A 57,671-nucleotide genomic window follows, 5' to 3' on the forward strand; every position below is an offset into this window, starting at 1 on the left:
TTTCTTAATACGAGTTAGTTCGCTGAACCTTATTGGTTTCTCTCTACGTTCAAAATGACCGTAAACACCATCTATAAATCTTTGTCATGTCGAAATGAGGCACGATTGAGACATCACATTATTTGAAATTAATGATATATTGTCTTAATCTCTTAATGCGATTTAGCTCCTCTGAACCTTATTGGTTTCTCACTTTGTTCAAAATGACTGTAAACGTCAAACATAAGCCTTAGTCATGTCGAAATGAGGCACGATTGAGACATCGCATTATTTGAATTTAACCATACGTTGTCTTAATTTCTTAATGCGATTAGCTTCGCTGAACCTTATTGGTTTCTCTCTACGATCGAAATGACTAACAATCTAACATACATTTGTAATCATACTAAAATGAAGTATTATTGACGCAACTCCCCATCCTTTCAAAACACTTGATTATTTAACGTCTCCCATTTCGGATTAAAATTAGCAATCAATTTATTCTTCTTTTCTCTTCGCCATTTTTTAAGCTCTTTTTCTCTTAATATGGCTTGCTTTGGAAACTCAAAGGTTTCATAATAAACCAAATAAATACAACCATACTTACCAGCAAAAGACTTTTTGGCATTTTGGTTATCAAAAACATGTTGGGATAACCTTCTTTGGATATTATTAGTCATCCCTATATATAATGTCGTCCTATAAGTATTTGTTGTTATGTAAACGAAGTAACTATGCTGCATGGTTAAATATAATGCTTATACAACTGAAATGCTAGATGCGATTTCTCACTTCGTTCGAAATGACCGTAAACACCATCTATAATTCCTTGTCCTGTCGAAATGAAGAACGATTGGTACATCACAATATTTAAATTGACTTAAAATCTTAATGTGATTTCTCTCTACGTTCAAAATGACTAACTAAAAGTATCAATCAAAGCTTTTGTCATGTCAAAATGAGGCACGATTGAGACATCGCATAGTTATAATCTCCATTCATTTAAATAATTATTCAATAAAAAATCCCAAGCTTTCGCTGTGGGATTCCTTATTAACTATTCATTATTAATTTTTAATTAGTCCTCAGGGTGCATAAAGCGTTGCTTCGCTAAAAGTTCTTCTTCGGTTTCGACATGGTCATCATCTGGCACACAACAATCTACTGGGCATACAGCAGCACATTGTGGTTCATCATGAAACCCTTTACACTCGGTACATTTATCAGGCACTATATAGTAAAACTCATCACTTATAGGCTCTTGTGGCTCATCGGCATCAACCTCTTTGCCATTGGTCAATACAACACCACCATTTAAACTGGTACCATCTTTATAGCGCCAGTCATCGGCTCCTTCATATATTGCAGTATTAGGGCATTCTGGTTCACAGGCCCCACAATTTATACATTCGTCTGTTATTATAATTGCCATAGCGTTTTTTCTTTCTAAATTTGCAGACACAAAAATAAAGCCAAAACCATTCATAACCAAATTAAGCATGCAATTACAAGAAAGAATTGACGCTTTTGTAAAATTAGGACGTTTTATAGAACAATTTTCTAATGATGTTCCCGTAAAAAACAATACTGTTGAACATAACGAGCTCTTTTTTGATGGCTTTAAACACCAATTAAAACTAGCCGAAGAGCACAATGGCTGGTTTACTTCAGAAAATATACAATTCGCCCTAAAATCTTGGGCAGAAGCCTTAACCCCAACTCAACTAAACACTTGGTTGGAGTCTTATAACATGGACATCGTTTCACCCAAGTTGGTCGCTATTATTATGGCGGGGAACATTCCGTTGGTTGGTTTTCATGATTTTCTATCTGTGCTGATTTCAGGCCATAGGGTTTTGGTAAAACAATCTTCTAACGATAAACACCTATTGCCCTATTTGGCTAAGTATTTAGAATATGTAGAACCACAATTTAAAGGCGCCATAACCTTTACTGAAGAAAAAGTGGAACATTTCGATGCTGTAATTGCTACAGGTAGCAATAATACAGCACGCTATTTTGAGTATTATTTTAAAGGCAAACCTTCTATTATCCGCAACAACAGGAATTCGGTAGCCGTACTTACAGGCAACGAAACACAGGATGAACTAAAAGCGCTATCAGAAGACGTCTTTAGATACTATGGCTTAGGCTGTAGAAATGTTTCTAAACTATTTGTCCCAAAAGGATACACATTTGATGCCTTTTTTGAAGCCATATACCATTGGCATCCTATTATAGAAAAAGCAAAGTACGCCAATAATTACGATTATAATAAAGCGGTATATCTAATGAGTGAATTTGACATGCTGGAAAATGGGTTCTTTATGATTAAGGAAGACTCCAGCTATGCTTCGCCCATAGCTACTGCTTTTTATGAATATTATGACGATACCGAGCAATTGAAGGAAAAATTAGAAACCGATAAGCAACAAATTCAATGTATCGTTTCCAACGGTTTTTCAAAAAACGAAATAGCTTTTGGGCACACACAAAAACCTCAACTTTGGGATTATGCAGATAGTGTCGATTCTATTAAATTTTTATTATCAATTTAACCGAAAAATTATTGAATTCTTACTAAAAAATACTCAATTAATTAGGAAATTTGTTCCTTTAAATTTTGAACCAAAAGATGAAAAAACACAACTTTAGTGCAGGACCATGTATTTTACCACAAGAGGTTTTACAAAAAGCTTCTCAAGCCGTTTTAGACTTAGACAACAGTGGTTTATCATTAATTGAAATATCACATCGTAGCAAAGCCTTTGTTGATATTATGGAAAAAGCTAGAGCACTAGCATTAGAGTTGCTTGGCTTGGAAGGTAAAGGCTATAAAGCCTTATTTTTACAAGGAGGTGCCAGCACCCAATTTTTAATGGTAGCCCTTAACCTATTGGAAAAAAGAGCAGGTTACTTAAATTCGGGAACTTGGGCCAACAAAGCCATTACCGAAGCTAAAATCTACGACGACATTTACGAAGTAGCCTCTTCTAAAGATGCCAACTTTAACTATATTCCAAAAGGGTATGAGATTCCAGAGGATTACGATTATTTCCACTGCACCTCAAACAATACCATTTTTGGAACACAAATGAAAGAATTCCCGAACTCCCCCATACCTATGGTATGTGATATGAGTAGTGATATTTTTTCACGTAGTTTAGATTTTTCTAAATTCGATTTAATCTATGCCGGTGCACAAAAAAATATGGGGCCTGCCGGGACAACCTTAGTTGTTATTAAAGAAGATATTTTAGGTAAAGTATCGCGTAAAATCCCATCGATGATGGATTACAAAAAGCATATTGGCAGTGGTAGTATGTTCAACACGCCTCCTGTTTTTGCGGTATATACCTCTATGCTGACCTTAGAATGGCTTAAAAACCTAGGTGGTATTGCTGCTATCGAAGAGGAAAATGAAAAGAAAGCTCGTTTAATTTATTCTGAAATCGATTTAAACCCATTATTCAAAGGGTTTGCAGTTAAAGAAGACCGTTCTAACATGAACGCAACGTTTACCCTAGAAAATGAAAATTTAAAGGAAACCTTCGATACCATGCTAAAAGATGCCGGTATAAATGGCCTTAACGGGCACCGTAGCGTTGGTGGTTATCGTGCCTCTATGTACAATGCGTTACCTCTTGAAAGCGTTAAGGTTTTAGTTGAGGTAATGAGTGAGCTTGAAAGTAAAGCATAAAATAAATTAATCTTAAGTTTAGAAGTATTTAGCCAATTGTTTTAATCTTCTAACTTTTAACTTTTAACTTTAAAAATGAAAGTATTAGCAAACGACGGAATTTCACAAAGTGGTATTGATGCCTTAGAAAAGGCCGGATATGAAGTGATCACAACTACCGTAGCACAAGAACAATTAATTAATTATATAAACGAAAATAACATTGTAGTGTTATTAGTGCGTAGTGCCACTACGGTACGTAAAGATTTAATTGATGCTTGCCCTAGCTTAAAAATTATTGGTCGTGGTGGTGTAGGTATGGATAATATTGATGTAGACTATGCTAGGGAAAAAGGCTTGCACGTTATCAATACGCCAGCAGCTTCCTCACACTCTGTTGCCGAATTGGTATTTGGACATTTTTATGGCTTGGCACGCTTTTTACACAATTCCAACCGTGAGATGCCTCTTGAAGGCGACACGAACTTTAAAGGTTTAAAGAAAGCCTATGCTAAAGGAACAGAACTAAAAGGCAAAACACTAGGTGTTTTAGGCTTTGGCCGTATTGGTCAAGCGACTGCAAAAGTAGCCCTTGGAGCTGGAATGAAAGTAGTAGCTTTCGATCCGTTTTTAGATAAAGTGAATTTAGAATTGGAATTTTTCGATGGTCAAAAAGTAAATTTTGAAATTGAAACCATTTCTAAGGAAGACGTTTTAAAACAAGCCGATTTCATCACGCTTCATGTACCTGCACAAAAAGACTATGTAATTGATGAGGCAGAATTTAACATGATGAAAGACGGAGCCATATTAGCTAATGCAGCACGTGGTGGTGTGGTTAACGAAGTAGCTCTTGTGAAAGCTTTAGAAAGCGGTAAGATAGCTGGAGCAGCGTTAGATGTGTTTGAAAAAGAGCCTAAGCCAGAAGTTCAATTGTTAATGAACACATCATTATCGCTTACACCCCATACAGGAGCAGCAACTAATGAAGCCCAAGACCGTATTGGCACAGAATTAGCTTCACAGATTGTTAGCATCTTAGGGTAGAGCTCTAAATATAAACATAATGTGACCTTTAGGTTATATTTGAGTCCTAACTATAAACGTTAGGACTTTTTTTTGTACATTAAATTATATTTTATAACCTTTAAAAACACCCCAATATCATGTCTGGAATATTAGATTTATTACAAAGCGATTTAGGAAAAACCATAATTAATGGCGTTTCGCAAGAAACCAATCAACCACAAAACAAAACACAGAATTTACTAACCATGGCACTACCTGTTTTAATAACAGCAATGCAACGAAACGCCTCCTCGCAGGAAGGCGCCCAGGGCCTGCTAAGTGCATTGGACAACAAACACGATGGTAGTATTTTAGATAATCTTGGCGGTCTGTTTGGAGGCGGTGTAGACCAAGCCGTAAAAACCGATGGGGAAAAAATCCTGGGTCATATCTTAGGAAAAAAGCAACCCGTTGTAGAACATGCTTTAAGTCAAAAATCTGGTATCGATGCCAATACAGTAGCTCAAATACTTAAAGTAGCAGCTCCTATTGTTTTAGGCATGTTGGGCAAAGAGAAAAAAAGACAAAATGTACAAAACCAAAACGGGCTGAAAAGCTTATTGGGCGGATTACTAAAAGGCAATTCTACACAACAAGAACAAAGCTTTCTGGAATCCATTCTAGATGCCGATGGAGATGGCAGTGTCATAGACGATGTTGCGGGTATGGTTCTTGGCGACAACAAAAAGAAAAGCGGACTCGGTGGACTACTGGGTGGTATGTTTGGTAAATAGCAATACTACCTCTGTAAAAGTTCTAAAGCCAAACGGACATGTTTGGCTTTTTTTTGTTAAAAACATTCATAAACAAGGCATTAAGGAATGATTTTTGTAAATTTATATTAAGTCAAACAAAGAGAAACGGTGTTCACTCGGTTAAAATGGTTGTTCACTCAATCTAGCTTTTATAACTGTAGCATCAGCTATATTTTTGTTTGTGTGAATCAAAATAAAAAACAATGAAAAATCTAATCCTTTCGTTAACCATAATAGGCTTATTAATTGCTTGTAATACAACAAAGCCTCTAACGTCTAATAATAATGCTTCGGAACAAGAGATGGCAACTGCAACCAATGATACTGTAACAATTGCCAACGACAAGCTAGAATATGAAATTATAATCATTGAACCTGGTTTCAATGCCTGGCTTGCCAGTATAGCAAAACCTGAAGGCTATTATTCACAAAGTTTTTTAGAAAACAGGAACTACTTTTATGTAACCGAATGGAACCAGAGGGTGCTTCAGCCACAACGCTATAATCCTAACCTATACGAATTGCAAATTGATTATAGCCCACATATTGATTATGGATATGAGGTAAACTATAAATTATACAATTATTTTATTTACTTTCAGTTAACCTATAAACAAAGATTGGGACCGTTCACCCCTAGAATTTAAATTGCTTTGCTTATTTTTGCAACTCAAAAACAAAGTAGTGGATAAATTAAAAGAGCGCTGGGACATTAATAAAAACTGGCAATTTGTATTTCTATTATTAGGAATTGTAGCTTTGGGATATTGTTCCTATAAATTAGCCAATCTATTTTTTAGCAATCAAAATATAGTTCCTATAAGCCTTTTGGGGCTCACTTTCTTTTTTATACTTCTAAAATTTACCCTTAAACTTTTTGATAAACTTGAAAAAAAATGGCGTGTGAACTACAGATGGGAGCTCATTACCATTTTTTTTGTGTTTGCTATTACTGGGTCTTCTTCGGTGTTTATAGGTAGACCCATTATTAAGCTCTTAGGTATTACAAAAGACAACTTACCAGTATTTCTTTACTGGGTTTTATACATATTTATTGGGTTCGTTTTTTATCAAATTCTATTGGTAGTTAATGGTTGGCTATTTGGACAGTACAAGTTCTTTTGGAGTTTTGAAAAGAAAATGCTTCGTAGAATAGGTCTAAAGCGATTTATTGATTAAATGTACGGCCTAAAGCAACATATCGCCTTCAAGATATTTACTATATTTATGGTGGTAACCCTATTGGCCCCAACCATAAATAAATTTGCCCATACCTTTAGTCATCACCAACATAAAATTTGTATTGGCGAAAAATCTACCCATATACATCAGGTAGATTTAGACTGTGAGTTTTTCAAACATCATATTAGTAAAACCTTCACCACCAACCTATTTGCTTTTAATCTTTTTTCAGAAAAAGAAATACATACAAAAATAATATCGCCGTATTTTTTTCTAAGCGATTATCAAAGTCTTCATTTTTCACTACGGGGACCACCACAAATTAGTTTAGTATAAGTAACCATTGGAGTAACTCCAAAACATTTTATCTAAATTAATTTAAACATACATATGAAAAACATAGTAACTGTATTACTAAGTCTTTTATGGTTCTCTATTTATTCTCAGAATCGTATCGAAGGACACATTATAGATAACAACACAAAACAACCCATTGAAGCTGTAAATGTCTATTTCCCCCAATTAGAGAAAGGTACCTCAACAAATACTGAAGGGATATTTAACTTAAAAAACATCCCTAATGGCACCTACAAAATCATCATTTCCTATCTGGGGTACGAAACCCAATCAATAAACTATAAGTTCCCCAACACTGCTGTTTTAAAAATAGAAATGGTCACCTCTGCAGTGGAAATGGAAGGCATTATTATATCTACACCATTTCACAAACTCCAAAGCGAGAATGTTATGAAAGTGGAACAGGAAAACATCTCCAATTTAAAAAAACAAGGTGCTGTAAACTTATCCAGCGGTATAGCTAACATAGCAGGTGTTGAAAGTATTTCCACTGGATTGGGCATTGGAAAACCCGTAATAAGAGGATTAAGTAGTAACCGTGTGTTAGTTTATACCCAAGGCGTACGATTAGAAAATCAACAATTTGGGAGCGAACATGGTTTGGGCCTTAGTAGTAATGGTATTGAAAGTGTTGAAGTTATTAAAGGCCCTGCCTCCCTACTGTATGGAAGCGATGCCTTGGGTGGCGTACTCTATATAAACTCAGAAAAATTTGCTCAGGCCAATACTACTATGGGTGATATTTCTGCAAATTATTTCAGCAATACATTAGGATATAATACCAATATAGGTGTAAAACAATCGGGTGAGCAGTTCAAATTTTTATTTCGGGGTGGTGTAGCTGAGCATGCCGATTACAATACCAATAATTATCGGGTAACCAATACGCGCTTTAAGGAAACCGATTTTAAAGCAGGTATTGGCTATCAAATCACCAATTTTAAAACCGAATTAAGATACAACGCCAATGTATCGAAATTGGGGATTCCAGAAGAAATTGGAGAGCAATCTAAGCTAAAATCACCCTTGTTGCCCTACCAAGATATTACTAACCATGTATTAAGCTCTAAGTCGACAGTCTTTTTAAATAATTCGGAGTTGGATATCAATTTAGGATTAATCTATAATGACCGAAAGGAATTTGAGGAGCACCATCACGACGAGGAACATGAAGATGAACACGATAATGCGGAACATGAAGAAGAGCCTGAAGAAGGTTTAGAAGCGGCTTTACACATGAAATTAAAAACCCTAAACTATGATGTAAAGTATCATCTACCTGAACTTGGTAAATTTGAAACCATAATTGGAGTACAAGGCATGACACAGTCGAATTCAAATTATGGTGAAGAAATATTAATCCCAGATGCTACAACCCATGATATTGGCATTTTAGCAACTTCCCATATTCACTTCAATAAAGCCGATGTACAGATTGGTGCCAGGCTGGATAATAGAACCATTAAAGTACTTTCGGGTATCGAAAAGAACTTTAGTAGCTTTAATGCTGCATTGGGCCTAAAGACAAGCATCGCTGAAAAGCTTGTCGCTAGGGTAAATTTAGCCACTGGCTTTAGGGCGCCCAATTTAGCAGAATTAACATCGAATGGGACTCATGAAGGTACCAATCGATATGAAATAGGCAATGAAAATCTAAAAAGTGAAAAAAATATTCAAATAGACGTTGCTGTAGAATACAAAAGTGACCATTTGGAACTCTTTGTTAATGGATTTTACAACACCATAGATGATTACATTTTTTTATCCCCAAACGGCAATTTTATTGATGAAGACCCCGTATTTGTCTACCTTCAGGATAATGCCAATTTATATGGTGGTGAAATTGGATTCCATGTTCACCCACACCCATTGGATTGGCTACATTTCGAGAGTAGCTTTGAAACCGTTACCGGAAAACAAAGCGGCGGTTCCTTTTTACCTTTAATTCCTGCTAATTCTTTAAGCAATACCCTCCGTGCCGAATTTAGCAATGCGTTATTTAATAACGGCTATGCCTTTATTAAATACAAATCTACGTTTAAGCAAAATAATACTGGTGGTTTTGAAACTCCAACTAATGCTTATAATCTGTTAAGTGCAGGCTTAGGTGGCACGTTTAAGGTCTTTGAAAAGGATTTGGAAGTTCTTTTCTCTGGAACCAACTTGACTAACAAGACCTATATTAATCATTTATCGCGTTTAAAACCCGATGGTATTTTTAATATGGGACGTAATTTTAGTTTAGGGTTTACTTACCATTTTTAAAATACCACTAACATTAAGTTAATATTAGACCCCACAGGTTTTAAAAACCTGTGGGGTCTATCTTTCCAAATTATTGCAATTCCTTCTTTCTAGTAAAAACATATGTATACAACCACATTAAGGTAAACGTGGGTATAACGTCCAAACCGGGCAAGGCTTCTTCTATAAAAGCAATAACCCCAGCTATTTTTCCGGGTTTGCCCTTATAAAGTTTGGTCATTAACCAACCAGATAGTGGCGCCCAAACAATATCACTGAACTCTCCTAAAACAGGAATTATAAAAGACACATAGCCAACAGCATCACATAAAATACTAAGTGCTAATATTTTGTATTTGTTCATATTATAGGTTTGGCTTATCCTTAGAAAATACCATGAACTACTTCCCTATAAGTTTTAAAAACTCGTTTCTTGTTTCAATCTTTTCAAATTGTCCCCTAAATCCAGATGTTGTAGTAATTGAATTTTGCTTTTGCACTCCCCGCATCATCATACACATATGCGATGCTTCAATAACCACGGCTACGCCCTGGGGCTTTAAAGTATCGTTAATACAGTCTAATATTTGTTCGGTTAGACGCTCTTGTACCTGTAAGCGCCTTGCAAAAATATCTACCACGCGCGGTAGTTTGCTCAACCCAACAATTTGTCCGTTTGGAATGTATGCAATATGTACTTTACCAAAAAACGGCAACATATGGTGCTCACAAAGTGAATACAATTCAATATCCTTAACAATAACCATTTCGTCGTATGACTCTTCAAACATGGCACTTTCAAGAATCTCAACAGGATCCTGATGATAGCCTTGCGTTAAAAACTGCATGGCTTTGGCGGCGCGCTCTGGTGTTTTTAAAAGCCCATCGCGTTTGGTATCCTCACCCAAATCTTCAATAATCCTTTTGTATCGGTCCTTAACATCGTCGGTAACCTGCATATTATATTCTTCAAATACTTTATATGGCATAACTCTTTTTTTATAGGATAATGAAATGGTTTAAAATTTTCAATCTAACTAAAACTTTAAACCACTTCAATATATACATTTTTAAATTTTTATTGTCTCGTTAATTGTAAAAATATTACATATAACGCATCTTTTCTAAACAATGTACGTTCTAAATTGTGCATACCAAGTTAAAATATTAAATTCACCATCTATTTTTCAGTAGCTATGATCAAAGCAAAAAACATCCATAAATACTACGACAACCTACATGTGTTAAAAGGTGTAGATATAGCAGTTAACAAAGGGGAAGTTGTTTCCATTGTAGGGGCTTCTGGAGCTGGCAAAACAACCCTGTTACAAATTTTAGGCACTTTAGACCAAGCTTCAAAACAAGAAACGTTTAGCCTTGAAATAAATGCAATGGATATTAAATCACTCAATGACAAAAAATTAGCGAAATTTAGAAACGAACATATTGGGTTTATCTTTCAGTTTCATCAATTATTGCCCGAATTTACAGCTTTAGAAAACGTATGTCTCCCTGCATTTATTAAAGGCACAAAAAAAGCAGAGGCCGAAAAACGTGCCAAAGAGTTATTGGATTTTCTTGGCTTGGCAGATCGCATTAACCACAAACCAAATGAACTTTCGGGTGGTGAACAACAACGTACTGCAGTTGCGAGGGCCCTTATTAACAACCCTGATTTAATTTTTGCCGACGAACCCTCTGGAAATTTAGATAGTGAATCTGCCGAAAGACTGCACAAGCTATTTTTTGAACTTCGTGATACCTTTGGACAAACCTATGTGATTGTGACCCACAACGAAGAGTTGGCCAATATGGCCGATAGGAAACTAACTATGGTGGATGGAAATTTTGTTTAAGGCATGTTTAGCTTAGAAACCAAACGGCTATTGTTAAGGGAGTTTCAGCCCAGTGATGCCGAGTTTTTGTTTAAGCTCAATAAAAATCCCAATATTTTAAAATATACCGGAGATCCCCCTTTTCAATCTGTTGAAGCAGCCAAAACCTTTATAAAGAATTATAACGATTATAAACTATATGGCGTAGGGCGATGGCTTATGGTTGAAAAAAACTCAAACAGCCCCATTGGCTGGTGTGGTCTAAAAAATCATAACAATCAATTTATAGATTTAGGGTTTCGGGTATTGGAAACATATTGGAATAAGGGGTATACTACCGAAGCTGCCAAAGCCTGCATTGCTTATGGCTTTTCTAAATTGAACTACAGTGAAATTGTTGGAAGAACCATGAAAGAGAATATTGCTTCCCAAAAAGTATTGGAAAAACTGGGGTTTCAATTTTCACACTTTCAAAACGTTGATGGCCTTCACGAAGCTATGATTTATAAGTTACAAAATGACTAAAAGCGAATTAAAGGAATTTCTAGACAGCAAAGTTGAACAATACAATAATCCGAAATTTATTGAAAGTGACCCTATCCAAATCCCCCATCAATTCAGTCTAAAAGAAGATATTGAAATAGCCAGCTTTTTAACAGCCAGCATAGCTTGGGGCAATCGGAAGATGATTATTAAAAATGGGGAACGAATGATGTCCTTAATGGGACATGCGCCATACGACTTTGTAATGAATCACAAAGCGTCTGATTTAGAAAAATTAAATGGCTTTGTGCACAGGACATTTAACGACATCGATTTTAAGTATTTTATAAAAGCCCTTAAACACATTTACACAAACCATAATGGCCTGGAAGCTGTTTTTAACACAGATAGCACTTTTACACAACATACCATTTCTAATTTCAAAACCATATTCTTTGAGTTGTCACATGAACAAAGAACAACAAAACACATTTCGGATCCCTTAAAAGGTTCAGCCGCCAAAAGATTGAATATGATGTTAAGGTGGTTATGCAGAGCGGATAAAAATGGGGTTGATTTTGGGATTTGGAAAAGTATCAATCCCTCACAGTTATCCTGTCCGTTGGATGTGCACTCCGGTAATGTTGCTCGAAAATTAGGATTGTTAAACCGAAAGCAAAACGATGCCAAAGCCTTACTGGAACTAGACACTGCTTTAAGAAATCTAGATTCCAGCGATCCGGTTAAATATGATTTTGCCCTTTTTGGATTAGGTGTTTTTGAAGGGTTTTAATTCATGTTAAAAAAAGTTAATTCTTATAGATTACAAACTTAAAAGCCATAGTTTTAGATCATAAAAACCAATACAAACCAAAACCAATGAAAAATTTACTCGCTTTTCTTTGCTTTATTAATGTTGTTTGTGCGCAAAGCAGAAAAATTCCCATAGACACCACTGTAGTAACCACACACTCAGCAACCATAAATGGTGTTAATTTACAATATACTGCCTCTACTGGAACGCAGCCTGTATGGAATGAAAAAGGCGATCCTATTGCTACTTTGTATTATACTTATTACCAACGTAACAATGTTAAAAATCAAAGTGACAGGCCACTTATTATTTCTTTTAACGGGGGTCCTGGTTCGGCTTCGGTATGGATGCATATTGCATACACAGGTCCTAAAATATTAAATATAGATAGTGAAGGTTACCCTGTTCAACCTTATGGAGTAAAGGATAACCCAAACTCTGTATTGGATATCGCCGATATTGTTTATGTTAACCCGGTTAACACAGGTTATTCCAGAATGCTTCCCGACAAAGAAGGCAAACTTCCCAAAAGGGATACTTTTTTTGGTATTAATGCCGATATTAAATACTTGGCCGAATGGATCAATACGTTTGTTTCAAGGAATAACCGATGGCCATCCCCAAAATATATCATAGGAGAGAGTTATGGAGGCACTCGCGTTATGGGATTGGCTAACGCCTTGCAAAGCAATCAATGGATGTATCTTAACGGTGTTATTTTAGTATCTCCTGCAGATTATAAACTGTACAATACCAATCAACCAGTGTATTCTGCCTTAAACCTCCCTTATTTTACGGCTGCTGCTTGGTATCAAAAAGCATTGCCTAATGCATTACAACAAAAAGATTTACTTGAAATACTCCCAGAAGTTGAAGGTTATGCCTTAGAAACCCTTATGCCCGCCTTAGCCAAAGGAGGGTTTATTACAGATACTGAAAAACTAGAAGTAGCTAAAAAGATGAGTTATTACTCAGGACTGAGCGAGACTTCTATTTTACAGAATAATTTAGATATACCCACAAATTTCTTTTGGAAAGAACTGCTAAGGGACAAAACGGGACAAACCATTGGTCGTTTAGATTCCAGGTATTTGGGTATCGACAAAAGGGAAGCTGGTGACAAACCAGATTACAGCCCTGAACTAACATCGTGGATGCATTCTTTCACCCCGGCCATAAACTTCTACATTAAAGAACACCTTAACTTTAAAACCGACGTGAAGTATAACATGTTTGGTGATGTTCACCCTTGGGACAGAAGAAATGACAATACCAGAGACCAATTACGACAAGCCATGGCTCAAAACCCCTATTTAAAGGTGTTGGTTCAGTCGGGTTATTACGACGGAGCTACGACCTATTTTGGAGCCAAGTACACCATGTGGCAAATAGACCCTAGTGGTAAACTGAAAGACCGCTTTACGTTTAAAGGCTACAGAAGTGGCCATATGATGTATCTTAGAAATGAAGATTTAAAGTCGGCCAATAACGATTTACGTGAGTTTATAACAAACTCCTTGTCTCAAGGTAAAGCTGCAAAGTATTAATAGAGGTTGGAGATTGGAGATTGGAAGCTCGAAATTCGATGCTAGAATTTAGATGTTGGAAGTTGGAAATTGGAAATTGGAATTAGATAAAATAACAACCAAGCAACTAAGCCCATTTAAACAAAAAGCCTGCTGTATAGTATAATTCAGCAGGCTTTTTTATTGTTTAAACACTTTCAGTTTACCCTCTTAACCAAGCTTCTCGTAAAGCCTTTTGTTCTGCTGTAGCATCTGCTTTTTTAATTAATCCTTCTCCTGTAGTATAACCTTGGGTTGTAGTTGTTTTTATAACGATTTCTTCTCCATTACGGTCCAACTTCACTTCAATAGCTCTTCCTGGCTCCCATAAAAACACCTCCTGCAATAGCTCGTTAGCATTTTGTAAGGTTAACGCTTTACCATCTATAGATTTAATAACATCGTTAACCTGAACCCCTTGTTCTGCCCAAAAGCTATTTTCTAAAGCCATTTCGGTAAAGAAGATGGTGCCTTGTTGTGGGTCTCCGCTAACAATAGGCGTTCCATTCATTAAGATATAATTGGCCTTTACTCTGGTCTCTCCTATTTCCAAGCCTACTTTATCAAAAAACTCATTATAATTTATGGGAAGGTCTCCAATAACATGGGTATCGAAAAATTCCCTTAACGACGGATAGGTCATAGCTACAATTTCATCAATTAGCTTATCATCTTCAAAAGGTTTGTTTTTTCCATATTTGTTGGACAGTTCTTTCATTAAGGATAAAATGCCCCTCTGCCCATCACTTTCCTCTCGCATTAAAATATCAATACACATCCCAATTAACGCACCTTTTTGATACACATTCAAATATTGGTCTTTGTAAGGCTCTTTTAAGACGTTCTCACTCATAATGGTAAAACTCATGGCATCGTTCATTTGTTTTGAATACTGAATTTTATCCATGATTTTATTATAAAATTCAGCCTCATCAACTAAACCTTGATTAACCTGGAATAGTGTTGCAAAATATTCGGTCACCCCTTCATACATCCATAAGTGCTTAGAGAAGGTTGGATTGTTATAATCAAAATAATGCACATCTTCAGAATGTACACTCAACGGTGTTACAATATGAAAAAATTCATGTGATACCACATCAATCATACTACTAGCCAATGCCTCTTCAGACATAGACTCTGGCATAACAACAACAGTAGAGGTATGATGTTCTAACGCACCAAATCCTTTTGGCGACTCTTCCTTGCCTTCAGATAAGTACACATAAATATCATAACGCGCTGTACTGTTAATATCGCCTAAGTATTTTTTTTGTGCCTGCATCATCTTAAAAATAGTTTCCTTAAGCGATTTTGCTGAATGCAATTTGTTTGGAGAATAAACACTTAACACTATTTTTATATCACCAACCTGGAATTCTTCAACATCTAAATTACCATACATCATAGGGTTATCGGTAATTTCAAAATAACGATTGGCCATATAGGAATTGGTTATGGTCTTTCCGTCATCACTGGTTTTAGATCCCATATTTTGCAAAGCCGAAGTATGGAAAAATGCCTTAGGCGCCGTAACATCTAACTTATATTGGTTATTTTTTAGAACATCAAAATAACCAATAAAACCATGAAGGTTCAACACATAATTGTCGGGCTCAATATTAGTTCCCGATGGTGAAAATGGAACCTCTTTGCCTATCCCTCCTTCATTTCCTTCAATATCGTAAGTGTCATTAACCCAATAAGTAATCTTATCCAGTTGCTTGGCATTGTTTATTGACCAAGAATTGTTATCTAGTTTACTCACTTCCATCTCATTGCCTTTGTAATCAAACGCTTTAAAATCATCCACATACTTTCCAAAATCGCTTACCGAATAGGTGCCCTGTACCACCTTAGGCAATCTGTAAATTACTGTTTCTGTAGTAAAACGCCCTGGGTCTATACTAACAGGCACTTTATCGTCCGTTACCTTTTCCAAATGTATGGCCGATACAATAGGAGTATTAACAGCCAGATCGTTAGCTGTATTTTTAGCGCCTCCACAACTCACCAACAACATGCCCGCTACAGCAAGGCTTAAAAATCTAGTATTCATATATTCTAGTTAAATTTTTTTTTACGTGACGTCAAAAATACTATTATGTTACCCCCTATTTTCATAAGGTTATGTTAAATTCGCATTATGCAACAACCTCTAGTAAGCATCTTAACACCGTTTAAAAATACAGCTTCTTTTCTTCCTGAATGTATAGAATCTATAATAAACCAAACCTATACTCGTTGGGAGCTTTTAATAGTTGATGACGGTTCTACCGATACCAGCTTTGAAATTGTAGGACGCTATGCTAAAATAGATTCGAGAATCAAGCTGTTTAAAAACACAGGAGAAGGCATTATTGCTGCTTTACAACTTGCATTACAACAAGCTCATGGCACTTTTATAACACGAATGGATAGCGATGACATCATGCCACCCAACAAATTGGAACTTTTGACCAACAACTTGCTAGCCCATGGTGAAAAACATATTGCCATAGGATTGGTGGAATACTTTTGCAAAGAAGGTGTTGGCCCTGGTTATAAAAGTTACGAAACCTGGTTGAACAAACTAACACGTACTGGAAACAACTATTCTGAAATTTACAAGGAATGTGTTATCCCATCACCCTGCTGGATGGTCTATAAGACCGACTTAATAGCTTGTGGTGCCTTCAATCCGAATGTTTATCCAGAAGACTACGACTTAACTTTTAGGTTTTACAAACACCAATACAAATGCATCCCGTGCGACCAAGTGTTACATTATTGGCGCGATTACAGTACTCGAACCTCGCGTACCCACATCCACTATGCACACAACCATTTTACTACTTTAAAGACACAACATTTTATTGATATAGATTATAACCCCAATAAAACATTAGTGGTTTGGGGTGCAGGTAATAAAGGTAAAAAAGCAGCAGAGATACTTTTAAAGCATCAAATTTCGTTTGAATGGATTTGTGATAACCCAAAAAAAATTGGAAAAAGCATTTATGGAAAAACCATGCAGCCCTTTAATGCATTAAAGGCTATCCAAAACCCACAAAGCATTATAACAGTTGCCAATAAAAAAGCACAACAAGAGATTAGAGCCTATTTGAATACATTAGGTTTAAAACCTGTAGAAGATTATGTGTTCTTTTGCTAGTAAAAAGTACTTGAAGTGCACTAAAAAGGCCTAAAGTTTTAAAGCGGGTTCTTTTAACTTATAATAAAAGTTAATATACTTTGTGTTCTTTGCGCTTCTTTGCAATCTTTGTGGTTATATTTAAACCACAGAGTTCACCTAGAAAGGTTCTAAGTATACTGAGAAGATTAACAATAAGATGAAACCTATTTTATATACTTCAATACTTTAGACTCTTTAAATACTTAAGGCGCTTAAAAATTATTTAATTTCAACCTTTAATAGAATCAAAAAAATATGTAGGTTTGAGAGTTGCTGTCACTTCGAGTGATTTTGATGGTAATCAAAATTGTATCGAGAAGTTTTACGGACTAAAGTTTTCGATACAATTCTGAATCCTTTCCTTATAACAATTAAGCTGATTTGGATTCAGAATTACTCGAACTGACATTCCCAAAATTAAGATAAATTACCTAATAAATAAACGAATGCAGTTTAAACACCCCGAAATTCTTTACGCTTTATTTTTACTGTTAATTCCTATTATTGTTCACCTTTTCCAGTTACGCAAGTTTAAAAAGATAGCGTTTACCAACGTTGCTTTTTTAAAAAAGGCCACACTACAAACCCGAAAAAGTTCACAAATAAAAAAGTGGCTTGTCCTGGCAACCAGACTACTGTTATTTGCTGCTATCATTTTAGCTTTTGCACAACCTTTTACCTCTAAAACATCCAACGTAAACAGTAAAACAGAAACCGTTATTTATCTTGACAATTCCTTTAGCGTGCAGGCCAAAGGGAGCCAAGGTGAATTATTAAAACGTGCGGTACAGGATATAATAGCTAATGTTCCAGAAAACGAAAACCTATCGATACTCACCAACGATGCAACCTTTAAGAACACCTCCATTAAAGCAATTAAAAATGAATTGTTACAACTGGACTATACTGCTACCTCCCTACCTACAAAAGCCGCATTATTAAAAAGCAAAACCTTATTTAAAAAGCAGGGAAATACCATCAAAAACTTGGTGTTCATTTCAGATTTTCAAGGAACTGAAACTAATTTTACATCAACAATCGACTCTTTAACCCATGTGCACTTAATACAACTTCAACCGGTAACCACAAACAATATTGCCGTAGATAGTGCCTACATTTCCAATAGCAATGCTACCAGTTTGGAATTAACCGTTACTTTAAAAAATAGTGGTCGTTCAACAGAAACCCTCCCAGTTTCATTATTTAATAACAATAACCTTATTGCAAAAACTTCAGTTGAATTAAACAATACCGTACAGACTACATTTTCCTTACCCAACAATTCCGTTATTAATGGCAAGATTGTGATTGATGATGCATCACTTCAATTTGATAACACCCTGTATTTTAATAGCAACAATAGTCAAAAAATTAATGTACTGGCCATTAACGGTAACAATGACGACTTTTTAAAACGCATATATACACCCAACGAATTTAATTATTCTGGAACAGAGATTAACCAACTGGACTATAATCTTATTAGCGACCAACAACTTATCATCCTAAACGAATTGGAATTAATCCCCAATCCGTTGGCTTCAACGCTTAAATCATTTGTTTCTGAAGGAGGCTCATTACTCGTTATTCCATCAACCTCCATCAACAAACCATCTTATAATGCCCTGCTGCTTGACTATAATATGGCTCTAAACGATTATCTGCCAAATGACAAACGCATTACGACCATAAATTTTTCACACCCGCTTTATAACAATGGTGTTTTTGAAAAAGAAGTTAAAAACTTTCAGTACCCCAAGGTTAATGGGTACTACCCTATCTCATCCCGTACGACCGCTCCGGCATTACGATTTGAAAACGGCAGTTCTTTTTTAAGCACAAACAATAAGGTTTTTGTATTTGGGGCTGCTTTAAACGAAGCAACTTCAAACTTTAAAAGTTCCCCTTTAATTGTTCCTACACTTTACAATATTGGAAAATACAGTCTTAAACTCCCCAATCTATATTACACGATAGGCCAGGACAATAGTTTTGCAATCACAACCCCTTTACAAAAGGATGATATTTTATCATTGGTTAAAGACGACATCAATATCATTCCAAGGCAGCAACAATATAACAACAAGGTTGTTGTTAAAACCCTAGAAAGCCCATCGGTGGCTGGCACCTATTCCGTAAACAATAAAGCGCAAACGTTAGCTACTGTTAGTTATAATTATAACAGAAATGAAAGCGATTTAATTTACTCGAATCTTTCTAACCTTGAGCAAGTAAGTCTAAGCGATTCCATTGCCGATGTGTTTAACACCATAAAAAGTGACACAAAAATTAACGCCCTATGGAAATGGTTTGTTATTTTTGCACTAATCTTACTCATTATAGAAATGCTCATCTTAAAATATTTTAAATGAACATACTTATCAAGTCTGCTACAATAATAGATCCTAAAAGCGAGTTTCATAATACGACTCAAGATATATTAATTGAAAACGGCACGATTACAAACATTGGCAGTAACCTAAAAAATCCTAACGATTATACAGAGATACAGTTAGACAACCTACATGTATCACAAGGTTGGTTCGATAGCAGTGTTTGCTTTGGAGAACCAGGTTACGAAGAGCGTGAAACTATTGAAAATGGCTTAAAAGCGGCAGCGGCCTCTGGGTTTACCTGTGTAGCCATGAATGCCAATACCAATCCAGTTATTGATACCAATACCGATATAGCCTTTGTATTGTCCAAATCGGCCAACCATGCCGTTACCTTACTGCCCATTGGTGCTTTAACACGTTCCAGTAAAGGTGAGGATTTAGCTGAGCTGTTCGATATGAAAACTGCCGGGGCCGTAGCATTTTACGACTACAAGGCAGCCATCACTAATCCTAATATGCTAAAAATCGCATTGCAATATGCCAGTAATTTTAATGGTTTGGTCTGTTCGTTCCCACAAGAAAACAGAATTACCCGAAATGGCGTGATGAACGAACATATTACCAGTACTAAACTGGGGCTAAAAGGGAATCCAGCCCTAGCCGAAGAACTGCAAGTAGCACGCGATTTATTTTTATTGGAATATACAGGAGGCAAACTACATATCCCAACCATTTCAACAGCTAAATCGGTTGAACTTATAAAAGAAGCTAAAGCCAAAAAATTAGACGTTACCTGTAGTGTAGCCGTCCATAACCTATGCATTACAGATGAAGCTTTAAGCGACTTTAACACTAATTTTAAAGTATTGCCCCCTTTACGTACACAAAGTGATGTTACTGCACTTATTGAAGGACTAAAAGATGGCACAATAGATATGGTCACCAGCGATCACTCCCCAATAGATGTTGAAGAAAAAAAGGTGGAATTTGACCATGCCAATTACGGCACAATAGGATTGGAAAGTGCTTTTAGTGCTTTACAAACTATACTAAATACTGAAAAATCCATTGAAGTATTAACCAAAGGGAAATCACGGTTTGGCATTGAACCTACATCAATAAGCATAGGCAATAAGCTAAATGCGACACTTTTCAATCCAGACGAAACCTATACATTCACCCAAAAAGATATTAAGTCCCGATCAAAGAATGCCATTTTTGAGGGAAGCACTTTAAAAGGTAAAGTATACGGTATTATTTCAAATAACAAAGTAGTTTTAAATTAAAGGATCATGACAGAGCAGGAGATAAACGAAGGTAAAACTATGGCCATTGTTAGCCATATCACATTTGTTGGATTAATTATCGCCATCATTATGAATGCCGATAAAAAAAACACATACACCGCTTTCTATAACAGACAAATGCTAGGGTTAATTATTATGCTATTTATCGCTCAAATAACAGATAAATATATTAATGGTACACTTGGCTACATTTTATGGCTTATCTCTGCCATATCATGGTTATATTCTTTTATTAGCATTATACAAAACAAAGTAAAACCATTACCTTATGTTGGTGAAAAATTTCAACAATGGTTTGCTAACATAGGTAGATAAATGGTAAATACGTCCCTTTCTTTACATCATGTTATTCGTGAATCGAGTTTAACCAGCAATGCTCCATTGCTTATTATGATGCATGGTTATGGCAGTGATGAAAACGATTTGTTTTCATTTGCATCTGAATTACCCGAAGAACTGTTCATTATTTCCGTAAGAGCCCCTTACCCAATGCAACCCTATGGTAGTGCCTGGTACACCATTAATTTTGATGCCGAAAAAGGAAAATGGAACGACAATGTACAAGCTGCTTCGTCACGGGATTTAATTGCTAAATTTATTGATGAAGCTACTGCGACCTACCCTATAAATAAAGACAATGTGTCCCTATTGGGCTTTAGCCAGGGTACTATACTAAGCTATGCAGTAGCCTTGACCTACCCAGAAAAAGTAAAAAACATTGTCGCCTTAAGTGGCTATGTCAATCAAGAGATTATTCCTAATGATTTTGGTAACTACGACTACTCACATTTAGATTTCTACTGCTCCCACGGTAGCGTAGACCAAGTAATCCCTGTGGACTGGGCCAGACAAACACCGCCATTCTTAAAGCAATTGGGCATTAAACACCTCTATAACGAATTTCCAGTAGGCCATGGTGTAGCTCCCCAAAACTTTTATGAGTTCAAGACGTGGTTAACCGAGCGTATTTAAGTTATATCATCAACTTCAAGTGTCGCGCCATAGGCGTGATGTGCTTCGGCAGAGCCTGCAGAACTATCGCGAAGTTTTATGGATAATCGTCCGATACTTTTTATTTTAGAAGTAACTCAGACTAACGAATTGTAAAGGCCTTGAAATTTATTTCATATCTTAATGACATAAAAAGGCCTTGTAATGAAATTATTGTATTCTTCTATTTTTTGCATATTTCTGTTAGTTCCCAACCAAGCAATATCACAAAACAAAACATGCTTAAAAGCCATTAACACCCAAATTTGGGACAAGTTCACTAAAGCTTTTGAAACTTTGGATACCAACCTGTTTGCAAGCCTGCATAGCGACGACTTAGTACGTGTTAGTGGGAATGGCAAGACCATTAGGAATAAAGGGGCTTATATTAAAAGTTATAAAATCAATTGGAAAGATAAAGTCGTACATCAAACCATTGCCTTTCGGTTTTTAGAACGGATTTGCAATGAGGAAACAGCTTCGGAGCGTGGTATATATAAATTGACCAGAAACCCCAATACACCCAATGAAGTGTGTTATTATGGAAAGTTTCATGTAATTTTAAAACAAGTAAATACACAATGGAAAATACTGGTGGACTACGACTCTTCTGAAAACAACACCATCAATGACATATCTTTTAACAAGGCTTTTGCTTTGGATGATTTTGAGAAGTACTAAATTGTAATGAACTTAACCAATTGAAAATCATTTTAACTTATCATTTCTAATGTTACTGAAACCAAAATATATTTTGTTTGAAAGTATATTGTGCAGCTATTGAAGGCCACACTCGCAATCATTAGATGTCCCATCGTGCTGTCGACATGATATCTATGTACTGCTTAAATCTTTCATATAGCACTGAGTAAGATGGAAAAAATGACAGCTTCTTAAATGTAATAAATACCGAAACAAGCTCTGTATGACAAAAGCTCAAAAGTGGTATATATATTAAAGTACATAAAAAAAATCCAGCTTGAGGCTGGATTTTATTTTATCATTCAAAAAGTACTTAATCATTAATCACCAATCGAAACCCTTCTCCATGAATGTTAAGAATCTCAACTTTTTCATCTAGCTTTAGGTATTTACGCAATTTGGCAATGTACACGTCCATACTTCGTGAAGTGAAGTAATTGTCGTCGCGCCATATTTTGGTAAGCGCCAACTCACGTGGCATTAAATCGTTTTCATGTAAAGCCAATAAGCGTAACAATTCATTTTCCTTTGGCGATAATTTAATAGGCTCTCCACCATCAAATCGTAAAAAACGCAACTTAGAGTTTAAATCGAAACGGCCTATCTTGAATTCAAATTGCTTACTATCCGATATGGTTTCTGTGGCCTTACGCTGTATAATGGCCTTTATTTTCATTAGTAGAACCTCGCTATCAAACGGTTTGTTCAAGTAATCGTCTGCCCCTACTTTATAGCCCTTAAGTACATCTTCCTTCATAGCCTTAGCCGTTAGGAACACTATAGGCACATCGGTATTTTTTTCGCGTATCTCCTTAGCTAGGGTAAAGCCATCCTTATATGGCATCATAACATCAAGAATACATAAATCGAAATCATCCTTTTTAAACTTCTCGAAACCTTCCATACCGTTTTTAGCATGTACCACATCGTAATCGTTCATCATTAAATAATCCTTAAGGACGGTTCCAAAATTAGGATCGTCCTCTACCAGTAAAATTTTCTTGTTTATTTCTTCCATAGTTATGTTATTATTGGAAGCTTTATGGTAAATGTGCTTCCTTTATCTTTTTCACTTTCTACCGACACATGGCCTTGATGGTCATCTACGATACGTTTTACGTAGGCCAATCCTAAACCATGTCCTTTTACGTTATGTATATTTCCCGTGTGCTCTCTATAAAATTTTTCGAACACCCGTTTGGCAGCTGCTTTACTCATGCCACTACCGTGGTCTTTTATGCTTAATAAAATATTGGTCCCTACATTTTCGGTTGATACTTCAATCTTTGGTGCCTCTGGGGAATATTTTATGGCATTGTCCAATATGTTAACGATTACATTAGTAAAGTGAGTTTCGTTGGCCAATACCGACGACTTATCGGCTTCTAAAAAGGTTTTTATATACCCTCGCCTATTTTCCACAATAAGCTCTACATGGGTAGTGGCATTTAAAATTAAGTCGTGCAAATCTACCCTGTCCTTACTAATATTTAGTTCGTTCTTCTCTAGTTTAGATATTCTTAATACATTTTCCACTTGGGCATGCATACGCTTATTTTCATCCTTTATCATATTAAGGTAACGTACTACCTTATCTTTATCATCAATAATCTTAGGGTTTTTAATGGCATCTAAAGCTAAATTAATAGTTGCTATAGGTGTCTTAAACTCATGCGTCATGTTATTGATAAAATCGGTTTTAATTTGCGATATCTTTCGCTGTTTTATTAACTGAAACAATGCACTTGAATAGGCGATGATAATAATGGAAGTGAATACAACAGACAATAAAATCATCCCTATTATTGAGGATAAAATAAACTTTTTATCATCAGGAAAATTCACCAATAACCTATACGTACTTACGTTATTTTCGTCATAAAACATCGGCACTCCAAAGGTTGATGCTTTATCATATTCAAAATTATCACTCTGCACTTTTGTTGCCAAGTCATTACTATACACAGCATACTCAAAATCTATATCAATATCTTTTTCCTTTAATTTTTCAGAAAGCAGTTCCTTAATTTTTTCTTTGGAAACCCTTTTATATATGGGGTTTCGTTTAGAAATGGCCTTAAAATCTTTCTCTATGCTTAGCTTTTCTGCCTCACTTAAGGTCCCACTTTTTATAATACTTAATATAGGGGATTCATTGGCATCGTTTTCAGAAAACTCAATATTATTATAAATTTCCGTTTTCGAACTACCAATAATGTTTTTGATATTAACACTATCTAAACCTATGTCAAAGAGCGATGATGATAACTTATAATTATCTTCTAAAATACCACTTTTATAAATAAGCGCTTGTTTAGTATCATTATTTTGTTGGTAAATGAACAATTGAGAAACCGACTGAGTTACAGCTACTGAATCCGTTCCATCATTTTCATTCAATAAATTCTTAGCCTTTTGATACGTCTGAAAATAACCGGCCAATTCATCGTCTTGAATTTGTTTTGTAACATTGTACAATACCCCGTTGACCTTAAACTTAAACCTTTCATTTTCATTCTGTACAGACCCCCTTATATAGTAGGCCTGGACAAATATAATCCCAATGAGAGATAAGCTCATTAAAAGGATTAGTAGGCTAAATATTCTTTTGCTCATCAGTCAAATTTAACATTTTAACATTTAGAAGTCCTTGCATTTAACCTAACGTTAACAAAAATGTTAAAATTGGCAGGTTATGCTATTCTTTTAAGGATTTTATGGTGGATTTTAAGTACCTGTGCCCTTGTTTTTTCTAAGTCTATGTTCTCTATAACAAAGTTGGACAATGCTACCCTATCCTTGTCATCCCACTGGTTATTCATAATGGCTTCAATACGTGCCTTGGTCATTTCATCTCTTGACAATAAACGTGCAACCCTAACGTCTTTTGGTGCGGTGACGGTAATTACGAGATCGCAGGCTTTATACCCTCCGTTTTCAAATAGTACGGCCACTTCCTTTATCACATAAGGGGCTGTTTGTTTTAATACCCATTTTTCAAAATGCCTAGCTACCCGTGGGTGCACGATCGCATTCATTTGTGCTAGATAGCTTTTATTATTAAAGATAACATCGGCGATATAGGGCCTGTTTAAAACACCATTTTTAAAGGCTTCTTCCCCAAATAGTTCAGTCAGCTTTCGTTGAATAACTTTGGATTTATTCATGAGCTTTTTTGCCTCTTCATCGGCAATATAAATAGGTATCCCCAAAGCTTTAAATGCATTGGCCACCGTGGTTTTCCCACTACCTATTCCTCCTGTAAGCCCTACTATGGTCATTTTAATATAATAAATTCAACATGCTGATTGTTAAGCTTAACGCTCTTCGCATATTCTGAAGTTTTCACTAACTGTGCTTCAAAAAAGGTGTGTTCATCATCAATTTTACTGTAATCGCAAACCACTTTAAAATCGCCAGGCTTAACCTCTTTAAAATGTTCTAAACTGGTATAGAACGTTACTGTTACTTCCTTTGGAAAATACTTTATTCGCAGTTCATTAGGAGCATTAATAATATTTACTGGAATCTTTAAATTTCCCTCTGTGAAACGTTCTACGTTTGCCTTTAAATCTACCGATGTGTGCGAAAAATGAATATCGCCTTTATCTGGCAACTCTAGCTTTATTGTTTTATTTATATTGGTTTTTACATCTTTTAAGACAAGCGTATCGGTTTCTACTTGGTTGATGGTATCTACAATCTCCTTTGGCCCAATAATTTTAATAGAATCAGGTGTGGCTTGATATGCTTTGAAGGTGTCAAAACCTGGACTAAATGTTATGTTTGTATTCAATACCACAGGTACTTTTTTAACTAAATTAACATCGTAGTTAAACACCAAGGTATCTGGAAAAACATCAATAACATCCAATTGTTTTGTAAAATTGTTGCTGCTAAAACTCCTTGCACCAGATTTTGTCCAAATAAACCTTGAGTTACTTATTGTAACATCTTTAGAAAAATCAATCTTAACTTTTGGCTTGGTAAAATATAGCCCTAGCCATCTAAAACCATGTGCCCTTAGGGTTATGTTCAAAATAGAATCGGAATTATTTAAAACCACCTTGTTTTCCGGAACGTTAACCTTTTCAATTCTAAATGCTATAGTATTTGTATAGGATTTAGAAAGCTTAGAAAAAATCAATATGATAAAGGCCAGTAACAAGAACAATAAAAACACATTGATCTTCTTATTCTTTATGGATATTAGTAATTTAGATTTAACCTTCTTTATCATGCTTGTTTAAAAAATAAATTAGGAAAATGGGTTTTAGGATCCTTATTGAATACCTCTATTGCCAAAGTCGATTTAATAAATCCATAACCATAGCCAAAAAATTGAATGGCAATAGCCACCAAAGCCAAAAAAGCCACAATCACATTCTTGGTACTTACCAAGGCCAACATAAACGCCACTGCAAAATACAGTGCATATATGAGCATAAGCCACTTGTACCCCATAAAGAGCATCACCAAGGCTACAGTAAAACCAGCAACAAACAGTATTGGAAACCAATAGGTTATTTTTTTTGTACTGGGGTGCCACCGGTTTAATATAGGGCGTACCATACCAAATTTATGGACTTGTACATAAAACTTTCGCCAAGAAATTCTACGTTTATGATATACGCAGGCATTAGGGATTAATTTGGTTTTATAGCCCAATTGCCATAGTCTTATCGATAGATCGGGGTCTTCACCCGGGTGAATGGTTCCAAAACCTTTTGAAGCTTCAAAAGCCACTTTAGAAAGTCCCATATTAAAACTTCTGGGTTGAAATTTATCTACACTATGCTTATTTCCCCTTATGCCTCCTGTTGTAATGAATGAGGTCATGGAAAAATTAATGGCCTTTTGAAGGTTGGTAAAGGACTCATGTGCCTCATCTGGCCCACCAAAGCAGTCCACATAATGCGCATTTAAACTCTTATCTACTTCGGTTAAATAATGTTCTGGTAAAATACAATCGGAGTCTAAAATAATAAAGTAATTACCTTTAGCCCGTTGCATACCGTAATTCCTCGAATCTCCAGGTCCCGAGTTTTCCTTAAAGTAATATGATATATCCAGTTTATCGCTAAACGTATTAGCTATAGCCTCTGATGTTATAGTAGAACCATCTTCAACAATAACCACTTCAAAATCAATATCTGTTTGTAAAGCGACAAAGCTTTGCAATAGCTCTTGAGTCTCTTCTGGGCGATTATATACGGGTATAATAAACGAATAACGTAGTTGCATACACAAATGTAACTATTCCGCATAAAAAAGCCACCTTTTAAAGGTGGCTAGAATTATCTTTTTTAAAACTACAGCTTATTCTTCTCCAATAAAAGTACTCATAACTGCATCGCTAACTCCCATATTACTGAAACCTCCATCATTATACAGGTTTTGAAGCGTTACCCGTTTTGTTAAATCACTAAACAAGGATACTGTATAGTTAGCACAATCTAATGCTGTGGCGTTACCAAGAGGCGACATTTTTTCGGCATAAGCAATAAAACCATCAAAGCCTTTTACACCACTACCAGCAGTTGTTGGTGTTGGCGATTGTGAAATGGTATTAACGCGGACGTTTTTATCTCTTCCAAAGAAATACCCAAAGCTACGTGCAATGCTTTCTAAATAAGCTTTGTTATCGGCCATATCGTTATAATCAGGAAACACACGTTGTGCAGCCATATAGGTTAAGGCCACAATACTTCCCCACTCATTCATGGCATCCGATTTATATAGGGTCTGCATCAACTTATGAAAGGACATAGCAGAAACATCTGTACCTTTTTGCGTCCAATCGTAGTTCTGGTCTGTGTAGGACCTCCCCTTTCTAACGTTTATGGACATGCCTATAGAGTGCAATACAAAGTCTAGCTTACCTCCTAAAATTTCCATAGACTGGTCTATTAGGTTTTGTAAATCGTCTATAGACGTGGCATCTGCAGGAATAATTTGAGAACCTGTTTTTTCTGCCAACTCATTAATTTGTCCCATTCGCATCGCTACTGGTGCATTGGTTAGCACAAACTGACCGCCTTCTTCATGAACACGCTCTGCAGTTTTCCAAGCTATGGAGTTGGAGTCCAATGCCCCAAAAATGATTCCTTTTTTTCCTTTTAATAAATTGTACATATTATACTCGTTTATATGTTGCTTTGTTAATAACTCATTTTATTTGGCAAAAGTACTAAACTTTACTAGATAATCGAGATTTAAATACTCATGCGCTTAACCTTAAGTAGTTCTCTTTAAAATGTTGACCTTTTTAATTTAATAACTCTTTAGCATGGGCTATAGCAGACGATGACATATCCAAACCGCCCAGCATCTGGGCTATTTCCACGATGCGCTCATCATGATTTAGTTTCACTAAATTGGTTTGGGTCATGTTGTTAACATCTTCTTTAAAGACCTTAAAATGCGAATGGCCCTTGGCTGCTATCTGTGGCAAATGGGTTATGGCAAATACTTGCATGGTCTTACTCATTTGCAACATAATCTCTCCCATTTTATTGGATATCTCTCCAGAAACCCCTGTATCGATCTCATCGAACATAATGGTTGGCAATTGAACATAATTTGACAACACCGACTTTATAGCTAACATGATTCTTGACAACTCTCCCCCCGAAGCCGCTTTTTTCAACTCCAAAAAAGCGCCCCCTTTATTAGCCGAAAATAAAAAGGACAAGTCGTCTTTTCCATTGGAAAATAAATTATCGGTTAGCTTTAGTTCTATATTGAATCTCGCATTGGGCATTCCCAAGTTTTTTAAAATTGCTTCCAATTGCTGTTTTAACTGTGGAATGGCCGCTGCTCTTTTTTCATGTATCGTCTTTGAAATAGAATCGAGCAACTTCATTTTCTCGGTTATCTCCAATTGCTTTTGTGAGATTGTGTCATCTAAGTTTTCGGTAATTGAAACCTTATCGGCCAGACTATCCCTTATAGCTATAAGTTCAGCTACGTCGCTTGCGGTATGCTTCAACATTAAATTATGCAGTAGTTGTAATTTGGCGTTAACCTGTTCCAACCGTTCTGGGTTAGCCTCAAGTGCTTCCTGGAAACCATCAACTTCACCAAAAGCATCATCCAAATCGATTAAACTACTATTAATGCGTTCGTACAAATTACTGTACTTAGAAGACAGTCCGGAAAGCTTACTAAAGTTGTTCTTTAGCTGTGTAAGTGCTGGGATAATACCTATTTGTTCATCACTTAACAATTGATACGATTCGGCCAGTTTTTCCTTAATATCCTCGACATTATTTAAGGTTTCATACTCTTCTTCAAGTGCTTCCAATTCGCCTTCAACTAAATGGGCCTCCTCCAATTCATTTAATAAAAAGGCATTGTAATCATGTTCTTTAATCGCTTCCGATTTTAAATTAACCAGCTCCTCTAAAGCCTTTTGAAGCAATTTATAATGTTTTAGCTCCTTCTTATAATCTGTTAATTCTGAAATCGTACCCGCTAGAGCATCGATAACCTGAAACTGAAAAGCATCATCGACAATTCGTAAGGTTTGATGCTGCGAGTGAATGTCTATCAATCGCTCGCCCAATAATTGTAAACTATTTAAATTAACCGGTGAATCGTTTACAAAAGCCCGCGATTTACCTGAAGGCAATATTTCGCGTCTTATAATGGTTTGTGCATCGTAATCCAAGTCTTCTTGCTCAAATAACGGCTTTAGGTTATAGTTTGAAACATTAAAAACAGCCTCAATGACACATTTATTAGTGTCGTCTTTCAAGCTGCTTAAATCGGCACGCTTACCCAATATTAAAGACAAGCCTCCGAGCAAAATGGATTTCCCTGCTCCCGTTTCTCCTGTAATAATAGACAGTCCATCATTAAAATCGACTTGTAGGCTGTCGATTAGAGCATAATTTTTAATAGCAAGTGATACTAACAAAATGTGTTAAACTGTTTTGGGTTAGAATGAAACTAAATATTTCTCGCTGTGCATTTAGATAAAATTCTGTCATTTCGAGTGAATTTTACGATTGAAATAAGTAAAATTTGTACTTCGACTCAGCTCAGTAGAACTATCGAGAAAAAGAATTTTAGCTTTTGAAATAGTTCTCGATACGTCCCGCCTTTGGCGGACACTCGAACTGACATCTTTGGAATTAGTTTTACCCAAAATACACAACGGGTTAAATATACTAAAAAAGTGAATTGAACTAAAACTTAATATTTGCCCATTTGCTGGAATGCATAGGTGCCACTTTTTGAAGTGTTTCCTTAACGCTGGCAATATTTACATTGGGACCATCTGTAAAGATTTGTTCTATCTCATCGGCTTTGGCATCAAAAAATGTACGCAACAAAAAAGAATTAGGCCTACGACTGTTCATAGCTTCAAATAACTTTAAGGAAACCGCTACAGCCTCTTTCCCTTTTTTGGTATTTTCACTCATAACATCCAAACCCAATCGGTGATAATCGTACATGACCTTTCTGTAAGCTGCAAATGTAGGGGAAAGCAAATTATCGATTAAAGCAAACCTACTCTGTAAGCCATCTTCCAATTTCCATCCTTTAAAATTTTCCTGTTGGGAATAGTTCACTATGGTCTGCGCTTGCTTAAAATAGGTATCACCGCCCTGTTCTTGGAAAGAATCGGCGTCCAAGCCCAAAATCATATATATATGGTATGCCAATACAGAAACCAAATTGGACTCAAACTGTGTTGGATTAAAAATTAAGTTTTGAAATTCTAAATAACGAAATGAGAAGTCCCTATCGTTAAAATTATAAATTGGTGTTGTAAAGGACGACCCAAAAACCGGTCTTGATGATTGCACTTGGATAGACCCCTGAAATGCTTCACCACTATAATCTGAAATGGTTATAACCATACTGCAGTCTATACGTTCTTGAGGTCCAAATGCCTTATTGGTCCATTTGGTGTTATTAACAAACTCGGTAAGTTGTTTTTCTAAAGTTTTGAAAATAGATTGGTTTTCGTTTCCGGTTTGCTGTGCATTAACGACCACACTGCAATTCAATTCTTGGGCAACCCCAGTAAAACCAATACAAAAAAGAAGACTGAATAAAATATTACGCATGGATATGTTTTAAAATCTCATTAAATAAATCTTGGGCTACTTCAGCTTTATTCTTTAATTCAAACTCCGTTACGCGATCTTTATTATCTATAAAAGTAACTTTATTTGTATTATTCTTAAAACCGGCACCTTTATCATTTAACGAATTTAAAACAATTAAATTTAAATTCTTTCTTTTTAGTTTGTCTTTTGCATTTTCCAGTTCGTTATTGGTTTCCAAAGCAAAACCTACTAAAAACTGATGTGTTTTAGCTTTTCCCAAGGACTCCAAAATATCCTTGGTTTTTTCTAAGATAATGGTTAATGAGGACTCCTTCTTTTTAATTTTTTGGTTAGCGACCTCTTTAGGCCTAAAATCGGCAACAGCTGCAGACAAAATAGCAATATTGGTCTCGTTATAGTAATTATGCACCGCATCGTACATTTCCTGCGCACTAACAACAGGAACGACCTCAACAAGGCTATGGACTATCTTTTCATGGGTTGGACCTGTTACTAAAATAACTTCGGCTCCTAAATTTGCAGCAACTTTAGCTATTTCGAATCCCATTTTACCACTGGAATGATTTCCTATAAAACGAACTGGGTCTATGGCTTCGTAAGTTGGCCCCGCTGTAATAAGTACTTTTTTACCTTTAAGGGGCAACTTGCTCAATATATCATTTTCAATAAATGCAACAATATCCTCTGGCTCTGCCATGCGCCCCTCGCCTATAAGTCCACTGGCCAATTCACCACTTGTCGCTGGAACCATAACATTTCCATAACTTTTTAAAGTCTTAAACGATCGCAAGGTACTATCGTGCTTGTACATATCTAAGTCCATGGCTGGTGCAAAATACACAGGACATTTAGCCGACAGATAAGTTGCCAATAATAAATTGTCGCAGACCCCATTGGCCATTTTAGACAATGTATTGGCGGTTGCTGGTGCAATAACAATTAGATCGGCCCAAAGGCCCAACTCTACATGGTTATTCCACATAGCTTTATCTTCTTCATCATTTGTGAATGAAGAATAAACAGGATGTTTTGAAAGTGTTGATAAGGTAAGTGGGGTTATAAAATCTTTTGAAGCGGGCGTCATAACCACTTTTACATTGGCTCCCGATTTTACAAACAAACGAACTAAAGCAGCCGTTTTATAAGCGGCAATACCAGCAGTTATGCCTAATAGTATATTTTTGCCGCTTAATATTGACATGTTGAAATTATTCCTGAGAATCTTCCTCAGTATTTCTAAAGTAAACTTTTTCCTTTAACCACTCTTGTACGGCCAAAGCATGAGGTTTTGGAAGCTTTTCGTAAAACTTAGATACTTCTATCTGCTCTTTGTTTTCAAAAATTTCTTCAAGACTATCGTTGTAAGTCGCAAACTCCTCTAACTTATCGATAAGTTCTTTTTTAATCTCAGTATTAATTTGCTCCGCCCTTCTTGATATGATAGAAATAGCCTCATAGATATTCCCTGTTTGCTCATCGATTTGATTCCTATCGTAAGTCATTGTATTAACAGGAGCTTTGGTTTTCTTTAAATCCATTTTGTCGCTTTATTTTATTTTTTTGCCTGTGGCGTTTTTACTTATATAATTTAATATCCAAAATTAACTTTCGGTATGATAATGCTGCAATTCTTTATCTATTTCTTCTGCCATTCTATTAACTTCTTCCATATATTTTGAATTGACAAAAGACTTTTTAAATACACTACAATACTCTTTTCCTTTCTCCAAACGGTTTTTTCTAAGATGCTCTACCTGTCTGGCACCTCCTTCAATGGTTTGCTTGTATTCCACACTATTAACTGCCAGTTTGTAAGCCGAATCCAATATGTAGAACATGGCATCTTCACGTAATGTAGATCCTGGAAACTCAAAAATAAAGTTTTCAAAAGATTTTATTGCTGCAATAAGCTCGTCAGACCTATACGCTATTTTATTGTATTGCTTAGCTATTTCAAAAGCTTTTTTCTCTAACTTAAATTCCAACTCTTTCACCAATTTATTAGCCTCTTCCAAATACTGTGACTCTGGAAATAAATTGATAAAATTTTGAAGTTTTTCTATTGCTTCGGTAGTTTCAGTTTGATCCTTAGTGTAAACTGGAGAAAGCATATAATAACTTTTAGCACTTAAAAATGAAGCTTCCTCCACTTTTTCACTACTTGGATAACTAGAAGCAAAACGCTCAAACTGATATCCTGCTACATAGTAGTCCTTCATTTTATAGAACGAGTTAGAATACAGATACATCAATTTTTCCGCTTGTGGCTTCCCCCTATAATTTGGTACTATTTGTGCAAAAAGACGGTTGGCCTTTTCAAATTTACCCTCATTATAAAGCGCTTCACCCATTTTAAATTTTGGTGCAATATCTTCAGCCTTTAAAACTTTTTGATATTCGCTGCATGAACTTAATATCGTGAATGCCAATAATATGTATAGAAATTTCTTCATAGTTTAAAACAGGATGCAAAATTAAGGTATTAATATGGATTTTAAAAAAATATTTTAAACGCTAAAATAACTGTTGAAACACAGCCCCAATAGGGTTTAAGTAATATTTAACACTATTTAAAATCGTTAACGAAGCCCTTAATTTTCGACTTTAGCTGTTGTGAAGCTGGCACTAATGGCAATCTAACAGAATCCTGGCATAAGCCTAATGCTTCAAAAACAGCTTTAATTCCTGCCGGATTATTCTCTTCAAAAATATAACCTATAATATCCATAAGTTTAAAGTGAATGCTATATGCTTCTTTGGCTTTTCCTTGCAATCCTAAACGAATCATATTCGAAAAATCTTTAGGGAACGCCTGGCCTATTACCGAAATAACACCTGCTCCTCCTGCTAAGACTACACCTAATGCTAAGTCGTCGTCACCAGAAATAACCAAAAAGTCTTCTGGTTTATCCTTTAATAATTGTAAATATTGAGCCACATTATTACCCGCTTCTTTTACTCCTACAATATTATTAAAATCGTTGGCCAGACGAATTGTGGTTTCTGGTTCCATATTCTTTGAAGTCCTTCCTGGCACATTATACAAGATCACATCTACTGGACAGGCCTCAGAAATGGCTTTAAAATGCTGGTAAAGCCCTTCTTGTGTTGGCTTACTATAATATGGTCCCACCGATAAAATAGCGTCCATATTACTTAAATCGGTAGTTTTTATTTCTTCTATAACTGTAGCTGTATTGTTTCCCCCAATCCCCAAAACCATAGGCACCCTACCATTATTAGCTTGGCTTATAGTAGCAATTACGTCTTGCTTTTCCTGTTTAGTTAAGGTAACACTTTCTCCTGTTGTACCACAAATCACCAAATAATCGGTGCCATTTTCAATATTGAAATTTACAATCTTAGTCAAGGCGTCATGGTCGATACTTAAATCGGTTTTAAATGGTGTAACCAAGGCCACTCCAGTGCCTAAAAATTTATTGTTCATCTTTAATCTTATTTAATATAGTTAAGTACTTAAAAACTTCGTTCTTAAATACCTTAAATTCGTCTAAATTGGTTTTAATTATTAAATCGTTAAGTCTAGGGTCTGTTTGTAAAATACCTATTTTAAATTTTGCCTTAGACAAGCCCGTGAGTAGCTTTAATTCTATTTCACTACTTGTATAATAACTAATTAAAACATCGAAGGGTTTATCTAGAAAAGCCTGCAACTCTATATTTTTTATTGCTCCACTCCAACCAATATCCTTTTGATTAAAACACAACTCCCAAAAATTAGGTTTTTCGGTTTTAGAAGGGGAAAAAGCTATCACTTTAAGCTTATTTGGACGAACATTCAAATGTGTGGCCAAATCTCTAAATAATTCAAAATCGTCTAACTCATCAATATTTATAATAACGCCCAAGCTACCAACTTTGCTATCGTCGACGTAAACCTTACGTTTAGATAACATTTTGTTTAAATACTTTTTATTAGATTTTTCCTTAAAACCCTTTAAAATCATTTAAATTTATACTTTGCGCAAAGGTAGCAAAAGTACAATCAATAAATCTGCAATTATATGAGGTTTACACATTTAATTTTTTTGTTAAATTTTTTAATGATTATTAGCTGTAAGGAAGAACCTTATAACCTTACTAGAATTGAAGGGAAAAGGATAGAGATCAATGACTCTATAAGTCCAAAACAAGATATTGAAACTTTTATAGAACCCTATAAAAACCATATTGAAAAAGACCTGGATAGCGTTATTGCATATGCCATGGACACTTATACCAAATCTAACGGCGAACTCAATACAGCTATTGGAAATTTCATGGTCGACGTGGTTTACGAACAGGCAAACCCTATTTTTAATAGCAGGGCCGGAAAAGACATAGACATGGTTTTACTTAACCATGGCGGTATTCGCTCTATAATACCTAAAGGAAATCTTAGAATACGTAATGTTTTTGAATTGATGCCCTTTGAAAACAAAATTGTTGTTGTTGCCTTAAAAGGAAAACAAATTGATAGTATGATAACGTATTTAAGCAAAGCGAAAAGAGCACACCCTTTCTCTAAACTTAAATTGACCTTAGACAAGAATTTCGAACCTATTTCTGCAAGCATTAAAGGCAAAACTATTGATGTTAACAAAACCTATTATGTAGCTACCAGTGATTATTTATATAATAATGGAGACAACATGAGGTTTTTTAGACCTAATGACAGTTTATATGACTTAAATTACAAGATTAGAAATGCGCTAATCGACTACTTAAAAAAAGTGGATACCATTAACCCTGTAATTGATGATCGATTTATTCAAATTAAAAAATAAACATGAAGCGTAGAGATTTTATACAGCAAGCAACAGCAGGAGCAGCTTTAGCTACATTAGGAGGTTATGGCCTACAGTCTTTCTCTGCTGTGAGAAAAAAAAAGATAACGATTCTACACACTAACGATGTCCATAGTCATATTACCCCTTTTGGCCCAGAAGACGGTAGAAATGCTAACAAAGGTGGAGTTGCCAGGAGAGCCGCTCTAATTGACACCATAAGAAAAGAAAATCCCAATTCCCTTTTATTGGATGCCGGCGATATTTTTCAAGGCACGCCTTACTTTAATTACTATGGTGGGGAGCTGGAGTTTAAGCTCATGAGCAAACTAAAGTACGATGCTGCAACTATTGGAAACCACGACTTCGACAATGGCATCAATGGTCTTTTTACCCAGTTACCCCATGCTGAATTTGATTTTCTTTCTGCCAATTACGATTTTTCAAATACGGTTATGGATACCCATACAAAACCTTACAAGGTTTTTATTAAAGAAGGGATTAAAATAGGGGTTTTTGGTTTAGGCATAGAACTAAAAGGATTGGTAGACCCTATGATGTTCAAGGAAACCAAATACCTAGACCCTATTGAAATAACCCAAGACATGACCCGTATTTTAAAGACTGAGGAGCAATGTGATTTAATTATCTGCCTATCCCATTTGGGCTATCATTACAAAAATACGCCCGATAAAGTAAGTGACCTAAGCCTTGCTGCTGCAACAAGTGATATCGATTTAATTATAGGAGGGCACACGCATACCTTTTTACCAAAACCCACCATAGTTAAAAATAAAGACGGCCATAATATGCTTGTAAATCAAGTTGGGTGTTATGGTATTTATCTTGGTCAAATCGATTTTTATTTTGATACAAACAATAATAAATCGGCCAACGGCACATCCATAATTGTTTAATTTTTTAGGTTTTGAAATGTATGGACTCCCAATTCGTCTAAGAAGCATATTTCCAATAAAAACATTATGAAAAAATATGTTCCCTTAATTCTTAGAATAGTTTTAGCCATTATTTTAATTCAAACACTTCGATTTAAATTTACCGCTCACCCTGATAGCATTTACATTTTTGAAACTATTGGCTTTGAACCTTACGGAAGGATAGGCATAGGCATTTTAGAGCTTATCGCAGGTGTATTATTATTAATTCCAAAAACCGTTTGGGCAGGCGCCCTACTTAGTCTTGGGGTAATATTTGGTGCCCTTGTATCCCATTTAACCATTTTGGGCATTGAAGTGAATAACGATAAAGGCTTGCTTTTTTACACTGCACTAATTACATTCATTCTATCTTGCTCTATACTCTACTTATACAGAAAAGACATTCCTATACTAAAACATAAATCATAGTTCATCAATCAAAAGTCTTTTTGACTTTACATACTCCATTTTAGACTGTCTTAAGAGTGTTAAAAATGCCAACAAAAATAAAGTTGTTGATAAAAAACTAAGCAAACGCTCATCTTTAATGTACAAGTAAGCTACTCCAATAACTTCAGCAAATACAATACACAAGGAACCTAAAAACAATAATAGGGATTTCTTGTCATCTCTATGAAAATAGTTTAATAATGCAGCAGATAAAAGCACCAACATAACAATATTATACACCAATTCGAGAGCATACTCTTGCGGTATTGATATAAATGGTGCAATAATATCTTGTAAAAAGTAAATAATGTATACATCTAATGCTGTTAAAACAATTAAATGTATTTTAAAATTTTTGAATAGATGGGCAACAGAATCCTTCTTACATATTTCTAGTAACAAGGTAAAATATGCTATAACATATAGCCCGTTACCAATGAAATAACTTATTAGATGAGGGATAACACGACCAGCCAATAAGTTCATTATTTCAGAAACAGAAAAAAAGATCAAGAAAAGAGAAAAAAAGAGCGTTTTTTTCTTAACCAACAAAAAATATATAATAGCTATAGCTGGGCAAATTAACGAGCTTAAACTAGAAGCTATTTCTACCTCTTCATTGAGAAGATAAACTACAAAAGCAGTATAGAGTATCAAAACAAAACTCAACAAGGCATTCGACTTGTACATAACGCAGGTTTAAAGTTATGCGACAAACATAATAAAATTATTGCAATTAAACGTAAAAAACTTGCTTTTTATCGATATTTATTAAAATTTATTCTATTTTTTGTAAGAAATCATACTCACTTATTATAGCAACACCTAAAGTTTCTGCCTTCTCTTTTTTACTTGGCCCCATATTTTTACCTGCAACAATGTAAGTGGTCTTTGACGAAATGGAACTACTCACTTTACCCCCATTGTTTTCTATGAGTTTTTTTAATTCGTTTCTGGAGATGGTTTCAAATACTCCAGTAACAACAACAGTATCTCCTTTAAGCTTATCGGTTTGTCCTATAAGCTCATCTTCAGACAGTTCTAATAGGAGGCCAAACTGTTTTAAGCGATTTATAATAATGATATTTTCCAATGAAGAAAAGAATGCCACAACACTCTCAGCAATTTTATTACCTATTTCATCTACATTTACCAAATCTTCTTCCGAAGCTTTAGCAATAGCATCGATACTCTTATAGTGTTTAGCCAATTTTTTAGCAACAGTTTCACCAACATAGCGAATTCCTAAAGCATAGAGCACACGTTCAAATGGTATTTTTTTAGACTGCTCGATACCTTTTATCAAATTATCTGCACTTTTTTCCGCCATTCTTTCCAAAGGAATTACCTGATCCTTGGTTAGTTCATACAAATCGGAAAAATTACTAATCAATCCCTCATTAACCAACAATGCCACAGTTTCTCCTCCCAAGCCTTCTATATCCATGGCTTTTCTGGATATAAAATGCTGAATACGACCAATAATTTGTGGTTTACATCCATTATAATTGGGGCAATAATGTTGTGCCTCTCCTTCTTGTCTAACCAATGCCGTATGACACTCTGGACATTGTGTTATGTATTCTGTTGGCTTAGAGTCAACAGTGCGTTTCGTTAAATCTACCCCTAATATTTTAGGAATAATCTCTCCACCTTTTTCCACATAAACCTCATCTCCCACTCTAACATCCAACTTTTCAATCTGGTCGGCATTATGCAAGGATGCCCTTTTCACAGTCGTTCCAGCCAATTCAACTGGTTCTAAGTTAGCTACAGGTGTTATAGCCCCTGTACGCCCTACTTGATAGGTTATACTGTTTAGTTTGGTTGAAACCTGCTCAGCCTTAAACTTATACGCCATGGCCCAACGGGGCGCTTTAGCTGTATACCCCAACTCTTCTTGTTGTTGTAAACTGTTTACTTTTATCACTACACCATCGGTTTCATAAGGCAACTTATGCCGTTCGTCATTCCAATAATCTATAAAAGCAAAAACCTCATCTATAGACTGGGCTAATTTAGCAGCGTGGGGTACCTTAAACCCCCATTGTCTGGCTTTTTCCAAACCTTCAAATTGGGATTTAACACCTAGATTAGTTCCGGTTAAGTTATACAGTAAACATTCCAAAGGCCGCTTGGCGACCTCAGCACTATCTTGTAACTTTAAGCTACCAGATGCCGTATTCCTAGGGTTTCTATAAGGCTCTTCCCCTATCTCTATTCGTTCTTCATTCATTTTTTTAAACCCTTCAAAAGGCAACACAATCTCCCCACGAATATCAAACTTAGGCGGATAATCCCCTTTTAATTGCAATGGCACCGATTTAATGGTTCTTATGTTGGCTGTCACATTATCTCCTTGAAAACCATCACCCCGTGTTACCGCCTTAACCAACTTCCCTTCTTCATAAGTAAGGCTTATAGACGCGCCATCGTACTTTAACTCACAAGTGTATTGAATGTCGCCTTCTACTATCTTTTTAATGCGCTTTTCCCAATCCAATAAATCTTCCTTAGAATATGAGTTATCCAAAGAATACATGCGGTGCTCATGCACTATGGTTTCAAAATTCTTAGTCACTTCTCCTCCTACACGCTGTGTGGGCGAATTGGCATCAAAAAACTCCGGATGTTTTGCTTCAAGTTCTTGTAGCTCTTTTAGCTTGATATCGAATTCATAATCTGATATAGTCGCATTGTCTAAAACATAATAGTTGTAGTTATGCTGCCGTAGCTCTTTTCGTAAGTTTTCTATGTGTTGTTTAATATCTTTCATTTAATCTCCTTGATGTAAATATTTATATTTTCCGTCCTTAAAATATAACAGTCCTCCACTCCCTTCTTCTTCCCTTATACCAACCCCAGTATTCGGGATAGTAATTGCTTTCTCCCCAATTATATCTGAGGTCTCCTCATCAATTACCATTTCATATTGTTGTTTGTTATCATCTAAGGTCAATTTATCCAACCAGCTCATATCGTCCCATTCAAATCCAAACTTTGTTCCCGCACCAACAATAAAATATAAATTGTCTTTGTGAAAAAATATCAAACCTACTTTACCAGATTTAATCTCCTTTACCAAATAAACAACATCCTCCTTTCCATCTCCATTGAAATCAGCCTCCAAGTAATTTGGTAAAGTTCTGTACGATAGTCTAAATAGTGAATCCAAATTATTATTATTGAATAAACTTCTCTGTAAATCCAAAAAGCAATTTCTTTCCACAATAATTTTATTCACTGTATCATTCTCAAAGTAAAACTTTGAAGTAAAATTTTTAGAATAAACATTAATCACCCCATAATCCTTGTGATACTCTTCATTTTTCAAGTAACCAAGTAGCGAATCCAAATGCATTCCTACATATAATTCCCTCCAAGGTTTTATAGATTCATCTGAAATATCAATGGACAAAAACTCTTCATTGGCCTTCTCTCTATTCCATTTATATTTATCATCATTCACATATACTTCTAGCTGGTTAACTTTTTCATTATTAGTCTTACTTAAAATATTATACTCTCTTTGAAGGTGATAACTTTTATAGCTACAGAAGGAGTCCATATATTTAGCATCCACCATACTTGATGTCACCCAAAAATTATCATCATCCAATGTGTAAGCCTTAATGTTTATCGGAGGGACATCAAAATCTATATCCCTTATAGACTCTTTAATCAATGAATCATTTATCTTCTCAATCAAATTCAGTTTATCATAATCAATATTCCTCTCTTTTTCCTTACAATAAAAAAAAGAAATTATTAATAATACACCAACTAATTTTTTTTTCATTTCCATGGATTCCTGCATCCGCAGGAATGACAATTAAACTCAAAGCCCCCCTTTTACCATCCTATCTTTCTTAAAGACATCCTGTTTTAATTCTATGTTTGAAAACTGATGTTTGCTTAACAACGCCTTCATAGGATGACCAAGATATTCATTGATCTCAAAAAACAACAAACCGTTTCTCGATAAATTATTAACAGCAAATTGTGAAATAGCCTCATAAAATAACAACGGATTATCGTCTTTTACAAAAAGTGCCAAATGGGGCTCGTTATCCAAGACGTTAGGTTTCATCAACTGTTTTTCCTGTTCCCTAACATAGGGCGGATTGGACACTATAACATCAAATTTTAAGCTCTTAAATGCAACGCTCCAAGTCTTCGGACTTAAAATATCCTCATTAAAAAAAGTGATATCAACATCATTAAGCTCTGCATTAGTTTGCGCCATCCTTAAAGCTTCTTTAGACACATCCAGGGCACAAACTTTTGCTTTTGGCAAATGCTTTGCCAAGGAAACCGCAATACAACCACTACCCGTGCCAATATCTAGTATTTTTAATGTTCCATTATTAATTTTTAATTCATCCAATATCCATTGCACCAATTCTTCGGTTTCAGGTCTGGGTATTAAGGTATGTGAATTGACCTTAAAGGGTAGCCCATAGAATTCCGTTTCACCTAATATATATTGTATGGGTTGCTGTTGCTTCAATAACCATAGGGCTTCTAAAAGACTTTTAGCGTCATCGACCCGATAACTAGGCTTCATAACCAAATCCAACCGAGATACATTATAATAATGATCAATTAATAAGTAAAAGAAACTATCCACCTCTTCATAAGGGTATATAGCATCAAGCTTTTCGTGAAATGTGTGTTGAACCGTTTTTAGCCTCATAATTCCTTGATCATCCAAACGCCACAAGAATAGTGCCCTGTATTTCCCAAGGCTTTGTCAAGGTGCTTAAACCCGTAACTTTCATAAATATGAATAGCCGCTTTAAGTTGTGGTGCCGATTCCAGATAACATCGTTTATATCCTAAAGTTTTAGCCGATTTCAAACAAATTTCAAAAAGTTGCCTCCCAAAGCCTTTACTCCTGACTTTTGGCGAAAAATACATTTTTTGGATTTCACATACATCATCCTCAAAATCCTTTAATGGCTTAATGCCTCCACCACCCACGACTTCACCTTTCAAATCGATGACATAATACACCTCATTATCATTTTGATAAGATTCGTACATTTTTGGGGTTTCAGCATCACTATAAGCCGTACCTTCCAAAGGAATATTAAATTCATGAAAACAGGCTCTTATCACGTTTTCAATCTGCTTATTGTCAGCAGGTTCTATTTTTCGAATTACGATCGTATCATTACTCATTTTAAAGCCTTAATTTTGTCCCGACGATTAATCGGGATGAATATACATGAAAAATACATAAAACGCTGTATAGAAATTGCTAAAAATGGTCTTGGCTCCACAAGGCCAAACCCTATGGTTGGCTGCGTTATTGTTCACAATAGCACCATAATAGGGGAAGGATTTACGAGTGCCTTTGGCGGTAATCATGCCGAGGTCAACGCCATACATTCGGTTTTAGACCAAACCCTTTTAAAACAAGCGACACTTTATGTAACTCTTGAACCTTGTTCGCACTTTGGCAAAACCCCGCCATGCAGTGATTTGATAATAAAACACCAAATTCCACATGTGGTTATTGGATGTATTGACGATAATGAAAAGGTTGCTGGAAAAGGCATTAAAAAATTAATGGACGCTGGATGCAACGTTACCGTAGGTGTGCTGGAAGAAGCCTGTAAAACGCACCACAAACGCTTTTTCACTTTTCACAATAAAAAGCGCCCATATATAATTTTAAAATGGGCAGAAACCAACAATGGATTCATCGCTCCCATCACTAAAAATGAACAAAAACCAGTTTGGATCACCAATGCTTTTTCCAGACAACTGGTACATAAATGGCGCACCGAAGAACAGGCTATTTTAGTTGGCACCAATACAGTTGTACAGGATAACCCAAGTTTAACCGCAAGGGATTGGACAGGAAAAAACCCTATTCGCATTGTTTTGGACAAAAACAAATCGCTTTCTAAACACTATAATGTGTTTAACGACAGTGCACAAACAATTGTTTTACAAGAACATGCAGCCAAAGACATTAGCAACAAACTTTATGAAAACCAGATTAATTCCATAATCATTGAAGGTGGCGCAAAAACCCTTCAATTATTTATTGATGCCAATCTTTGGGATGAAGCCAGAGTGTTTACTGGAGCTGTTACCTTTGAAGAAGGAGTAAAAGCCCCAAAGTTTTCTGGACGGTTAATTTCCGAAAAAACGATAACTACAGATAGCCTTAAAATTTACAGTAATGATTAAAACCATTGTTTTCGATTTTGGAAACGTATTTATTAACCTAGATATTGAAGGTGCTTTAAGCAGAACCTGCCAAACATTAAACATCGATATCTTTTCTGAAGAAATAACAGCCGTCAACAGTTTATACGAACAAGGATTAATTACCACCGATGAATTTCTTGATTTTTACGCAAATCACTTCCCTGGCCAGTCAAAAGAAACATTAACCGAGGTTTGGAATTGTATACTGAAGAATTTCCCTAAACACCGTTTGGATTTTTTAAAAGAATTAAAATCAACCTCAAAATACAAACTCATTTTATTAAGCAATACAAACGAGCTCCATATCAATTGGATTAAAGAGAATGTGCCTTTTTATAATGATTTTAAAAATTGTTTTGACGCCTTTTATTTGTCACATGAAATCAACCTAAGCAAACCAAACCGTGATATTTTCGAATTTGTCTTAAACGAAAACAACCTAAGCCCAAGCGAATGTCTTTTTATTGACGATAACCAGGCCAATATAGAAACCGCTAATCGCATTGGTTTTAAAACATGGCACATCAACCCCAACACAGAGGATGTTACCACTTTATTAAAAACCAAAAACTATTTATTTTAACAATTGATTGAAAAGGATACATATAAAACTATAGAAAATGTCACAGAACCTGTTTTGTTTAAAGACAAGAACAGCAAGTTTTACGGTTATGTCTTTCCTGTTTTAAATGAAGATGATGTCAAGCAACATTTAGAACAACTAAAAAAGGAGCATCATGCGGCCAGACATTGGTGCTATGCCTACCAAATAGGAACCGAATCCATAATGTATCGGGCAAATGATGATGGCGAACCAAGCAATTCTGCAGGCATGCCCATTTATGGCCAAATACAATCTTTTGAAGTCACCAACATTTTAATTGTTGTTGTTCGCTATTTTGGCGGTGTTAAACTTGGTGTTGGCGGGTTGATAAACGCCTATAAAACAACGGCACAATTAGCCTTAGACCAAAGCCACATTATTACCAAAACCATAAATATAAACTACCTTATTAGTTTTGAATACAAGAACATGAATAAGGTGATGCGTATCATTAAAGAAAAGCAACTTCACATTACAAATCAAGTTTTGGAACTCGATTGCAAAATCACCATATCGGTAAGAAAAAAAGATGCTAAATTGATTTTTAATCTGTTCGACAACATATTTGGCATAGAGGTAAAAGCCATTTAACCACCAATAGCATCCAATATATATTTTGGAGCCCGCATGGGTTTATTGGTTTTCATATCAATAAACACCAAAGTTGTCGATGCCGTTGTTAAAATTTCACCTTTGTCGTTGGTTATTTCGTAATCAAATTCAATTTTAGCCGTGGGTACTTTTTTTAGTTGAGTCTTTACATGAATTACATCGTCGTAACCCGCTGATTTTTTATAGTTTAAACTTAAAGAAACAACAGGAAGCATCACACCGCTTTCTTCCATTTTTTTATATGAAACCCCTAACTTTCGCAGCCATTCAATTCTCCCCATTTCAAGATATAATGCATAATTTCCGTGGTATACCACTCCCATTTGGTCTGTTTCGCCATATCTCACTCTTATTTGTATTTCATCGATTTTCATAAGGATAATTAAATATTTTTTCGTAGTTTCGGCTAGCACCTAAACATGCATAAAAAATTCTAGAAATTCAATAGCAAATGATTTTTTTTTTTAGAATTTTGTTCACATATTTGCTTAGCTTTTACGGGGCGCCATGAAAAGTTATTTTTCATATTAAATTCTAACTAACAAAAACCAAATAAAACTAAAAAATGAGTAAAACTGCGCAAACGGTATGGAATAATTGTCTGAAATTCATAAAAGATAATATCCAACCGCAAGCCTACAAAACATGGTTTGAGCCTATTATCGCAGTTAAGCTTACAGATAATGCTTTAAGTATTCAAGTACCCAGTAAATTCTTTTATGAATGGCTTGAAGAGCATTATGTAAAAATCCTTAAGGTATCACTCACTAAAGAACTAGGGGAAAAAGCCAAATTAGTTTACATTATTAAAATGGAAAACACTTATGGCAATAAACAGCCCTTTACAGAAAAAATCCCAAGTGCAAACAGATCTGCGATGAAATCGCAGGAAGTCGATGTACCTTTAAATAATAAAAATCCCGAGTTACGAAACCCGTTTGTAATCCCTGGTATTAGAAACGTAAAAATTGAGTCTCAACTCAACCCTAATTACAGTTTTGAAAACTTCCTAGAAGGCGATTCAAATCGTTTGGCAAGAAGTGCCGGTCTGGCTGTTGCGGCTAAACCCGGAGGAACATCATTTAATCCATTATTAATTTTTGGAGGAGTTGGTTTGGGAAAAACCCACTTGGCTCATGCTATTGGGGTAGACATAAAAGATAAATATCCAGAAAAAACGGTTTTATATATTTCTGCTGAAAAGTTCACACAACAATACATAGAATCGGTAAAAAAGAATAACAGAAACGATTTTATTCATTTTTATCAACTTATTGATGTCTTGATCATAGATGACGTGCAGTTCTTTTCTGGAAAATCCGGAACCCAAGACGTGTTCTTCCACATATTTAACCATTTGCACCAAAATGGCAAACAGGTAGTTTTAACCAGTGATAAAGCCCCTGTAGACATGCAGGATATAGAGCAACGTTTATTATCGCGCTTCAAATGGGGATTATCTGCCGAGCTACAGCACCCCGATTTTGAAACCAGGGTATCTATTTTAAAGAATAAACTGTACCGTGATGGTGTAGAAATGCCAGACGATATTATAGATTACGTAGCAAAAAACATAAAAACCAATGTTCGCGAGCTTGAAGGCGCCATTATTTCACTTATTGCACAGTCTTCCTTTAACAAAAAGGAAATCACCCTTGAACTTGCCAAACAAATTGTTGAGAAATTTGTAAAGAACACCAAGCGCGAAGTATCTATAGATTATATACAAAAAGTAGTATCAGACTATTTCCAAATGGATATAGATACCTTACAATCCAAAACGCGCAAACGCCATATTGTGCAAGCTAGACAATTGGCCATGTTCTTTGCCAAAAAGTTCACCAAAGCCTCTTTAGCCAGTATTGGATCCCAGATTGGTAAGCGAGATCACGCAACAGTACTACATGCCTGCAAAACAGTGGACAACCTATCTTCAACCGATAAGCAATTTAGAAAATACGTTGAGGATATCACCAAAAAACTATCTGTTTAAATACTATTGTAATGACTAAAATTTTAATGGTTTGCTTGGGAAACATTTGCCGTTCTCCATTGGCAGAAGGCATTTTACGTTCAAAATTGCCTTTAGATAGCTTTATGGTTGATTCTGCCGGTACCGCTAATTACCATGTGGGAGCCAAACCGGACAGACGCTCTGTTGCTGTTGCCCAAAAATATGGCTTGAATATTTCTAACCTAAAAGGACGGCAATTTAACGTTAGGGATTTTGATACTTTTGATCACATATTTGTTATGGACGAGTCTAACTATAGCAATGTCGTATCACTAGCCAGGCACGAAAAAGACAAAGAAAAAGTCAAGTTTATTCTAAACGAAGTATACCCCAACCAAAACTATAGTGTTCCAGATCCATACTATGGTGGCGATAGCGGTTTTGAAAATGTTTACAAAATGCTGGATGAAGCCTGCTCAATAATTGCTGAACGATTAACTTAAAATTAGTATTTTTAACACCTACTTTCATCTTTAAACAACTAACATGGCTACAGCACATGGAACATTATATTTAATCCCTACAACACTAGGTGATAATGCACCTTTGGAAGTGCTTCCCATTTCTGTTAAAAAAATTATAGAACAAACCGATGTGTTTATTGTTGAAAACGAAAAAACAGCAAGGCGCTTTATAAAAAAAATCAGTTCTGGTAAATCGCAATCAGATTTACAAATGTTTCACTTAAATAAGTTCACCAACCCTATAGAATTACCTGAATTTCTTGCCCCTTGCTTAAAAGGCATTAATGTTGGCTTATTATCGGAAGCTGGTTGCCCTGGTGTTGCAGACCCAGGAGCCGATATTATAAAACTGGCTCATGAAAAAGGCATTAAGGTAGTACCTTTGGTGGGACCTTCATCTATATTAATGGCCATAATGAGTTCTGGACTCAACGGTCAAAATTTTGCATTCAATGGCTATTTGCCAATAGATAAAGACGAACGAAGAAAAGAAATTAAACGATTAGAACGATTGTCTTTCGACTACAATCAATCGCAACTATTCATCGAAACACCTTACAGGAACAATAAAATGCTGGAGGATTTATCCAATATTTTATCTGGCACCACCCAAGTTTGTGTTGCTTGCGATATTACTTTACCCACCGAATATATAAAAACCATGAGTGCCATCGATTGGAAAAAAAATATGGTAGATCTACATAAAAGACCTACCGTATTCATTATTCATAAAAGCTAAATAGCCCTAAATAGCTTTAGCTTTTCTGTTTGGTTTTAAAAATGTGGTGTCATAACCCGAAAATCGCTTTAAGTAATACGATACTGTTGTACCATTACCATCGGCAAAATTATTAAGGCCATAACTTCTAAGGTATTTTTTTACATTACCTGGCCCCGCCAAATGAGCCGCAGCCAATATACCAGACTCTGTAACCACTATACCATTTATTCGTTTTCCAACAAAGTTTTTAATATCCCTTCTTAAAATCCATTTATTGCGTTGTGCATTGGCTATAAAAGCTTTCTCTTGAAGTTTAGGGTCCTTTAAAAACTTAACAGGGTTGTGTATTCCAATTAATTTTAATGTTTCCTTACCAAATTGGTATTTACCAAGATAACCAAACCTATTAATACAAGCATAGTTACCTCTGGACTCCTTAAAGGCTAATGCCTCTTTAAATCCAACAAATGATTTTCCTAAATAAGGGGAAAACGTTTGGGTTCTTTCATTCGATACATCGATATTGCTGGCAATACCTTCATCAAGACCTACACTATAGTTTAGCTCAAGGCCTTTGGTTGAATACTCACTCAAATCTATCGTTTCATTAGCTGAAAACGATGCGTACAATAGAATAGAAATTGTAAGCGTCAGGGCCGAATAACTTGCAATATTCTTTATCATAATTTCTAAATTTCTTCAGCAATTTTCCAAAGGAAGACCACTTGAAAATTTGAGCGTGCAAAATTAGATATTTTTTTTATCTTTTCAAAATTACTCGTTTATGTGCGTTTTTTAGTAGTACAATAGATGAAATGCACTCCCTTTTTTGCTGAATTCCAAAGCAGGAAATGGCACTTTAATGGTATTAAAAACACTAAAAACTGACTTCAAAAAATGAGATTTTGTTCTAATTCTATTCAAATTTACATCAAAACTTAAATAGAATTGACGTCGCCTGTTGTTATTTGTCAACAAAATATTGTCAACATCTTCCACCCCCTGTAACATCCCGTCAGCACTATATCCTACAGCTATATTGAGCCATTTGGGAATATAGTTTTTTTTGAAAAAATCATGCACATTAATACTTAACCAATAAGTTTGCCCATTATAATCCTTTAAAATTTGCTCCAAAAAACCTGCTCCTAATTTGTCTGGGTTTAATGCTGCATATCTTGTTTGATGGAAAGAAAATTTTAAATGGACACGCTGTTCATTCCAAAGTAGCTCCTGGCCAACATATAGTCCTGTTCCAGCTGCATTTGCAACAACATCGCCCCAAGAAAAGCCCCATTCTTGCGAAAAACCATCAAAAACTTCAACAGCAGTAAGGAAGCCAAAACCTAATGTAGCACCATAAATTAGTTGCTCTTTTTGGCTTACACCACTCCAATGCAATACTTCGGCTCCTACCCTTCCCATTTGGTACGATGCATACACATGTCCCAACTTATCCATTTGTAACCATTCATTATTATCATTTGTGGTATGGAACTTAGAACGCTCAAAATCGGCATACCATAATTGATCCAACCCTATCAATGAAATGGTGGCTAAAGATGCTTCGGAAATAATTACAGCATTTCGGCGGGGTATGTTTAAAGTATCGGAAGGCTTGAAAAAATTATCCAGCCCAGACTGTGAAAAAGATACAATAGACAGTAAAAAGAATACGCATTTTAACACATGACCAGCCATTGTTACCTATGGATACCTTGTGATGACAAATATCGATGATATTCCCTCGCATTAACATTATGCTGTGTTAATGTTTTGGCAAACTTATGATACCCTAAGCGTTTAGCATCTGCAACAAAATACAAATACTTGTGCTTTTCGTAATTTAAAACGGCATCTATCGCCGATATATCGGGCATGGCTATAAGTCCTGGAGGCAAACCTAAATTCTTATAGGTATTATAGGGCGAATCGATTTCTTTATGCTTATTCAGCACACGCTTTATAACTGTATTTTTATAGTGTGGTAATTGGTAAGCCGCAAATTTAATAGTAGGATCGGCCTGTAGCGGCATACCTATTCTCAACCTGTTTAGATACACCCCGGCGATACGTGGTTGTTCACTGGCCTGCTTAGATTCTTCATAAACGATAGAGGCCAAAGCGATAACTTGATTGGGAGATAGTCCAATATTGCGAGCCTTAGCTATCCGGTCTTCATTCCAGAAACGCTTATATTCCTTTAACATTCTATCTCTAAAAGACTCGGCTGAAGTATTCCAGAAAAACTCATAGCTATTGGGCAAGTACATTCCCAAAGCTGTAGCTTCGGTAAACTTATTTTGGGACAAAAACGCGTCGTCTTTCATTGCTTTTAATAATGAAAGACTATCGGCTTCTATTTCTTTTGAAACTCTACCAGCCAACTTTTCCAAAGAACTTTGATTGTTAAACGATACTTTAACAGGCAAATTATTGATGCGGATGGAATTGATAATATCGTTATTGCTCATCCCCTTTTTAATAGCATACCTCCCCGCCTTTATGTTAGCTGTATATTTTTTTTGCCGAGCCAAGTTGTCAAAAGACTTTATATCATCAAGCAAAGGCTCTAACTGACTGCGAACATCCGCATAAGTTGCATGTGTTGGAATATAAACATAAGCGACCTCATTATTAAAAGCCGTATTGGGGCGCAACATGGCCTTATACACAAAATTGGCGAAAAAAACAGCCCCGACAAGCCCTATAATGGCTATGGCCCAAAGTATTTTTTTTATATACATTTATGTTCTTCTATTTAAAATTTTACTGGACATGGTTTGGCTATTGTTCTTTATGTGCTTTTATAAGTTGAAATAGATATTCATCTTTATAAGAGCCATTAACCAAGTTCCAATCTTTTTTTAACCCTACTTCCTTAAAACCAGCACTTGTAAACAATTTAATACTGGCTTTATTATCTTTTGAAACATTACAATACAATTGATGTAAGCCCAAATGCGAAAAGCTATAATCTATTAACAGCTTTAACGCTTCCTTTCCATAACCTTTGGCCCTGTTACCTGGCTCTTTTATTAAAATGCCTACACCTGCCCTGGCATGTTTAAAATCAAAATCGAAAATATCGATTAAGCCTAAGGCCTCATCATTATAATTAGAGACTACCAAACGCAATTGCTTGACTTCGAAAATATCTTTATGTGCATTTTCTAAATACTGTTTGATCACAAACTTAGAATAAGGTGCTTGGGTATTACTAAGTTCCCAAAGGGCTTCGTCGTTTTCAACGGCATGCACAAAGGCTAAATCTTCAGGCTCTAAAGCCCGTAAATAAATATGTTGGCCTTTTAGCGTTATCATATTGTACCCGAAAAAACAAAATTGGCAGGCCCTATAAGCCATACATTTTGATAGGCTCCATCTACAAGATCAAAACATACTTGCAATTTACCGCCTTCAACCTCTAAATCGATATGGTTACTTTGGGTTTCTCCTATAGCATTCATAGCTATAGCTACAGCCGTAACCCCTGTACCACATGACAAAGTTTCATCTTCAACACCGCGTTCATAAGTCCTTACCCGAAACGTGGCATCAGATAATTTCTTGACAAAATTAACATTAGTGCCTGCTTGGTTATAAGGCGCTCCGTACCTAATAGATGCGCCTTTGGTTTTTATATCGAAATCTTCAATACCTCCCTCAAACTGAACATGATGTGGCGAACCTGTATTTAAAAACACATGATTAGGGTGTTTTTCTATATCTTGTACATCAAGCATTTGAAGCCTTACCAAACCATTAGCATCAATTTCGGCATGGTGTACCCCATCAACTGCTTCAAAAACAGCTTTATCCTTAATAACCCCTAGTTGCTTTGCAAAGGCCACCAAACAGCGACCACCATTACCGCACATGGAACTTTCATTGCCATCAGAATTATAGTAAACCATTTTAAAATCTAACGTCTCATGGTTTTCCAATAAAATAAGCCCATCTGCCCCTATGCCAAAACGTCGGTCACAGAGTTCCTTTACACGTTTGGTATCTTTTTTGTTGAAATTTTGTTGACGATTATCAATCATCACAAAATCGTTTCCCGTTCCTTGATATTTATAAAAAGTCTGTTGCATAATCAATGCACAAAAGTACATGATTTTTTTCATTTGTTTTTGGTGAACTTTCAAATGAAAAAATAGATGAACCAATAAAAAGGTTATTAAAGTAAAAACAAATTTTATGATGTCTTTATTACCAAATTTAGGAATATTATAACGGTTTTACATCTGTTAAATAGTCGTTAAAGTTGAAGTTAAAAAGCGTTAAAAGCCAATTGGCAACTCAATAAATATTTAATTTTAATCGTTGTTATTACAATTTAAATTTTAAGAATTATGAAGAAGATTTTATCACTTGTTTTGGTTTCGGCTTTAGGTGGTATCATGACACTAGGAGCCTATAAATTATTTTTGGAAGACGATCACAAAGTGGTAGTCACACAAAATGAAACCCCTACATTTTTGCCCACTAATAATTTAAGTACCATAAACAACATTTTAGAGGCACCAGATTTTACGGTAGCAGCCGAAAATGCCGTGCATGCCGTAGTGCATGTTAAAAATGTATCTATTAGCTCTAGACAAATGACTATCCAGGATCTTTTTTTAGGTAGAAGTGAACCTCAATACAGATTAGGAACTGGATCTGGGGTTATAGTAGATCCTAATGGATATATAATTACCAACAATCATGTTATTAAAGATTCAAAAGAACTATCAGTAACATTGAACAACAACAAAACCTATAAAGCTGAAATTATTGGTACTGACCCCGAAACCGATATTGCTGTCATAAAAATAGATTCGGATGAAGATTTGCCTGTAGTGAATTTTGCTGACTCCGACGATGTTAAAGTTGGTGAATGGGCATTGGCTGTAGGTAACCCATTTAATTTAACATCAACTGTTACCGCAGGAATTATTAGTGCTAAATCTAGAAATTTAGACCCAACTGGGGAGAATATACATTCTTTTATCCAAACTGATGCTGCCGTTAATCCAGGAAATTCTGGTGGGGCATTAGTTAATGTTAATGGTGAGCTAATAGGTATTAATACAGCAATTTCATCACAAACAGGTTCTTATATAGGATATTCCTTTGCTGTTCCCAGTAATATAGCTCGAAAAGTATACATGGATATTTTGGAATATGGCGGTATACAAAAAGGGATTCTAGGAATATATCCACGGGTTCTAAACAGTTTCCAAGCAAACGAATTGGATATTGACGAAACTGAAGGGGTTTATGTAGATGGAGTTACACATAATTCTGGAGCAGAAAAAGCAGGGCTAAAAAAAGGAGATATTATAAAGCAGTTGGACCATATAAAGATATCTAAATTTGAAGACCTAAAAGGTTACTTAAAAACCAAACGACCAGATGACATTGTTAATGTTAAGTTACTTAGGGATGGTAAGTTGCTAACCTTACCAGTTACAATTTCTAAAGAAGATATATCAACTGTAGAGTTTTGGGATATGGAATTTAGAGACATCCCTAGTTCTATAAAAGAAAAATATGATATTGAAAACGGAGTACTTATTACCAAAACCAAAAACAAGGACTTATACTCCAGTTTGGGTATTAGGGATGATTATATCATTACTGAAATAAATGGCAAAAAAATTGAATCCATTAAAGATATCATTAAGCTAAAAGAAAAGTACGGGGGCAACTTTGATAAGCATATTGAACAGCTAGCTTATTTAACTCCAAATTTAGAACCCAAAGAAGTCATCTTTAGATAAAAAACCCATAAAGACAGTAATTAATACCCCATCAAAACCTATGGATTTTGAATGGGGTTATTTTTTAGATTCCCGTTTTCACGTGAATGACAATTTCAACAAAATCTTCAACTTTTCAAGTTGAATATTTTTTTTTGAAATACGCTACGAAAACGTTTGAAATATGGTATTTTTGCCAAAATTTAAACAACACTCTAAATAAACAAAGATGCTTTTTAAAGACTCTTACGAAAAAGAATTAGCTTTTCAGGCAGACCGCAGGAGAGCTACCGTAGAATTTATTAAAATAGTAAGCGATTTATGGTACGATAAATCCATTGAATTGGTGCTTTTTAGAAATCAGTTAATAGACCAAAATGTAAGCCAGATTTTAAATCTACATGAATACGCTTGCAAATTTGTTCAAAAACCCATTTCAATTTTCGATTCGGTTGAAATAGCACAGGCTATAAAAACACTGGATATTCCTCCGGCCAAATTGGATATAGGAAAACTAACTTACGAGTTTCATCTAGAAGACAACAAACACAATAGTGTTATCGCTTTTGTTTCATCAAAACTAAAAGATGCCCGTAAAAATGGAGACATTAAGCCTAAAGATGTTGTGCTTTATGGTTTTGGTAGAATAGGACGATTAGTAGCCCGCGAACTTATGACACGTACCGGCAAAGGCAATCAACTACGCTTAAGAGCCATAGTTACCCGTGGCACTATTACCCCAGAAATTCTGGAAAAAAGAGCTGCTTTACTTCGCAATGATTCGGTACATGGTGATTTTTACGGTACCGTTTCTGCCGATATAAAGAATAATGCGCTTTCCATAAACGGCACAACAGTAAACGTTATATCTGCTAATGCCCCAGAAGATATAGACTACACAAAATACAACATCAATAATGCATTAGTAATAGATAATACTGGCGTATTTAGGGACAAAAAAGCTCTAAGCAGGCATTTAAAATCTAAAGGGGTCGATAAGGTATTATTAACAGCTCCCGGTAAAGAAATACCAAATATTGTTTATGGCGTGAACCATGCCGGCAACAACCCAGATAAACTTAATATCTTTTCGGCAGCATCTTGTACCACAAATGCCATTACACCCATCTTAAAGGTTATGGAAGATTCATTTGGTGTAAAAAATGGTCATATTGAAACTATTCACGCTTATACCAACGACCAAAACCTAGTCGATAATTTCCACAGCAAATACCGCCGTGGCCGTGCTGCTGGCCTAAATATGGTCATTACCGAAACGGGGGCCGGAAAAGCAGTATCCAAAGCTTTACCGAGCCTAGAAGGCAAATTAACATCCAATGCCATTAGAGTTCCTGTACCTAATGGTTCACTGGCTATTTTAAATTTAGAATTGGAAAGTAAAACCTCCCTTGATGGATTAAATACCATTTTAAAAAAATATGCGTTGGAAGGTGACCTTGTGGAACAAATAAAATATGAATTAAGTGACGAACTGGTCTCTAGTGATATTATTGGGTCTTCGGCACCTTCAATTTACGACAGCAAAGCAAGCATTGTAAGGAAAGATGGTAAAAATGTAGTATTATATGTATGGTACGACAATGAATATGGTTATAGCCACCAAGTCATTAGGCTTGCAAAATATATAGCAAAAGTTAGACGTTTTACTTATTATTAAAATAAGTTTTAATATCATTTATTGAAATTTTAATCATGAACATCCATTTTTATTTTTCAATCGTATATACCCTAGCCTCACAAAAGTGAGGCTTTTTATTAAAATCCGTTTCATACTGAACAATATTTTATAAATTCGTGACATCAATTTAAACCAATCATAAATGAAATCCATTAAGTATTATATAGCTTTAGCCTTACTTTGTATATTTTCATCAACTTCATTTGCACAAACTGTAGAAGAAAATGATAACCTTTCTTTAGATAATAGTACCTTAAACGATCAATTTGAATACGTTCTAAAAAAATCCGGTAATTTTAAAGGCACCAACGGACAGATGTATGAAGCTGTTAAACGTAGCATGCTTTTAGCGCTACAAGCCCATGCTGTTGATTCTTTAAAAACATTGCACAAAAACTTAGCGGATACCCAGATTGTTGTTGACAACCAGGCTAAAGAGATTTCAGATTTAAAAACCAAGCTTTCCTCAACCCAAAGCGACTTAGATAAAACCAATACCGAAAAAAACAGTATGGCACTTTTTGGGCTACAAATGAGTAAAACAGGTTACAACCTGCTTATGTGGTCTATTATTGGTGGTTTGCTTGCCTTACTGATTTTATTCATATATAAATTTAAAAACAGTAATACTGTAACCAGACAGGCCAAATTAGCACTTTCTGAAATTGAAGAAGAGTTTGAAGAACATCGTAAAACAGCCTTAGAACGTGAACAAAAAGTAAGGCGACAACTCCAGGATGAAATCAATAAACAAAAAGGTGTCTAATCACTCCTTTTTCAAGCTTTTAAAATCTGTAATCTCCATTACAGATTTTTTTTTATTACAATTTGTAGCTTCTCATTTATGTTCTAAAAACCATCTTTTTCTGTAAAAACTTTGTTAGTCCATATATTTTTTTTCATTTGTTTTTTGCGAATTTTCAAATGAAAAAATTCATGTACTTTTGCCCCATGAGAATAGATATTATAACGGTATTGCCCGAACTGCTCAAAAGTCCTTTTGAGGCCTCTATATTAAAACGGGCCATAGCAGCCAATCTTGTGGAGGTTCATTTTCATAATCTTCGTGATTATGCTACGGACAACTACAAATCGGTAGACGACTATCAATTTGGTGGTGGTGCCGGTATGGTTATGATGATAGAGCCTATAGACAAATGTATTTCGGGGTTAAGGGCAGAACGGCACTACGATGAAGTTATTTATATGACTCCAGATGGCGAGACCTTAAATCAAGGTATCGCAAACCAACTATCGCTTAAAGAAAACATCATTATATTATGCGGGCATTATAAAGGGGTGGACCAACGTGTGCGCGATCATTTTATTACCCGTGAAATTTCCATAGGCGATTATGTTCTCTCTGGTGGTGAATTAGGCGCTGCCGTACTTTGCGATGCGGTAATACGTTTAATCCCTGGAGTGCTAGGGAATGAAACATCTGCATTGACCGATTCGTTTCAAGATAACCTATTAGCCCCGCCCATATACACCAAACCACGCGAATATAAAGGTTGGAAAGTACCTGAACTGTTATTTAGCGGCAACCTTCCCGAAATTGAAAAGTGGCGAGAAGAACAAGCTTACCAACGCACCAAAGCCCGCCGACCGGATTTATTGGATGAATAACCCATTACGGACTTAAGCTTAGATCCAGATTAAAAATCCGTTTTTTGTATAATTTTTTGCCACGAATACACAAATATTTTAGTAGACCCTATTATTATCAACACATAACAACTATCGAAAGAGCAACATCCAGCCCAATATTTGATCTTCAACAGTTACAAACTATTTATTAATAGGGTTAGTGCTATTTGTTTTTAAATATAACTACAAAGAATACAAAGTAA

59 protein-coding genes are annotated in these 57,671 nt (G+C 35.5%); 30 read left to right on the forward strand and 29 right to left on the reverse strand.

Annotated features, from left to right (window positions below; all coding sequences use genetic code 11):
- Positions 1-422 precede the first annotated feature (422 nt).
- Both MR062_RS13045 and MR062_RS13050 read right to left on the reverse strand, forming a co-directional pair.
- Complete coding sequence (locus tag MR062_RS13045; RefSeq protein WP_242204976.1) at positions 423-722, reverse strand: GIY-YIG nuclease family protein; 300 nt, start codon at positions 720-722, stop codon at positions 423-425.
- A gap of 335 nt (positions 723-1,057) precedes the next feature.
- The gene (locus tag MR062_RS13050) at positions 1,058-1,411 is read right to left on the reverse strand and encodes a 4Fe-4S dicluster domain-containing protein (RefSeq protein ID WP_242204978.1); all 354 of its coding nucleotides are present in this window, start codon (positions 1,409-1,411) and stop codon (positions 1,058-1,060) included.
- Positions 1,412-1,478: 67 nt separating this feature from the next.
- Between MR062_RS13050 and MR062_RS13055 the strand changes: the two genes are divergently transcribed.
- The 7 genes from MR062_RS13055 to MR062_RS13085 all read left to right on the forward strand — a co-directional run bounded on the left by MR062_RS13055 (position 1,479) and on the right by MR062_RS13085 (position 9,285).
- Positions 1,479-2,537 carry an acyl-CoA reductase gene (locus MR062_RS13055; RefSeq protein ID WP_242204980.1) on the forward strand — a complete coding sequence of 353 codons (1,059 nt, stop codon included), beginning with the start codon at positions 1,479-1,481 and terminating at the stop codon, positions 2,535-2,537.
- Positions 2,538-2,614: 77 nt separating this feature from the next.
- On the forward strand, positions 2,615-3,679 hold the full coding sequence (serC, locus tag MR062_RS13060) for a 3-phosphoserine/phosphohydroxythreonine transaminase (RefSeq protein ID WP_242204983.1): 1,065 nt from the start codon (positions 2,615-2,617) through the stop codon (positions 3,677-3,679).
- 75 nt (positions 3,680-3,754) lie between these two features.
- Positions 3,755-4,705 (forward strand): D-2-hydroxyacid dehydrogenase, encoded by a 951-nt coding sequence (locus MR062_RS13065; RefSeq protein WP_242204984.1) that lies wholly within the window; start codon positions 3,755-3,757, stop codon positions 4,703-4,705.
- A gap of 119 nt (positions 4,706-4,824) precedes the next feature.
- Positions 4,825-5,460 carry a DUF937 domain-containing protein gene (locus MR062_RS13070; protein ID WP_242204986.1) on the forward strand — a complete coding sequence of 212 codons (636 nt, stop codon included), beginning with the start codon at positions 4,825-4,827 and terminating at the stop codon, positions 5,458-5,460.
- Positions 5,461-5,684: 224 nt separating this feature from the next.
- The gene (locus tag MR062_RS13075; protein ID WP_242204989.1) at positions 5,685-6,128 is read left to right on the forward strand and encodes a DUF6146 family protein; all 444 of its coding nucleotides are present in this window, start codon (positions 5,685-5,687) and stop codon (positions 6,126-6,128) included.
- Positions 6,129-6,165: 37 nt separating this feature from the next.
- Positions 6,166-6,660 (forward strand): DUF6787 family protein, encoded by a 495-nt coding sequence (locus tag MR062_RS13080; protein WP_242204991.1) that lies wholly within the window; start codon positions 6,166-6,168, stop codon positions 6,658-6,660.
- 393 nt (positions 6,661-7,053) lie between these two features.
- Positions 7,054-9,285, forward strand: a complete 2,232-nt coding sequence (locus MR062_RS13085; RefSeq protein ID WP_242204992.1) for a TonB-dependent receptor — start codon at positions 7,054-7,056, stop codon at positions 9,283-9,285.
- A gap of 70 nt (positions 9,286-9,355) precedes the next feature.
- Here MR062_RS13085 and MR062_RS13090 read toward each other — a convergent pair whose 3' ends face one another.
- Entirely contained in the window at positions 9,356-9,628 is a 273-nt protein-coding gene (locus tag MR062_RS13090) for a hypothetical protein (protein ID WP_242204994.1), read from the reverse strand.
- A gap of 37 nt (positions 9,629-9,665) precedes the next feature.
- Positions 9,666-10,253, reverse strand: a complete 588-nt coding sequence (gene folE, locus MR062_RS13095) for a GTP cyclohydrolase I FolE (RefSeq protein ID WP_242204996.1) — start codon at positions 10,251-10,253, stop codon at positions 9,666-9,668.
- 207 nt (positions 10,254-10,460) lie between these two features.
- Between folE and MR062_RS13100 the strand changes: the two genes are divergently transcribed.
- The 4 genes from MR062_RS13100 to MR062_RS13115 all read left to right on the forward strand — a co-directional run bounded on the left by MR062_RS13100 (position 10,461) and on the right by MR062_RS13115 (position 13,943).
- Positions 10,461-11,120 (forward strand): ABC transporter ATP-binding protein, encoded by a 660-nt coding sequence (locus MR062_RS13100; RefSeq protein WP_242204998.1) that lies wholly within the window; start codon positions 10,461-10,463, stop codon positions 11,118-11,120.
- 3 nt (positions 11,121-11,123) lie between these two features.
- Entirely contained in the window at positions 11,124-11,624 is a 501-nt protein-coding gene (locus MR062_RS13105) for a GNAT family N-acetyltransferase (RefSeq protein WP_242205000.1), read from the forward strand.
- Positions 11,617-12,375 carry a TIGR02757 family protein gene (locus tag MR062_RS13110; protein WP_242205002.1) on the forward strand — a complete coding sequence of 253 codons (759 nt, stop codon included), beginning with the start codon at positions 11,617-11,619 and terminating at the stop codon, positions 12,373-12,375. The genes MR062_RS13105 and MR062_RS13110 overlap by 8 nt, the downstream gene beginning before the upstream one ends.
- Before the next feature lie 86 nt (positions 12,376-12,461).
- Complete coding sequence (locus MR062_RS13115) at positions 12,462-13,943, forward strand: S10 family peptidase (RefSeq protein ID WP_242205004.1); 1,482 nt, start codon at positions 12,462-12,464, stop codon at positions 13,941-13,943.
- Between the two features lie 181 nt (positions 13,944-14,124).
- Here the strand turns inward: MR062_RS13115 and MR062_RS13120 are convergent, their stop codons facing one another.
- Positions 14,125-16,020, reverse strand: coding sequence for a M61 family metallopeptidase (locus MR062_RS13120; RefSeq protein WP_242205006.1), 1,896 nt, complete (start codon positions 16,018-16,020; stop codon positions 14,125-14,127).
- Between the two features lie 87 nt (positions 16,021-16,107).
- On the opposite strand from MR062_RS13120, the gene MR062_RS13125 reads away from it, so the two are divergent.
- The 6 genes from MR062_RS13125 (at position 16,108) to MR062_RS13150 (ending at position 22,450) form a co-directional block, all read left to right on the forward strand.
- Positions 16,108-17,115, forward strand: coding sequence for a glycosyltransferase family 2 protein (locus tag MR062_RS13125; protein WP_242205008.1), 1,008 nt, complete (start codon positions 16,108-16,110; stop codon positions 17,113-17,115).
- Between the two features lie 467 nt (positions 17,116-17,582).
- Positions 17,583-19,508 carry a BatA domain-containing protein gene (locus tag MR062_RS13130; protein ID WP_242205010.1) on the forward strand — a complete coding sequence of 642 codons (1,926 nt, stop codon included), beginning with the start codon at positions 17,583-17,585 and terminating at the stop codon, positions 19,506-19,508.
- The gene (locus MR062_RS13135; RefSeq protein ID WP_242205012.1) at positions 19,505-20,758 is read left to right on the forward strand and encodes a dihydroorotase; all 1,254 of its coding nucleotides are present in this window, start codon (positions 19,505-19,507) and stop codon (positions 20,756-20,758) included. Before MR062_RS13130 ends, MR062_RS13135 begins: the two co-directional genes overlap by 4 nt.
- A gap of 6 nt (positions 20,759-20,764) precedes the next feature.
- Positions 20,765-21,094, forward strand: coding sequence for a hypothetical protein (locus MR062_RS13140; RefSeq protein ID WP_242205014.1), 330 nt, complete (start codon positions 20,765-20,767; stop codon positions 21,092-21,094).
- The gene (locus MR062_RS13145) at positions 21,095-21,751 is read left to right on the forward strand and encodes an alpha/beta hydrolase (protein ID WP_242205016.1); all 657 of its coding nucleotides are present in this window, start codon (positions 21,095-21,097) and stop codon (positions 21,749-21,751) included.
- A gap of 183 nt (positions 21,752-21,934) precedes the next feature.
- Complete coding sequence (locus MR062_RS13150; protein WP_242205018.1) at positions 21,935-22,450, forward strand: YybH family protein; 516 nt, start codon at positions 21,935-21,937, stop codon at positions 22,448-22,450.
- A 334-nt stretch (positions 22,451-22,784) separates the two neighbouring features.
- Here the strand turns inward: MR062_RS13150 and MR062_RS13155 are convergent, their stop codons facing one another.
- The 13 genes from MR062_RS13155 to MR062_RS13215 form a co-directional block, all read right to left on the reverse strand.
- Positions 22,785-23,489: a response regulator transcription factor gene (locus MR062_RS13155; RefSeq protein WP_242205020.1), complete on the reverse strand. Its 705-nt coding sequence runs from the start codon at positions 23,487-23,489 to the stop codon at positions 22,785-22,787.
- Positions 23,490-23,491: 2 nt separating this feature from the next.
- Positions 23,492-25,087 (reverse strand): sensor histidine kinase, encoded by a 1,596-nt coding sequence (locus MR062_RS13160; RefSeq protein WP_242205021.1) that lies wholly within the window; start codon positions 25,085-25,087, stop codon positions 23,492-23,494.
- 77 nt (positions 25,088-25,164) lie between these two features.
- On the reverse strand, positions 25,165-25,752 hold the full coding sequence (gene coaE / locus MR062_RS13165; RefSeq protein ID WP_242205023.1) for a dephospho-CoA kinase: 588 nt from the start codon (positions 25,750-25,752) through the stop codon (positions 25,165-25,167).
- The gene (locus tag MR062_RS13170) at positions 25,749-26,711 is read right to left on the reverse strand and encodes a CdaR family protein (protein WP_242205025.1); all 963 of its coding nucleotides are present in this window, start codon (positions 26,709-26,711) and stop codon (positions 25,749-25,751) included. The genes coaE and MR062_RS13170 overlap by 4 nt, the downstream gene beginning before the upstream one ends.
- Complete coding sequence (locus MR062_RS13175) at positions 26,708-27,715, reverse strand: glycosyltransferase (RefSeq protein WP_242205027.1); 1,008 nt, start codon at positions 27,713-27,715, stop codon at positions 26,708-26,710. Before MR062_RS13175 ends, MR062_RS13170 begins: the two co-directional genes overlap by 4 nt.
- 75 nt (positions 27,716-27,790) lie before the next feature.
- On the reverse strand, positions 27,791-28,606 hold the full coding sequence (locus MR062_RS13180; RefSeq protein WP_242205029.1) for an enoyl-ACP reductase FabI: 816 nt from the start codon (positions 28,604-28,606) through the stop codon (positions 27,791-27,793).
- A gap of 133 nt (positions 28,607-28,739) precedes the next feature.
- Complete coding sequence (gene recN / locus MR062_RS13185) at positions 28,740-30,392, reverse strand: DNA repair protein RecN (RefSeq protein ID WP_242205031.1); 1,653 nt, start codon at positions 30,390-30,392, stop codon at positions 28,740-28,742.
- A gap of 271 nt (positions 30,393-30,663) precedes the next feature.
- Positions 30,664-31,551: a type IX secretion system protein PorD gene (gene porD, locus MR062_RS13190; protein WP_242205033.1), complete on the reverse strand. Its 888-nt coding sequence runs from the start codon at positions 31,549-31,551 to the stop codon at positions 30,664-30,666.
- A complete protein-coding gene (gene coaBC, locus MR062_RS13195; RefSeq protein ID WP_242205034.1) occupies positions 31,544-32,755 on the reverse strand; it encodes a bifunctional phosphopantothenoylcysteine decarboxylase/phosphopantothenate--cysteine ligase CoaBC in 1,212 nt (403 codons plus the stop codon). The genes porD and coaBC overlap by 8 nt, the downstream gene beginning before the upstream one ends.
- A gap of 7 nt (positions 32,756-32,762) precedes the next feature.
- The gene (locus MR062_RS13200; RefSeq protein ID WP_242205036.1) at positions 32,763-33,092 is read right to left on the reverse strand and encodes a DNA-directed RNA polymerase subunit omega; all 330 of its coding nucleotides are present in this window, start codon (positions 33,090-33,092) and stop codon (positions 32,763-32,765) included.
- A gap of 63 nt (positions 33,093-33,155) precedes the next feature.
- On the reverse strand, positions 33,156-34,007 hold the full coding sequence (locus tag MR062_RS13205; RefSeq protein ID WP_242205038.1) for an outer membrane protein assembly factor BamD: 852 nt from the start codon (positions 34,005-34,007) through the stop codon (positions 33,156-33,158).
- A gap of 113 nt (positions 34,008-34,120) precedes the next feature.
- The gene (gene dapA, locus MR062_RS13210) at positions 34,121-35,002 is read right to left on the reverse strand and encodes a 4-hydroxy-tetrahydrodipicolinate synthase (protein ID WP_242205039.1); all 882 of its coding nucleotides are present in this window, start codon (positions 35,000-35,002) and stop codon (positions 34,121-34,123) included.
- A complete protein-coding gene (locus MR062_RS13215; RefSeq protein ID WP_394800543.1) occupies positions 34,992-35,522 on the reverse strand; it encodes a DUF6913 domain-containing protein in 531 nt (176 codons plus the stop codon). The genes dapA and MR062_RS13215 overlap by 11 nt, the downstream gene beginning before the upstream one ends.
- A gap of 96 nt (positions 35,523-35,618) precedes the next feature.
- On the opposite strand from MR062_RS13215, the gene MR062_RS13220 reads away from it, so the two are divergent.
- The 3 genes from MR062_RS13220 to MR062_RS13230 all read left to right on the forward strand — a co-directional run bounded on the left by MR062_RS13220 (position 35,619) and on the right by MR062_RS13230 (position 37,708).
- Complete coding sequence (locus MR062_RS13220; RefSeq protein WP_242205043.1) at positions 35,619-36,341, forward strand: 5'-nucleotidase C-terminal domain-containing protein; 723 nt, start codon at positions 35,619-35,621, stop codon at positions 36,339-36,341.
- Positions 36,342-36,343: 2 nt separating this feature from the next.
- Positions 36,344-37,258: a bifunctional metallophosphatase/5'-nucleotidase gene (locus MR062_RS13225; protein WP_242205045.1), complete on the forward strand. Its 915-nt coding sequence runs from the start codon at positions 36,344-36,346 to the stop codon at positions 37,256-37,258.
- Positions 37,259-37,324: 66 nt separating this feature from the next.
- Entirely contained in the window at positions 37,325-37,708 is a 384-nt protein-coding gene (locus tag MR062_RS13230) for a DoxX family protein (protein WP_242205047.1), read from the forward strand.
- Here MR062_RS13230 and MR062_RS13235 read toward each other — a convergent pair.
- The 5 genes from MR062_RS13235 to MR062_RS13255 all read right to left on the reverse strand — a co-directional run bounded on the left by MR062_RS13235 (position 37,703) and on the right by MR062_RS13255 (position 42,913).
- Positions 37,703-38,419 carry a hypothetical protein gene (locus tag MR062_RS13235; protein WP_242205049.1) on the reverse strand — a complete coding sequence of 239 codons (717 nt, stop codon included), beginning with the start codon at positions 38,417-38,419 and terminating at the stop codon, positions 37,703-37,705. The two genes, MR062_RS13230 and MR062_RS13235, sit on opposite strands and share 6 nt — an antisense overlap.
- A gap of 88 nt (positions 38,420-38,507) precedes the next feature.
- Entirely contained in the window at positions 38,508-40,505 is a 1,998-nt protein-coding gene (gene ligA / locus MR062_RS13240; RefSeq protein ID WP_242205051.1) for an NAD-dependent DNA ligase LigA, read from the reverse strand.
- Positions 40,506-41,546 (reverse strand): hypothetical protein, encoded by a 1,041-nt coding sequence (locus MR062_RS13245; RefSeq protein WP_242205053.1) that lies wholly within the window; start codon positions 41,544-41,546, stop codon positions 40,506-40,508.
- A gap of 21 nt (positions 41,547-41,567) precedes the next feature.
- Positions 41,568-42,425: a peptide chain release factor N(5)-glutamine methyltransferase gene (gene prmC, locus MR062_RS13250; RefSeq protein ID WP_242205056.1), complete on the reverse strand. Its 858-nt coding sequence runs from the start codon at positions 42,423-42,425 to the stop codon at positions 41,568-41,570.
- Entirely contained in the window at positions 42,422-42,913 is a 492-nt protein-coding gene (locus MR062_RS13255; protein ID WP_242205058.1) for a GNAT family N-acetyltransferase, read from the reverse strand. Before MR062_RS13255 ends, prmC begins: the two co-directional genes overlap by 4 nt.
- 36 nt (positions 42,914-42,949) lie before the next feature.
- Between MR062_RS13255 and ribD the strand changes: the two genes are divergently transcribed.
- Genes ribD through MR062_RS13270 form a run of 3 tightly spaced genes read left to right on the forward strand, consistent with a single transcriptional unit; the run spans position 42,950 to position 45,149 of the window.
- Positions 42,950-43,933: a bifunctional diaminohydroxyphosphoribosylaminopyrimidine deaminase/5-amino-6-(5-phosphoribosylamino)uracil reductase RibD gene (gene ribD, locus MR062_RS13260; RefSeq protein ID WP_242205060.1), complete on the forward strand. Its 984-nt coding sequence runs from the start codon at positions 42,950-42,952 to the stop codon at positions 43,931-43,933.
- Entirely contained in the window at positions 43,926-44,537 is a 612-nt protein-coding gene (locus MR062_RS13265) for an HAD family hydrolase (protein WP_242205062.1), read from the forward strand. Before ribD ends, MR062_RS13265 begins: the two co-directional genes overlap by 8 nt.
- Positions 44,538-44,540: 3 nt before the next feature.
- The gene (locus tag MR062_RS13270) at positions 44,541-45,149 is read left to right on the forward strand and encodes an IMPACT family protein (RefSeq protein WP_242205064.1); all 609 of its coding nucleotides are present in this window, start codon (positions 44,541-44,543) and stop codon (positions 45,147-45,149) included.
- On the opposite strand, the gene MR062_RS13275 is transcribed toward MR062_RS13270, so the two are convergent.
- On the reverse strand, positions 45,146-45,544 hold the full coding sequence (locus MR062_RS13275; protein WP_242205067.1) for an acyl-CoA thioesterase: 399 nt from the start codon (positions 45,542-45,544) through the stop codon (positions 45,146-45,148). The two genes, MR062_RS13270 and MR062_RS13275, sit on opposite strands and share 4 nt — an antisense overlap.
- A gap of 191 nt (positions 45,545-45,735) precedes the next feature.
- Between MR062_RS13275 and dnaA the strand changes: the two genes are divergently transcribed.
- The 3 genes from dnaA to MR062_RS13290 are packed head-to-tail and all read left to right on the forward strand — an operon-like array spanning position 45,736 to position 48,387.
- Positions 45,736-47,163 carry a chromosomal replication initiator protein DnaA gene (dnaA, locus tag MR062_RS13280; protein ID WP_242205069.1) on the forward strand — a complete coding sequence of 476 codons (1,428 nt, stop codon included), beginning with the start codon at positions 45,736-45,738 and terminating at the stop codon, positions 47,161-47,163.
- Positions 47,164-47,174: 11 nt separating this feature from the next.
- Complete coding sequence (locus MR062_RS13285; protein WP_242205071.1) at positions 47,175-47,627, forward strand: low molecular weight protein-tyrosine-phosphatase; 453 nt, start codon at positions 47,175-47,177, stop codon at positions 47,625-47,627.
- Positions 47,628-47,670: 43 nt separating this feature from the next.
- A complete protein-coding gene (locus MR062_RS13290) occupies positions 47,671-48,387 on the forward strand; it encodes an SAM-dependent methyltransferase (protein WP_242205072.1) in 717 nt (238 codons plus the stop codon).
- Positions 48,388-48,393: 6 nt separating this feature from the next.
- Here the strand turns inward: MR062_RS13290 and MR062_RS13295 are convergent, their stop codons facing one another.
- The 5 genes from MR062_RS13295 to dapF form a co-directional block, all read right to left on the reverse strand.
- Complete coding sequence (locus tag MR062_RS13295; RefSeq protein ID WP_242205075.1) at positions 48,394-49,053, reverse strand: peptidoglycan-binding protein LysM; 660 nt, start codon at positions 49,051-49,053, stop codon at positions 48,394-48,396.
- A gap of 111 nt (positions 49,054-49,164) precedes the next feature.
- On the reverse strand, positions 49,165-50,070 hold the full coding sequence (locus MR062_RS13300) for a DUF2279 domain-containing protein (RefSeq protein ID WP_242205077.1): 906 nt from the start codon (positions 50,068-50,070) through the stop codon (positions 49,165-49,167).
- Positions 50,071-50,072: 2 nt separating this feature from the next.
- A complete protein-coding gene (mltG, locus tag MR062_RS13305) occupies positions 50,073-51,116 on the reverse strand; it encodes an endolytic transglycosylase MltG (RefSeq protein WP_242205079.1) in 1,044 nt (347 codons plus the stop codon).
- A gap of 40 nt (positions 51,117-51,156) precedes the next feature.
- Positions 51,157-51,693, reverse strand: a complete 537-nt coding sequence (locus MR062_RS13310; protein WP_242205081.1) for a GNAT family N-acetyltransferase — start codon at positions 51,691-51,693, stop codon at positions 51,157-51,159.
- Positions 51,690-52,466, reverse strand: a complete 777-nt coding sequence (dapF, locus tag MR062_RS13315) for a diaminopimelate epimerase (protein WP_242205190.1) — start codon at positions 52,464-52,466, stop codon at positions 51,690-51,692. The genes MR062_RS13310 and dapF overlap by 4 nt, the downstream gene beginning before the upstream one ends.
- Before the next feature lie 261 nt (positions 52,467-52,727).
- Between dapF and MR062_RS13320 the strand changes: the two genes are divergently transcribed.
- The 4 genes from MR062_RS13320 (at position 52,728) to trmD (ending at position 57,447) form a co-directional block, all read left to right on the forward strand.
- Positions 52,728-54,140 carry a trypsin-like peptidase domain-containing protein gene (locus tag MR062_RS13320; protein WP_242205083.1) on the forward strand — a complete coding sequence of 471 codons (1,413 nt, stop codon included), beginning with the start codon at positions 52,728-52,730 and terminating at the stop codon, positions 54,138-54,140.
- Positions 54,141-54,348: 208 nt separating this feature from the next.
- Positions 54,349-55,797 carry a glyceraldehyde-3-phosphate dehydrogenase gene (locus MR062_RS13325; protein ID WP_242205085.1) on the forward strand — a complete coding sequence of 483 codons (1,449 nt, stop codon included), beginning with the start codon at positions 54,349-54,351 and terminating at the stop codon, positions 55,795-55,797.
- A gap of 163 nt (positions 55,798-55,960) precedes the next feature.
- Entirely contained in the window at positions 55,961-56,584 is a 624-nt protein-coding gene (locus MR062_RS13330; protein WP_242205087.1) for a tRNA (guanine-N1)-methyltransferase, read from the forward strand.
- Between the two features lie 185 nt (positions 56,585-56,769).
- Entirely contained in the window at positions 56,770-57,447 is a 678-nt protein-coding gene (trmD, locus tag MR062_RS13335) for a tRNA (guanosine(37)-N1)-methyltransferase TrmD (protein ID WP_242205090.1), read from the forward strand.
- Positions 57,448-57,671 lie beyond the last annotated feature (224 nt).

The sequence above is a fragment of the Aestuariivivens insulae genome (genome assembly GCF_022662195.1).
In the GTDB taxonomy this organism is placed as follows: domain Bacteria; phylum Bacteroidota; class Bacteroidia; order Flavobacteriales; family Flavobacteriaceae; genus Aestuariivivens; species Aestuariivivens insulae.

Excerpts from the sequence above, each read along its gene's own strand:
- MR062_RS13045 (WP_242204976.1), bottom strand. The coding sequence starts at position 722 with ATGCAGCATAGTTACTTCGTTTACATAACAACAAATACTTATAGGACG.
- MR062_RS13050 (WP_242204978.1), bottom strand. The coding sequence starts at position 1,411 with ATGGCAATTATAATAACAGACGAATGTATAAATTGTGGGGCCTGTGAA.
- MR062_RS13055 (WP_242204980.1), top strand. The coding sequence starts at position 1,479 with ATGCAATTACAAGAAAGAATTGACGCTTTTGTAAAATTAGGACGTTTT.
- serC (WP_242204983.1), top strand. The coding sequence starts at position 2,615 with ATGAAAAAACACAACTTTAGTGCAGGACCATGTATTTTACCACAAGAG.
- MR062_RS13065 (WP_242204984.1), top strand. The coding sequence starts at position 3,755 with ATGAAAGTATTAGCAAACGACGGAATTTCACAAAGTGGTATTGATGCC.
- MR062_RS13070 (WP_242204986.1), top strand. The coding sequence starts at position 4,825 with ATGTCTGGAATATTAGATTTATTACAAAGCGATTTAGGAAAAACCATA.
- MR062_RS13075 (WP_242204989.1), top strand. The coding sequence starts at position 5,685 with ATGAAAAATCTAATCCTTTCGTTAACCATAATAGGCTTATTAATTGCT.
- MR062_RS13085 (WP_242204992.1), top strand. The coding sequence starts at position 7,054 with ATGAAAAACATAGTAACTGTATTACTAAGTCTTTTATGGTTCTCTATT.
- MR062_RS13090 (WP_242204994.1), bottom strand. The coding sequence starts at position 9,628 with ATGAACAAATACAAAATATTAGCACTTAGTATTTTATGTGATGCTGTT.
- folE (WP_242204996.1), bottom strand. The coding sequence starts at position 10,253 with ATGCCATATAAAGTATTTGAAGAATATAATATGCAGGTTACCGACGAT.
- MR062_RS13100 (WP_242204998.1), top strand. The coding sequence starts at position 10,461 with ATGATCAAAGCAAAAAACATCCATAAATACTACGACAACCTACATGTG.
- MR062_RS13105 (WP_242205000.1), top strand. The coding sequence starts at position 11,124 with ATGTTTAGCTTAGAAACCAAACGGCTATTGTTAAGGGAGTTTCAGCCC.
- MR062_RS13110 (WP_242205002.1), top strand. The coding sequence starts at position 11,617 with ATGACTAAAAGCGAATTAAAGGAATTTCTAGACAGCAAAGTTGAACAA.
- MR062_RS13115 (WP_242205004.1), top strand. The coding sequence starts at position 12,462 with ATGAAAAATTTACTCGCTTTTCTTTGCTTTATTAATGTTGTTTGTGCG.
- MR062_RS13120 (WP_242205006.1), bottom strand. The coding sequence starts at position 16,020 with ATGAATACTAGATTTTTAAGCCTTGCTGTAGCGGGCATGTTGTTGGTG.
- MR062_RS13125 (WP_242205008.1), top strand. The coding sequence starts at position 16,108 with ATGCAACAACCTCTAGTAAGCATCTTAACACCGTTTAAAAATACAGCT.
- MR062_RS13130 (WP_242205010.1), top strand. The coding sequence starts at position 17,583 with ATGCAGTTTAAACACCCCGAAATTCTTTACGCTTTATTTTTACTGTTA.
- MR062_RS13135 (WP_242205012.1), top strand. The coding sequence starts at position 19,505 with ATGAACATACTTATCAAGTCTGCTACAATAATAGATCCTAAAAGCGAG.
- MR062_RS13140 (WP_242205014.1), top strand. The coding sequence starts at position 20,765 with ATGACAGAGCAGGAGATAAACGAAGGTAAAACTATGGCCATTGTTAGC.
- MR062_RS13145 (WP_242205016.1), top strand. The coding sequence starts at position 21,095 with ATGGTAAATACGTCCCTTTCTTTACATCATGTTATTCGTGAATCGAGT.
- MR062_RS13150 (WP_242205018.1), top strand. The coding sequence starts at position 21,935 with ATGAAATTATTGTATTCTTCTATTTTTTGCATATTTCTGTTAGTTCCC.
- MR062_RS13155 (WP_242205020.1), bottom strand. The coding sequence starts at position 23,489 with ATGGAAGAAATAAACAAGAAAATTTTACTGGTAGAGGACGATCCTAAT.
- MR062_RS13160 (WP_242205021.1), bottom strand. The coding sequence starts at position 25,087 with ATGAGCAAAAGAATATTTAGCCTACTAATCCTTTTAATGAGCTTATCT.
- coaE (WP_242205023.1), bottom strand. The coding sequence starts at position 25,752 with ATGACCATAGTAGGGCTTACAGGAGGAATAGGTAGTGGGAAAACCACG.
- MR062_RS13170 (WP_242205025.1), bottom strand. The coding sequence starts at position 26,711 with ATGATAAAGAAGGTTAAATCTAAATTACTAATATCCATAAAGAATAAG.
- MR062_RS13175 (WP_242205027.1), bottom strand. The coding sequence starts at position 27,715 with ATGCAACTACGTTATTCGTTTATTATACCCGTATATAATCGCCCAGAA.
- MR062_RS13180 (WP_242205029.1), bottom strand. The coding sequence starts at position 28,606 with ATGTACAATTTATTAAAAGGAAAAAAAGGAATCATTTTTGGGGCATTG.
- porD (WP_242205033.1), bottom strand. The coding sequence starts at position 31,551 with ATGCGTAATATTTTATTCAGTCTTCTTTTTTGTATTGGTTTTACTGGG.
- coaBC (WP_242205034.1), bottom strand. The coding sequence starts at position 32,755 with ATGTCAATATTAAGCGGCAAAAATATACTATTAGGCATAACTGCTGGT.
- MR062_RS13200 (WP_242205036.1), bottom strand. The coding sequence starts at position 33,092 with ATGGATTTAAAGAAAACCAAAGCTCCTGTTAATACAATGACTTACGAT.
- MR062_RS13205 (WP_242205038.1), bottom strand. The coding sequence starts at position 34,007 with ATGAAGAAATTTCTATACATATTATTGGCATTCACGATATTAAGTTCA.
- dapA (WP_242205039.1), bottom strand. The coding sequence starts at position 35,002 with ATGAACAATAAATTTTTAGGCACTGGAGTGGCCTTGGTTACACCATTT.
- MR062_RS13215 (WP_394800543.1), bottom strand. The coding sequence starts at position 35,522 with ATGATTTTAAAGGGTTTTAAGGAAAAATCTAATAAAAAGTATTTAAAC.
- MR062_RS13220 (WP_242205043.1), top strand. The coding sequence starts at position 35,619 with ATGATTATTAGCTGTAAGGAAGAACCTTATAACCTTACTAGAATTGAA.
- MR062_RS13225 (WP_242205045.1), top strand. The coding sequence starts at position 36,344 with ATGAAGCGTAGAGATTTTATACAGCAAGCAACAGCAGGAGCAGCTTTA.
- MR062_RS13230 (WP_242205047.1), top strand. The coding sequence starts at position 37,325 with ATGAAAAAATATGTTCCCTTAATTCTTAGAATAGTTTTAGCCATTATT.
- MR062_RS13235 (WP_242205049.1), bottom strand. The coding sequence starts at position 38,419 with ATGTACAAGTCGAATGCCTTGTTGAGTTTTGTTTTGATACTCTATACT.
- ligA (WP_242205051.1), bottom strand. The coding sequence starts at position 40,505 with ATGAAAGATATTAAACAACACATAGAAAACTTACGAAAAGAGCTACGG.
- MR062_RS13245 (WP_242205053.1), bottom strand. The coding sequence starts at position 41,546 with ATGCAGGAATCCATGGAAATGAAAAAAAAATTAGTTGGTGTATTATTA.
- prmC (WP_242205056.1), bottom strand. The coding sequence starts at position 42,425 with ATGAGGCTAAAAACGGTTCAACACACATTTCACGAAAAGCTTGATGCT.
- MR062_RS13255 (WP_242205058.1), bottom strand. The coding sequence starts at position 42,913 with ATGAGTAATGATACGATCGTAATTCGAAAAATAGAACCTGCTGACAAT.
- ribD (WP_242205060.1), top strand. The coding sequence starts at position 42,950 with ATGAATATACATGAAAAATACATAAAACGCTGTATAGAAATTGCTAAA.
- MR062_RS13265 (WP_242205062.1), top strand. The coding sequence starts at position 43,926 with ATGATTAAAACCATTGTTTTCGATTTTGGAAACGTATTTATTAACCTA.
- MR062_RS13275 (WP_242205067.1), bottom strand. The coding sequence starts at position 45,544 with ATGAAAATCGATGAAATACAAATAAGAGTGAGATATGGCGAAACAGAC.
- dnaA (WP_242205069.1), top strand. The coding sequence starts at position 45,736 with ATGAGTAAAACTGCGCAAACGGTATGGAATAATTGTCTGAAATTCATA.
- MR062_RS13285 (WP_242205071.1), top strand. The coding sequence starts at position 47,175 with ATGACTAAAATTTTAATGGTTTGCTTGGGAAACATTTGCCGTTCTCCA.
- MR062_RS13290 (WP_242205072.1), top strand. The coding sequence starts at position 47,671 with ATGGCTACAGCACATGGAACATTATATTTAATCCCTACAACACTAGGT.
- MR062_RS13295 (WP_242205075.1), bottom strand. The coding sequence starts at position 49,053 with ATGATAAAGAATATTGCAAGTTATTCGGCCCTGACGCTTACAATTTCT.
- MR062_RS13300 (WP_242205077.1), bottom strand. The coding sequence starts at position 50,070 with ATGGCTGGTCATGTGTTAAAATGCGTATTCTTTTTACTGTCTATTGTA.
- mltG (WP_242205079.1), bottom strand. The coding sequence starts at position 51,116 with ATGTATATAAAAAAAATACTTTGGGCCATAGCCATTATAGGGCTTGTC.
- MR062_RS13310 (WP_242205081.1), bottom strand. The coding sequence starts at position 51,693 with ATGATAACGCTAAAAGGCCAACATATTTATTTACGGGCTTTAGAGCCT.
- dapF (WP_242205190.1), bottom strand. The coding sequence starts at position 52,466 with ATGCAACAGACTTTTTATAAATATCAAGGAACGGGAAACGATTTTGTG.
- MR062_RS13320 (WP_242205083.1), top strand. The coding sequence starts at position 52,728 with ATGAAGAAGATTTTATCACTTGTTTTGGTTTCGGCTTTAGGTGGTATC.
- MR062_RS13325 (WP_242205085.1), top strand. The coding sequence starts at position 54,349 with ATGCTTTTTAAAGACTCTTACGAAAAAGAATTAGCTTTTCAGGCAGAC.
- MR062_RS13330 (WP_242205087.1), top strand. The coding sequence starts at position 55,961 with ATGAAATCCATTAAGTATTATATAGCTTTAGCCTTACTTTGTATATTT.
- trmD (WP_242205090.1), top strand. The coding sequence starts at position 56,770 with ATGAGAATAGATATTATAACGGTATTGCCCGAACTGCTCAAAAGTCCT.